The following is a 57671-nucleotide window of genomic DNA, read 5'->3' on the forward strand; positions in this document are numbered from 1 at the left end:
TGCCTACCAGGGACAGATGTCCTTCCGGCACGAAGGCTCCGGCTCGGTGGGCAAGTTCCTCAAGAAAGCCTTGACCAACGAGGATGCGCCCATGATGCGGGTCTCCGGCCAGGGAGAGGTGTTTTTTGCGCGCCAGAACAGATTCATCTTCCTCCTGCTCCTTGAAGGTGAATCCATCACAGTCAATTCCTCCTCCCTGCTGGCTTTTGATTCCTCCGTCTCCTGGGACATCCGCCGCCTCCACGGTGCGGGCATTCTGGCTGGGGGCCTGTTCAACCTGGAACTCTCCGGCCACGGCTACGTGGCTGTCTGTTCAGACGGTGACCCCATGGTGTTGGATGCCTCCGGCCAGCCCACTTTTGTGGATCCGCAAGCAGCCGTGTGCTGGTCAGCCAACCTGGCACCCACCATCAAAAACGACTTCAATTTCTCCGGCATGTTCCGCGGCGGCTCCGGTGAGGCTTTCCAGTTGGCCTTCCACGGCCCGGGCTTCGTCGTCGTACAGCCCTCTGAAGGCACTCCTGCGGCGCGCGCCGGCAGTTGAAGAGATGACGGCAAGTCCGGAGGGAATCCCCTGGACGATCTCCTGAACTGACAGCACTGAGGCCACCCGCGAACCCCAATGGATCGCAGGTGGCCTCAGTGGGTGCTCACACAGCAGCGACGCCGATGCCGGCGGCCAGCTCACGGTGAACAGCCTCCAACTCGCGGTGAACTGCCTCAATGATGGCCTGGGTGACCTCCTGCGTGGAGGCGATGCCCCCAACGTCACGGGTGAGATGTCCTGCCGCCGTGGCGGCCTCAATGGCCCGCTCCACGGCGTCAGCCTCCGCGTCCAACCCGAAGTGACGCAACATCAAGGCTCCGCTGGTTATGGCCCCGATGGGATTGCAGATCCCCTGCCCGGCAATGTCCGGGGCCGAACCGTGCACCGGTTCAAACATGGAGGGGAATCGGCCTTCCGGATTGAGGTTGGCGCTGGCAGCCAGGCCCAGGCTCCCAGCCAGGGCCGAACCAAGATCGGAGAGAATGTCTGCGTTGAGATTGGAAGCCACCACCACCGAAAGTTCTTCCGGATGCAGCACGAACTTGGCGCTCATGGCATCCACCAGCACACTCTCCGTGGCCACGTCCGGATAGTCCTGAGCAACGCGAGTGAACACTTCATCCCACAGCACCATGCCGTACTGCTGGGCATTGGACTTGGTCACGCTGGAGACCTTTTTCACGGTGCGGGTGCGTGCCAGGTCAAAAGCAAAACGAATGATCCGCTCGCAGCCTTTTTCCGTGAACAGGGAGGACTGAACCGCAACCTCATTGCCCGGCCCCCGCCCGGAGAGATTGCGTCCACCCAAACCCGCATACTCCCCCTCGCTGTTTTCGCGCACCACCACCCAATCAAGTTCCGCGTCCTCCGCCTTCCGCAGCGGAGAGGTGACGCCGGGCAAAAACTTGACGGGACGAATGTTGGCCCACTGATCAAAGTTCTGAGTGATGTTCAGACGCAGGCCCCACAGGCTCACGTGATCGGGTACGTTCTCCCAGCCCACGGCCCCAAAGTAAATGGCGTCAAAAGAGGTCAGCTGCCCCAGCCCGTCGGACGGCATGAGCACCCCGTGCTGTGCATAGTACTCGCTGCCCCACGGGAACTCAGTCCATTCAAAGTCGAACTGGTCGCCAGATGCCTCAGCCACGGTGTCCAAAACTGCACGCCCGGCCGCCACCACCTCCTGCCCAACACCGTCAGCTGGAATGGAGGCAATGCGGTACGTGCGGGACATGATGCTGTTCTCCTGAACTCGGCTCAACCTGTGGATGACTGATTCGAGTTGACCACAGCAGGTTCACATGCGTCCAAGACATATTTTCCATGGGCCGTATAGGGAGAACCTATGCCTTACTCCCCCACCGTTTGCGACTCCCCCAACATCTCTCGATGGGCTACAGCCAGAAATCTTTGCGCGGCGGGGGTCAGTCCATCGTGACGGGCCACCGTGGTGATCCGTAACACGGGGGTATCGGCCACCACCCGGGTGCTCAGACCCAACCGATGGGCGGTTTCTGTCCACGCGCTGGGCAACAAAGCGTGCCCCACTCCGGCAGAGACCAGCGGAAGAATCGAGGATCTGTGGTCTGTTTCCACCGCCACGGTCACGTCCACGCCATCCGCCCGCCAGGAATCCACAACGGTGCGCATCAGCGAACCCGGTTTGGACACCACCACGCGAGCTCCGGCAAGCTGATCGGCAGCCACCACCTGGTCAGCACGGACAGCAAAGTCCTTGACCTGCGGATTGAGCACCAGAACCAGTGATTGCTGCGCCACTTCCTGGGTAGCCAGCTCAGGATGCTTGATGGGCTTCGCGCTGGCGGTGAGGCCTAGTTCAGCACCGCCAGTTCGCACAGCCTCCAGGACTTCCTCAGCCGTGAACGCCGCCGAAACCTGCACGGAGATCCCCGGGTGACTTTCGGCGAATCCCGCGATGAGTCCGGTCAACGGCTCCACAGCCGGCGATGGCATGGCCACGATCTCCACCGTGCCGTGCTGCCCGTCACGCAACTCACGCGCTGCGGCCGCCACGCTGTCGAATTGCCGCAGGCTGGCCCGTGCCGGTCCCACCAAGGACTCGCCGGCGGTACTCAGGCGCAGCGACCGCCCCACCCTGTGAAACAACACCACTCCCAGCTGCGCCTCCAAGGTCTTCACCGCTTGGGACAGGGATGGTTGTGAAATGTGAAGGTGCTGCGCTGCGCGAGTCACCCCACCGTGATCCACCACGGCCAGGAAATACCGCAGCTGCCGGATGTCCATGGTCCCTCCCTGCAGTTGCGGCCAGCACACCCCATCCTGCCGCCAACTCCCGTGTGATGCAGGCAAGCCGTGCGCAGTTTGATACCTCATCAGCGCTGATGGGGTATCAAACTGCGCACGGCTTTGCGGCAATCGGCCTGGATGCACCACAACGACGGCGCCCCCGCACACCGGTTGGTGTGCGGGGGCGCCGTCGTCGTCAATCACCGATCCAGGGAAGGTGGGAAGATCTGGTCACGGTGATTCACGCAAACTTTTCCGCTGCCACGCGGTCAAGCGGGGGGCTCAGCGAGCAGCGGTTCCTTCAGTGTAGTCGGAATCCGTGTCAGTCCAAACAAAGAGTTTCCGCAGCTCACGACCGGTGGTCTCGATCGGGTGGCCCTCCTCCTTTTCACGCAGCTGCTTGAACTCGGAGGCACCGCCGTCCTGGTCCTCAATGAAGCGGCTGGCAAAGGTACCGTCCTGAATGTCGGAGAGAACGGCCTTCATGTTCTCCTTGACGGAGGGGTCAATCACCCGCGGGCCGGAGATGTAGTCGCCGTACTCAGCGGTGTCAGAAATGGACCAGCGCTGCTTGGAAATACCGCCCTCCACCATCAGGTCCACGATCAGCTTGAGTTCGTGAAGCACCTCAAAGTAGGCGATCTCCGGCTGGTAACCGGCCTCAGTCAACGTCTCAAAACCGTACTGAACCAGGTGAGACACACCGCCACACAGCACAGCCTGCTCGCCGAACAGATCGGACTCGGTCTCTTCCGTGAAGGTGGTCTTGATGACACCAGCACGGGTGCCGCCAACAGCCTTGGCGTAGGACAGCGCGATGGCCTCGGCGTTGCCGGAAGCATCCACCTCCACCGCCACCAGGCAGGGAACACCGCGACCAGCTTCATACTCGCGGCGCACGGTGTGCCCGGGCCCCTTGGGAGCCACCATGGCCACGTCAACGCCCTGCGGCGCCTCAATGTAACCGAAGCGGATGTTGAAGCCGTGGGCAAACAGGAGGATGTCGCCGTCGTTGAGATTGGGCTGGATGGACTCTGCGTACACGGTGCGCTGCACCTGATCCGGGGTCAGGATCATGATGACGTCAGCCTCAGCGGCGGCCTCCGCCACGGTCTGGACGGTCAGGCCCTCAGCCTCGGCCTTGGCGCGGGAAGAGGAACCTTCAGCCAATCCGACGCGAACGTCCACACCGGAATCACGCAGGTTCAAGGCGTGGGCGTGGCCCTGGGAGCCGTAGCCGATAACAGCGACCTTGCGGCCCTGGATGATCGAGAGGTCTGCGTCGTCTTCGTAGAAGATCTCAGCTGCCATGGGGATGTGTCTCCTTTTTCCTGACTGCAGGATTGCAGTGGTCTGACTCGCTGCCTGCGAGTCGAGTTGTGAGGTTGTTGGGCAATGCTCACCGGCGCCCACCGACGTCAGTGACGCAGCGCGCGATCAGACATCGACTTGGGCCCACGTCCGAGCGCCAGGGTACCGGCCCGAACGATCTCCCGGACGCCGAACGGTTCCAGAACATCAAGTAAGGCCTTGAGTTTCTCCGTTGCACCCGTGGCTTCGATCACGACTGAATCGGTGGAAACATCCACGATCGACGCTCGGAAAAGATCCGCGGCCTGGGTGACCTGCAGCCGGGTTGCGGCGTCCGCACGGACCTTGATCATGATGTGTTCACGCTGCACCGAGGTCTCCGGTGTCAGTTCCACAATCTTGATCACGTGAATCAACTTGTTCAGTTGTTTGGTGACCTGTTCCAGGGCATCTCCATTCGCATCCACCACCACGGTGATGCGGGAAAGACCCGGGACTTCCGTGTTGCCCACGGCCAGTTGGTCAATGTTGAAGGCGCGGCGGGCAAAGAGTGCAGCCACACGGGTGAGAACACCGGGCTTGTCTTCAACCAGCACGGAGAGTGTATGGCGGCTCATGCTCCAGCTCCTTCATCTTCGCCCACCCATTCGGGGGTCATGTTCTGGGCCACCTGAATCTGGTCATTGGAGACGCCGGAGGGAACCATGGGCCATACCATGGCGTCCGCGGAGACCACAAAGTCAATGACCACGGGTCGATCGTTGACCTCCAAAGCGGCCTTGATGGTGGCCTCCACGTCCTCTTCACGCTCGCAACGGAACGTGGCACAGCCGTAGGCGTCTCCGAGCTTCACAAAATCCGGGATTCGCCGGGATTCGTGACCGGTGTTGAGGTGGGTGTGCGAATAGCGACCGTCATAGAACAAGGTCTGCCACTGCCGCACCATGCCCAGGGACGAGTTGTTGATCACCGCCACCTTGATGGGGATGTTGTTCAACGCACAGGTGGCCAACTCTTGGTTGGTCATTTGGAAGCAACCATCACCGTCAATGGCCCACACCGTGCGCTGCGGCTGGGACACCTGTGCACCCATGGCTGCGGGGACCGCAAAACCCATGGTGCCCAGACCGGCGGAGTTCAGCCACTGCCGGGGACGGTCATGCTGGATGAATTGAGATGACCACATCTGGTGCTGTCCCACGCCGGCAACATACACAGCTTCCGGACCGGTCAATTCGGAGATCTTCTGAATCACATACTGCGGTGCCAAGTGGCCGTCTTCGGTGGGAGTCCACCCCAACGGATAGGACTCTTTCAATCCCTTCAGCACGCGCCACCAGGCGGAGAGATCGGGTTCGCCACCGTTCTGGGTCTCCGTGCGGTAGGCCTCCGTCAATTCCGGGATGATCGAAGCCAAATCCCCCACAATCGGCACATCCGCGGTGCGGTTCTTGGAGATTTCGGCGGGGTCGATGTCCGCGTGGATGACTTTGGCACCCGGGGCAAAAGTGGGCAGCACACCGGTCACTCGGTCATCAAACCGCGCACCCAGCGTGATCAGCAGATCTGCCTGCTGCATGGCGTAGACGGCGGGTACGGTGCCGTGCATGCCGGGCATTCCCAAGTGCTGGTCATGCGAATCCGGGAAAACACCGCGCGCGGTCAGCGTGGTGACCACGGGGGCACCGGTGACTTCCGCCAACTCTGCCAGCACCTCTGCCGCATCCGCCTTGATGGCACCGCCACCCACGTAGAGCACCGGACGCTGTGCCTGAGTCATCATCCGCGCGGCCTCACGGATTTGTTTGGCGTGGCCGCGGGCCACCGGACGATAGCCGGGAAGTTCCAGAGCAGGCGGCCAGGAGAACTCCATCTTGGCCACCTGGGCGTCCTTGGCAATGTCCACCAGCACGGGACCGGGGCGGCCCGTTGCCGCCAAATGGAATGCTTCTGCCAGGACTCGCGGTATGTCCTGGGCATTGGTCACCAGGTAGGAATGCTTGGTGATCGGCATGGTCATGCCCACAATGTCAGCTTCCTGGAAGGCATCAGAGCCGATCAGAGTGGAGGCCACCTGCCCCGTGATGGCAACCATGGGGATGGAGTCCATGTTGGCGTCGGCCAAGGCAGTCACCAGGTTGGTGGCTCCGGGGCCGGAAGTGGCAATGCACACGCCAACTCGGCCGGAAGCCATGGCGTAGCCCTCCGCGGCGTGTCCGGCGCCCTGTTCGTGACGGACCAGGACGTGGTTGATTTTTTCGGTTTCCAGCAGCGGATCGTAGGTGGGCAGAATGGCGCCCCCCGGCAACCCAAAGACATCGGTCACCCCCAGCTCCTCCAAGGAGCGAATGACAGCCTGGGAACCCGTCATGGTGATGGGCTCCACAACATTCTGTGAGCCCGGGACTACTGGGGCAACGACGGCGGAATCCGGCGTCGCGCGGCGTTCGGCGGAGGTCTCCGCCCGCTTGTGGGCCATCAGCGCCGGGCTGATGGACTGTCCCTTACTCATCTCGCGTCCTTCGGTTCGTTCTGTCGGAAACGGCGGTGCTCGCCACCGAGCCACCCACCACAACCGGTTCCCCACGGTCTCCGCAGCCCGGGTGAGGCGCTACGGTCGTCCGCAACCAGTCCCACCCGTTCGCTTCTTGGCCTCCGGCAAGATGGTGCCAGACACGAAGAAGGCCCCGGCCGCCTGGTGGGCGGCTTACGGGGCCCGGTGCACGTGATCGAAAACGCTGGCAGGCCCGTCATCCAATAAGGACGACCGGCTCTACAACCACGATCTCTCGCACGTTCTCTGGGGTGGTGCACTGCATGTGAATATGGTCCGTTGCCCGGCCAAACGTGTCAAACAGCGGGCACCGTATTTCACATCGTGAGACGGCCCACATTCGCGGCGTCGAATGGACTCCGCGACCAACGCGGCGTAAAGTATTTCCTCGTTGCGCAGGCCGAAAGTTCGGTTGAAACACGGGACTGAGTACGTCCATCAAGCACCACGGTGACCGCCTGAGCATGGTTTCCGGATGTGGTACTGTCTACGGCCGTAGCAACAGCAACAACAAGCGCCTCTAGCTCAATTGGCAGAGCAGCTGACTCTTAATCAGCGGGTTCACGGTTCGAGTCCGTGGGGGCGCACCACACAAAGCCCTGATCCGGCATTTCGTTCGGATCGGGGCTTTTCTCATCACCGCAGATGTGCCCCATTCCACACAAACTCAGCACCGTACAGACTCAGCGCCACACAGGTGCGTCAGTGGTTGTACCCGTGGAATCACGGTGTGGTGAACACAGTTCGCCCAACAGGTCCCTCAACCCGCGCACATCCACGGGTACAGACCGCTAGAGCGAGGGAAGCTCAGCATCCACCCGTGCCACAGGTGTCTGAGAACTGGGCGCGGCATCGGCAGCGATCTCGCGGACTTCGCCGTCGTCGTCAACTTTCAGCTTCCACCGTGCCCCACCCAAAGTGGTCACAATGTGAGCCAAAGACCGGCGCAGCTGATCGTCAGACAGTGAGCCATCCCCAATCAGGTCCTGCTCCATGCGGGTGGCCTCCGTGAGAACGCGACGCCCCTCCTCCGTGATCACCACCAGATGACTGCGACGATCATTGGCATTGCGACTACGCGAAACGTGCCCGTGAATCTCCAGGCGATGCAGAGTTTTGCCCATGGTTTGAGCCTGCACCCTGACTTCTTGCGCCAATCGCGCCTGCGTCAGTCCCCCGTTGACAGCCAAGACGTCCAGTGCCATGACACCGGCATGGGTGACCCCCAGAGAGGCAAGACGTTCGTTCCAGGCATGTTCAACCAATCGCGCCGCAGTTGACAAGAGTCGATTGGTGGGCCATTGGGAGTTCTTTGGCATGCTCCGAGTATACCCATGACGAGGGAAACAGTTGACTAAGGGTACTTATGCTTTGCGGAGATGACCATCACGTTCACTGCATTTCATGCCACGATGACCTCAACATCAATGAGTGGCGCACAATGAGAGGACCACAGTGACCGAACAACTCACCCCGGGTAGCACCGCACCGGCGTTCACCTTGCTCAACCAGGAAGGCGAGGAAGTGTCCCTTTCTGACTACGCCGGCCAACGAGTGATCGTGTACTTCTACCCCAAGGCCTCAACTCCCGGCTGCACCACTCAGGCCTGCGATTTCCGGGACAATCTGAACCGCTTTCTGGCGGAGGGGTACGCGGTACTCGGCATCTCACCGGACTCCCCCAAAGCACTGGCCAACTTTGCGCAGCGCCAAGAGTTGAGTTTCCCGCTGCTCTCCGACCCCGATCACACGGTGGCGGAAGCCTATGGTGCATGGGGTGAGAAGAAGAACTACGGCCGCGTGTATGAGGGACTGATCCGTTCCAGTTTTGTGCTCGATGCTCAAGGCACCATTGAAGTGGCGCAGTACAACGTCAGGGCCAAAGGCCACGTTGCCAAATTGCGCAGGGATCTCGGCCTGGAGGCTTGAGTCAAGGCTCCCCGCGTGGGAGGCAAGCAAGCCACAAAACTTCTCGGTAGACTGTGGCGGCCCCGCTCATTGATCACCTGCAGTGCCCATTCCCTCAGCACGGGCTGAACGGAGCCTTGGTGAACTGGATGGCGGTCAGTTGCGGGGTAGCGCGCGAGTGGTGGAATTGGCAGACACGCAGGATTTAGGTTCCTGTGCTCCGGCGTGCGGGTTCAAGTCCCGCCTCGCGCACTCATGGGCGGGCCAGACCCTAAAGCCCCGGCCGTTACCGGACGGCCCTTGTCAGGCAGGCATGGTCCGGCCAGGTGGAGAGGAGGCGGCAGATGACAACACACTATTCAAGGCGCCGTTTCCTCACGAGCACGCTGGGCGCAGTGGTGGTGGGCAGCACTGTGTCCACCGGATGCGCTCGGGCCAATACGGAGCCCGCAATACAAAGTTCCCAGCCCGTGGCACCTGCTCAGTATGTTTTTGCCAACGCAGCCACAGCACCCACCCTGGATCCATCACTCACGGACAATTTGGAAACACACCGCATTGCGCGGCAAATCCTGGACGGGTTGGTTGCCCCCGACCCCATGACTGGTGATCCGGTACCGGCCCTGGCCACGGCCTGGCGCGCAAGTGAAGACGGGCTCAGTTGGGACTTTGCACTGCGTGAAGGCGTGGTTTTCCACGACGGCTCAGCACTTGACGCCGAAGCCGTGGTGGAAAATTTCAACCGGTGGGCTGCAGCTTCCGTGCGAGATGCCGGCACCGGACGGCACAGCCTTTTTGACGCCGTCTTCCGCAGGGGCGCACCCAACGGTTCCACCTATCAGCGGTGTGAAGCCGTGGACCAGAACACCGTGCGCATTCTGCTCACCAGACCGTACCCTGCGCTGCCCAAGGTCTTGACGCATCCGGCTTTCGGTATGGCCGCGCCTTCTTCCATAGCCAATGACTCCGTGGGCACAGCGCCCGTGGGCACGGGCCCTTTCACAGTTGGCCAGGGGTTGGATTCCGGCTCCGGTCAGCGGCCCGGTGAGTCCGTGATTCTCAATGCCTCCGAAACGTACTGGGGTGATTTGGGCCCCGTGGGAGTTCTGGAGTTTGTTGCCATCCCGGACACGGAACTGCGCTACGTTGCCCTGCGCAACGAGCAGGTGGACGGCTACGACCTGGTGGGGCTCAGTGCTTTTGCCCCGCTTGCCAGGGAAGGGGTCCAGGTCCTGCAACGTGACCCCTATTCCGTTGCTTACTTGGGGCTTTACAGCGCCAGCGGCGCCTTCGCGGACATCAACGTCCGTCACGCCCTGATGTCAGCTGTGGACCGTCAGGCCATTGTGCGCGATCACTACCCCGAAGGCACCAGTGTGGCGCAGGCCTTTCTGCCGGCCCGTTTCAATGTCCCCAACACGGACGTTGGTTTTCCCGGCTACAACCCCGCGGAAGCACGGGATTTGCTCGGCAGTTCTCAGTACGACGGCGCCCCGCTGCGGTTCTTGTATCCCACGGGGGCTTCCCGGTCCTGGGCTCTGGAGCCAGAACGCCTCTACGCCGATCTCTCCGCCATGCTGACCCGAGCCGGATTCGAGATTGTCCCCGTTCCCGTGCCGTGGAGTGTGTATGACGAAACTCTGCGCACGCGCTCGCGCGACCACGATCTGTTCCTCTCCGGAATCACGGGCGGTTTCCGCGACCCTGACTACTTCACGGCAACGCTGTTCAGCGCGTTGACCCCTGAACTGGGCTCCGATTCCAAAGTTCTGCGCGACCTGGTTGATCAGGCCTCCCAGAGCGCCGACGGCGAGCAACGCCAGGATCTGTACCGGCAGGTCAACACTCGGGTGATTCAGGAGAAGGTGGCCCTTCCACTGGCATTTGCCACAACTGGCGTGGCCGTGGATGCCCGAACGGCAGCCTTCCCTTTGAGTTCCACCGGTTTTGAAGAGTTCAACTCCCTGACCCTCAACGAGGCTCCCTGACGCTGCGGATTTCTTGCCCGCAGCGCGTTCGGCGTGCACGGGACAAGGCCGGAGGACTAACCTTGTGACATCTATGCGCGCGGGGGCAACAACAGTCACTCCCCCTTGTGTCTGACGACGGGAGACCCCACAGTGACCCATGCGACAACCACAGAGTCCACCGACGTACTTCTGGTTGGCGGCGGCATCATGTCCGCGACGCTGGGCGCCATGCTCACGGAGCTGGAGCCCAGCTGGAACATCATCCTGGTGGAGCGCCTGGATGGAATCGGGATGGAAAGTTCCAGCGTGTGGAACAACGCAGGAACGGGCCATTCGGCCCTGTGTGAATTGAACTACGCACCGCTGAACCCGGATGGAACCGTGGGCACGGCCAAGGCCGTGAAGATCAATGAGCAGTTCCAGACTTCCAGACAGTTCTGGGCCACCATGGTGCAGGAAGGCAAGCTGGGTGAAGCCTCCGGTTTCATCAACCCGGTTCCGCACATCTCCATGGTCTTCAACGACGATCACGTGCGCTATCTCAAGGCCCGCCACGAGGCTTTCAAACAGCACAAACTGTTTGAGCGCATGGAGTACTCCCAGGACCGTGACCAGTTGGCCTCCTGGGCTCCCCTGACCATGCGGGGGCGCGGTGCAGGCTCCGTTGCTGCCACATTCTCCCCGGAGGGTACGGATGTGAACTTTGGGGAATTGACCAACCGCCTGGTGGATCACATTCGCGCCAACGGCGGTGTGATCCGCACGGGCACTCAGGTCACTGGACTGGACAAGCAGGCAGATGGCACCTGGGTGGCGCACACCAAGAACCGCTTGAATTCGGAAGACACCCGGGAGATCCGCGCCAAATTTGTTTTTGTGGGTGCCGGCGGTGGCGCTCTGCCCTTGCTGCAAAAAGCCGGTATTCCAGAGATCAAAGGTTTCGGTGGTTTCCCGGTTTCCGGTCTGTGGTTGCGTAACACCCAGCCGGAAATTGCCGAACAGCACCATGCCAAGGTCTACGGTCAGGCTTCCGTAGGGGCGCCACCCATGTCCGTACCTCACCTTGACACCCGGTATGAAAACGGGAAAAAGTCCCTGCTCTTTGGGCCCTACGGCGGCTTCAAACCGAACTTCCTCAAGCAGGGCTCCCTCTTTGACCTCCCTCGTTCGATCAGGACGGACAACATCTACCCCATGACGCGAGCCGGCATGGCCAACTTGGATCTGGTCAAGTACCTGGTTTCCGAGCTGATGAAGTCCAAGGCCCAGCGGGTGGAAGCCCTGCAGGAGTACTACCCCACAGCGGATGGCAATGACTGGGAGCTGGTCCACGCCGGCCAGCGTGTCCAGGTCATGCGCAAGGACAAGGACAAAGGCGGCGTGCTGCAGTTCGGTACGGAGTTGATCACCGCCGGTGACGGGTCCATTGCCGGTCTTCTGGGTGCCTCCCCCGGCGCCTCCACCGCTGTTCCGATCATGCTGGATCTGCTGCAAAAGTGCTTCCCCAACCACAGCCAGACATGGCAATCCCGCTTGACCCAGCTGATCCCGGCCTACGGCCGGACCTTGGACACCGATGCTGCACTCGCAGACGAAATCATGGGCCATACGGCCGACGTCTTGGGTATTCAGTGAGTTGAGACAGCTTCGGGTGGGGGCCGCCGTCGTTCAGTCACTGCTGTGATCCCTGCCCGCTTGCCACCACCACAGCGGCTTCAGTGTGCTGCAAAAATCCGGGGTGACTCCTTGTCAGCCCGGATTTTTGCTTTTCTTGACCCGCTGGTGCGCCGGCCCCAGGCACAAGCACCTGGACGGCGCCCCAGCTGCGGGAATCGGCACGGACCCATCACGTCAACGGGTGGAGGATTCAGTGGCAAACTAGATGCTAATTCAATTAAATTGCCTCACATTAGCGGACGAGTCAGCCCCAAGAATCCGTATCACATCGCTTACTATTAGCTCCGTGCCCATCAGAGAAACCACTAATGACCCCGTAGAGACCTCCACGGCAGCGTGGGAAGCGCTGTACCGTGCGCAGGTCACGGTGATGCGACGCCTACAGCGTCGTGAAGAGTTCGCGGACCTCTCCATGCGGGAATACGACGTCCTGTTCAACCTCTCCAGAGCAGACGATCGCGGCATCCGACTCAATGAGTTGAACGAATATGTTCTGCTCACCCAGTCCAGCCTGTCCCGCATGTTGGAACGACTTGAATCCAAGGGCCTTGTGCACCGCTGGCAAGACCCCCAAGACCTTCGTGGTCTGCGGATCAGGTTGACCGAAGACGGCCACGACCTCCAAGAACGCATTGCCGCACACTTTGATCGTCACGTCCATGAGGTGATGGCCAACGGCTTGGACACCGAGGAACTGCGTATCCTCACCCGTTTGTCCGACCGCTTGCGCCACAGCCTCAGTGACTGAGTCCTTCGGCTTCAGCCCGGCCCACCGGCGCTGAATGCCCCATACAAAGCCTCCCATCAGTAGACTGATAGGAGGCTTTGTGCATGTCACACCCCCACCTGTTTGGGACCGGCCGCGGTAGGCAGCCGCACCCGCGCAGAGACCGCCACCGCACTGAGAATCACTAGGGAGAGACCGTGTCCAAGAACACCCTCCGCGAAACCCTGGAGCGGGCCGAGGCACCCGCGCCGGACAACGCGTCCAAACCGCAAAAGCCGTCCCAGGTCTCCAAACGGTCCTGGAGATACGTATTCAAACGCGCTTTTGCCGAATTCTCCCAGGATGGCTGCACGGACTTGGCGGCCTCTCTGACCTACTTCACGGTCCTCTCCGTGTTCCCCGGGTTGCTGGCGGTGGTCTCCCTCCTGGGTGTTTTCGGCCAGGGGCAACAAACCACGGATGCCATCACCGGATTTCTCTCCGGACGGGTACCCGAAGAGTTGAACACTCTGTTGGAGCCGACCATCTCCAATCTGGCTGGGGCCACGGGAGCTGGGATCATCGCATTGATCATCGGTGTGGGATCGGGGCTTTGGTCCGCCTCCGGCTACGTGGGAGCATTTTCGCGCGCCATGAACCGCGTGTATGACGTCTCCGAGGGCCGCACCTTCATCAAGCTCAAGGGCACCATGCTGGCCGTGACGTTGTTCGTGGTCATCACGGTGGTTCTCATTTTCCTGATGGTCCTCCTTTCCGGCGGCATTGCGCGCACCCTGGGTGATGCAGTCGGCCTGGGTGAAACTTCCGTGACCGTATGGAACATTGCCAAGTGGCCCGTGATCCTCCTGCTGCTGGTGCTCCTGGTGGCGGTGCTCTATTACGCCACGCCCAATGTTCAACAGCCCAAGTTCAAGTGGGTTTCTCCCGGTGCCATGTTTGCGATTGTCGGGATGATCCTGGCAGGCGTTGCGTTCTCCATCTACGCAACGCAGTTCGCCTCTCAAGCGGACACCTACGGTGTGATCGGTGGTGTGATCCTGGGTCTGTTGGGAATCTGGATCTTCAACAATGTGCTCCTGCTGGGTGCTGAGATCGACGCCGAACTGCAGCGTGGGCGTGAGCTGGAGGCAGGAATTGCCTCCGAGGAAATGCTGCACCTGCCCCCGCGGGACGTGAAGGGTGTGGTCAAGGCGCTGGAGAAGCACGAAAAGATGGTGGAAGATGGCCGCAAGGTACGGCTGGCTCACGAGACCGTGGACTACAGCGCCCAGGGCAAGGACACCGGCCGTGGTGGACAGGCGGACGTGTCCAATTTCGACGGCGAAGCAAAGCAGGTACTGGAGCGTCAACGGACCGAAATCCGCTGAGGTAGGTGTCTGAACCCGTCCTTACACTGGGGGTGCAGGTTCCTGGACTGCGACGTCCATCACGTGATGTCGTGGACCCGGGGATTTGCACCCCCGGTGTCGTCCAGACCAGCTGCAGACGGCACCACCAGTCATCCAACGATGGGAGCGCGCCATGCATGAAGTCCAGGCCGTGGTGGTCAAGGCCAAGAACGAACCCGCCGTCCTAGAGACAATTCTGGTACCGGATCCCGGGCCCGGAGAAGCACTGGTGGATGTCCTCACCTGCGGGGTGTGTCAAACGGATCACCACTATCAGGTGGGCGGGGTCTCGGATGATTTTCCATTCCTCCTGGGCCACGAAGCCACGGGTGTGGTCAGCGCAGTGGGTGAGGGTGTCACGGAAGTTTCCGTGGGTGATCACGTGATCTTGAACTGGCGGGCGGTGTGCGGTGAATGCCGTGCCTGCCGCCGGGGCGAACCCTGGTACTGCTTTGCCACCCACAACGCCACTCAGAAGATGACGTTGAAAGATGGCACCGAGTTGAGCCCGGCGCTGGGCATTGGTGCGTTCGCGGAAAAGACCTTGGTGGCCGCCGGACAGTGCACCAAAATTGACGGAGACCTGGACCCAGAACAGTTTGCCGCAGTGGGCTTGCTGGGCTGCGGCATCACCGCCGGGTTGGGGGCGGTGCTCAACACGGGTGCGCTCAAGCGCGGGGAATCAGTGGCCGTGATCGGCTGCGGTGGCGTGGGCACTGCCGCCATTGCCGGCGCCCGTCTGGGCGGAGCCACCACCATCATTGCCGTGGACGTGGACGACGACAAACTGGCAACGGCGCGCAGTTTTGGTGCCACTCACACGATCAATGCCCGCGAGCAGGAGCCGGTGGAGACCATCCGGGAATTGACCGGTGGCAATGGCGCAGATTTGGTGATCGACGCCGTAGGTGTGGCTGCCACGTTCAAGCAGGCCTTTGAGGCGCGGGATCTGGCGGGCCGGATGGTCCTGGTGGGGGTGCCGGACCCCGGGACCACCTGGGAGATCCCCCTGGACCAGGTCTTTGGTCGCGGCGGCTCCATCAAATCGGCATGGTACGGGGACTGTCTGCCCAACCGTGACTTCCCCATGTTCGTTGACCACTATCGCTTGGGCAATCTGGACTTGGACGGATTCGTGTCCGAGCGAATTGGCCTGGGGGATGTGGAACCGGCCTTTGCCAAGATGCGCGATGGCCGCGTTTTGCGCTCTGTGGTGGAAATGGACGCCCTCAAAAATTAAGAGCACACCGTCATTTGACCCATGCCCTGTGCCACAGGCAGCTGGGCCATCAGCTTTCAACCACAGGAGACTTCCATGACCGTCACTTCAGTCACCGCAACGGCCGATGGCCGTGTCACCGTTCAGAACTGCGTCACCAGCGGCACGTTCTCATTGGACGGCGGCACCTGGGAGGTGGAAAACAACGTCTGGATTGTTGGCACGGACACCGAGTGTTTTGTGATCGACCCCGCCCATGATCCGCAAGCCGTGCAGGAAGCCGTCAACGGACGCACCGTCAAAGCCATCCTGCTCACCCACGGCCACGATGACCACATCCGCGCCGCTCTGGACACCGCAGCGCTGGTTGGCGGGGAGATCTATCTCCATCCCGCCGATCGCATGCTGTGGGACGCAGTCCATCCGGAGGCCGCCCCGGACCACGAACTGGCCGATGGTGATGTTTTTGAACTGGACGGCGTTGGTCTGACGGTGCTGGCCACTCCCGGCCACTCACCCGGATCGGTCTGTTTCCACAGTCCCGAATTGGGTGTCGTTTTCTCCGGGGACACCTTGTTCCAGGGTGGTCCGGGGGCCACCGGGCGCTCTTATTCGGATTTCCCCACCATCGTGGATTCCATCCGCGAGCGCCTTCTGGTGCTGCCCGCCGAAACCGTGGTTCTCACCGGTCACGGGGATTCCACGCTGATTGGTGCGGAAGCTGAGGATGTTGAGCAGTGGTTGGCGCGGGGTCACTGATCGGTTGAGGGAACCCCGCTGGTCGGCAGGATTCTGAGGGTCCGTTCAGGAGGTCAGACCAGCGGGGTACGCCGGGCGCTCACGGGTATGTCCATGGGCACCCGGCGCCTGCGGTCGATGAACACAAAAGCCGTGGCCAACAGAAGGGCGGAGGCCAACACCGGTAGGAGGGCCACCGTCTGATAGCCACCGCGGCCTCCGGCAGCCGCCGCGGCCACCAGCCCCAGCGCCATGCCGAGTTGAATCAGAACGTGGGTGATTGCGCTGAGCCCCACGGTTAGTCTGCGCGGACTGATCAGCGGAACAATACCGAACACCGCCACCAGCGTGGGACCGGAGGCAGCACCGATCACCGCCAAGACCAGGAGCATGCTGAACGGACCGGAGGGCACGGACATCAGCATGGTGGCCAGCACTCCGGCGGCGGCGCAAATGACCCAGAGGTTCCAGGGCCGCCGGACATCAAAACCCGCGGTGATGACGGCCGAAATTGCAGAGAGCAACCCCAGCGCCGCAAACTGCGCGCCGATGCTTTCCACCACGTCAATACTTGCCGCAAAGTAGACCAGCCCGATCTGCACAGAACCCCACAGCAGGCCCAGCCAACCGCCGCCCAGCATGGGGAGGAAACGCACAAAGCGGCGCGCGCGACGTCGTCGTTTTTCGGCTGCGTTCAATCGTTTGCTGGTCGGTACCCACAGAGCCGTGCCCCAGGTGGGCAGCCCGGCTGTGGGGTGGAGCAGCAGAAATGCCGTGGCCACCACCAGGAGACCGGAGCCTGCCATGATGCCCACCAGCGACCCGGCAGTAATGGCGATCATCCCTGCCACCAAAGCTCCGAGCACCATGGCCAGGGCGTCCATGACGGCTTCGTGACGCATGGTCAACGTGGTCAACGACAAATCCTTGTGGTGACGCAAGATGGATGGCCACCGCAATCGCGTGGCAATTCCCAGCTGGGGGGAGCACACGCCAACCAGTAAACACAGATACCAGGGCCACACCGCATAGGGGTCATAAGCGTGAGCCACCAGGGATTGCACCAACCACAACACGGCTCCCACTTGGAGCAAGGTTTGCAGCAAGATGCACCATTGGTAATGCTTCCAGGGTGCATACAGTGCTGTGAGGCACGTGGATATCGCGTGGCCCAAATAGACCAGACCCGCGCAGACGGCGCCCCACCAGCCGGAGCCCGCGGCAACTGCCACGTAGACCAGCACGCTCAACGGCATGATCACACTGGGCAGACGGACCAACAGAGTCAGGGCCAGATACCAGCGGCCCACCACCTGGCGTAAGCGTTGGGAGTCGCCAAAAAGGAGTTCGGAGAACACCAGATTGGTGTTCCAGGCAGAGCCGGAGCCTGTTGTGGTCAACCGCACCACATTGCGGCGGTCGTGCTCCCCTGACTGTGCTCCGGAGCCCGCATCTGAACTCCCGTCCGGGGTGCCGTGCCCCGCGGTGGACTCAGCGGATGGGACGGCACCTGTTGCGGCAGCGGCACCTGCCGGCACAGAGGACTCGTGCGTCACGATAGGCCGCCTTTCCACTGTCCGTATCGGCTCGTGCAATGCCCGGGTATTGACCTGCCCAGCGTACCGGGCCGTGGCTGCCTTAGGTGGTTGTGGCTGCCTTGGGTGGTTGTGGCTGCCCCAGCCGCTTCCGGCTGCCTGGCTGCCGCCACCCGGTGCTCCATACTGTCCGTATGCCCATGGACCACACCCGGAACACCACCCCGGGTCATCACGCCGATCTCCCCGCCCCACACGGACCGTCACCGAGCTCCGATGAACGTGGCGGACTCCTGCAACCGGACAGCGCATTCGATGCCGATGTCAACGGCCTTGATGACTGGATCTATTCAACGCTGAGCAGCATGGCACTCGGAGAGCAAGCTGCCCGAGCTCACCGGGAAACGCCTGAACGCAGCCAGTTGCCCTACACCACCCTGGCTCTTTACACCGCGGATGGCCTTCTGGAAGCTCTGGAGTGGGCCAATGCGGGACAGCCTGCCGATGAGAACGCCTGTTTGTGGTTGGCATATCTGCGCTGGTCACGCACCCAATCCAGTGATTTTCCGGCTGCCGCTCCCACGCCGCTTCCGCGGTGGCTGGACCGTAGCCACGCACCCTCCGGCGCATCTCACCTGACCTCCCCGTTGGCTCCTGCGGTCCCGGAAACCGCCGGTACTCTTGCGGGTCTCAGCACAGGTGCCATGGGAGAGGTCCCACGACCAGTGCAGCCTGCCGCACAAGGCGCTGATGTTGTGGTGCGCAGCCTGCCTCTGGGGCTGCTCCCGATCGGGTGGAAACCCGTGACCACCATGGCCGTCAATGCCGCAGCCATCACGCACGGTCTCCCGCAGGCTCATGTTGCCGCTGTGGCAGCCGCCCTGATGGTGCAGGCCACCATCACCACAGCCCGCAGGGACACCATCACATCAGCTCGCAGGGATGCCAGCACTCCAGCTCACAAAAACTCCAGCGCCACAGTCCGCGGGAGCAACGACGTCGTTCACCTCCGCGCCGCACTTGAGGCCACTGTGGAAGCACTCGCCACCACCACGTTGCCCGTCCAAGAAACAGTGGAGGCTCTCCACGTCATTGTGACGGCTGCGGACACGCTCCCGTCTCCCCAGACCGCAATCAGGGCATCCACACCGCAGCTGGGAGAGGTCAGCGAAGCCACCCGAACCATTGCCCTGGGCATCTGGTGGGCCATGACGGAAGCCCACTGCACCAGCACGCCGATAGTGGGCGCTACAACAGCTGAGCAGACTGTAGCCGCTGCGCTCATCGGCGCACTGGGGCCCGCTCATGCTCAGGCCCCAGCCGCATCCCATGGGGAACATCCAGTAACGCGCCGTCAGGCCGAGCCGCGGGCAGAGGCGGAGGCACAGCCCACGGCAACCGGTCCTGTTCCCATGCAGCCCCTAGTGACGGAAATGACTGATCGGTGGGCCCGTGAATTGGGCATCACTGCTGAATCAACCGCCTGAGTAGGTCCGGCAGCTCCCGTGATTCAGCGTTTGAGCAGGCGGCGCAAGCGGGTGTCGATCCATTCGTCGGCGCGGTTGACTGCCTGGTTCACCTGCGCGGTGTCCATGTCTTGAACCAGCGTGTACGCCACGGATTGCATGGGCACAATGCGGGCGTGAAGACGTGCTCGGCGCATGATTTCGGGTGGCACCACAGCTTCCAGGGTCTCCCACCCGAAACACAGCGCCAGAGAGGCCACGTCTTGGGCCGGGTCTCCCATACAGGCGTGGTCCCAGTCGATCACGCCAGTCAACTGCCGGTCCTTCCACAGCATGTTGTGACTGGTCAGATCCGAATGCACCAGTCTGGGGGTGACCACGTCAAGTTCGGCCAGATCATGGATGGCTTCACGGGCCAGTTCCCGGTTGCGCGGCAAGAGCAGCGGAACCACTTCATCCAGAATCACGTGCCGACGCCGGTGTCCACCCCAATGCTGGCCCGGCCGGTCCAACAGTGACTCGAAAGGTGTGGTGTCCGTGGCCCACAGTTGCTCCAACAACTGCCCCAAGACCTGCGCCGGGACGCCCCCCGTCCGGTGCGTGCCCTCCACCCAGGTCAGTCCCACTGCGGTATGTCCTTTGACGGTCTTGGTTTCCGTCAGCGGCCGTGGAATCTCAAAGCTGTATTCGGGCAACCGGCGCAAGACTTCGCTACGGCGGGACAGGTTTTGCCGTGCCGTGGGGTTCTTGGCAATCCGTACGGAGATACGTTTGTCAATCTCCACCACCAGGTGAGAGGACCCGGTGGGGACCACTGACCACCGGGTGCAATCGCTGCGTTCCCCGAGCTCATCCAGGACCGCATCCACAACGTCTGCAAAAGGCATCATGCGCCGTAGCGCCTGGGCTACCATGGCGGGTCCTCGATTCGTGACCCGTGCTCCGCATTGATCTGAGCCGGGTGACACCCCCGGTCCCCCACAATGGCGATCACATGCGGCAGCAAGGCCTTCATGGCTTGGCCCCGGTGGCTGATGGCGTTCTTCTCCTGGCTGCTCAATTGAGCACAGGAGACGTCCATCCCTTGCGGCTGCAGGATGGGATCGTAACCGAACCCGCCGTCCCCCGCAGGTGCTTGCAGCAGCGTTCCAGCCAGAACACCGTGCTCCACGTGCTCATGGCCGCTGGGCGTCACCAGCGCAGCAGCACAGACGAACGACGCCGTTCGGTGCGGTGCGGCGATGTCCCCCAACTGTGCCAACAACAGCTCCAGGTTGGCGCGGTCATCACCGTGCCGGCCGGACCACCGTGCGGAGAAAATGCCCGGAGCCCCACCCAGCACATCCACGCACAACCCCGAGTCATCGGCCACTGCGGGCAGACCGGAGGCCGCCGCCGCGGCGCGAGCTTTGAGCAGTGCGTTTTGACGAAAACTCAAGCCGTCTTCCACAGCTTCTGGCAGTCCCAACGTTCCGGCATCCACCACGGCCGTGTCCGCGTCAAGTTCCGGCAGGGCTGCAGCCACCATGGAACGCAGCTCGGCCAGCTTGCCCTTGTTGTGGGTGGCCAAGACCAGTAAGGCACCGGAGGCAGGGTCAGGCATGGCCGTTTTCTCCCAAGGTTGCCTGCTGGATTTGAGCCAGTTCGGCGCAGCCTGCCACAGCCAAATCCAGGAGACCGTCCAACTCATCACGGTTGAACGGCACACCTTCCGCGGTGCCCTGCACCTCCACAAAGGAACCGCTGCCGGTGATCACCACGTTCATGTCTGTTTCAGCACGCACATCTTCTGGATACGGAAGATCCAGCATGGGAACGCCGTCGATGATGCCCACGGAAACCGCAGCCACCGAATCGGTCAGTGGCCGCCCCTTGACCAACCCCTTTTTTCTGGCCCAGGCCATGGCCTCGGCCAAGGCCACGTACGCGCCGGTGATCGCCGCGGTGCGGGTGCCGCCATCAGCCTGCAGAACATCGCAGTCCAGCACCACGGTGTTCTCCCCCAGCGCGCGCAAATCAATCACTGCACGCAGGGAGCGGCCGATCAACCGCGAAATTTCGTGGGTCCGTCCACCAATCTTGCCCTTGACGGACTCCCGCTGGGAGCGAGTGGAGGTGGCTCGCGGGAGCATGGCGTATTCGGCGGTGACCCATCCGCGGCCTTCACCGCGCATCCAGCGCGGCACGCCTTCCGTGACGGATGCAGTGCACAAAACGCGGGTACCACCAAACTCGATCAGTGCCGAGCCCTCCGCTTGCTGCGACCACCCGCGGGTGATGGTGATGGGGCGCAACTGGTCCACGCCACGCCCGTCCGCCCTCACAATGTCGGGGCGAACATCAGCCGAGGAGGAAGTGGCCTGTGAAGCGTCTGAGGTCATACCCCCACAATAGACCGGCTGTGGAGTCAGTCCAACGCGGGCCCAGGCCCGTGGGCGCGGACTAGGCAGTCGCAGCGGAGCTGACCGGGCGGCCTGCCATCCGCTGAGAATCCGCCACGATCCGGAACGTGGTGGCGGGCTGTGCCAGAGCAATCGGACCGTCATAAGCAGAGGCGGCTTCGATCACAGCTTTGGTGGGTGAGTTCCACACCGGGATATGGGTCAACATCAGCTCGTCAACCCCGGCTTCCTGTGCCGCTTGACCAGCTCGTAAGCCCGTCAGGTGGACATTGCGGTATTCATCGCGTCCTTCCTGATAGGCGGCTTCGCACAGGAACAGGTCGGCATTGCGGGCGGCTCGAACAAGCCCGGCACAGGAATCGGTGTCCCCGGAGTAGGTCAGCACGCTGGAACCCTGGGCGCCGTCGTACTCGACACGCAGCGCATAGGGGTCCTCCACGGGGTGATTGACCCGGTAGGGGGTCACCCGGAACGGGCCGATCTCCACCGCAGCCTCATCCTGCCATTCGTTGAACACGAACTCCGTGGACATCCCGGGGTCAGCATCCATGGCCTGGGCTGCAGCCAAGTATTCATGGGTACCTTTGGGCGCCCACACCGGTATCCGGTCACCGGGCCAGCCGCGCGGGTCCCATTTGACGGCCACGTGCAGACCAGCCAGGTCCACACAGTGATCCGGATGCAGGTGACTGACGATCACGGCATCCAGCTCATGCAGGTCGATGTGGCGCTGCAAAGAACCCAGGGAGCCGTTGCCCATGTCCATCAGAACATGCCAGACCCGCCCGTTGCGGTCGGCACCTGTCAGCAGGTAACTGGAGGCCGGGGAATCCGGGCCGGCAAAAGAGCCCGTGCAGCCAATAACTGTGAGGTTCATGATGATGTACTTTCGGTATGTTCTGGCGGCAGCGCATCATTGCGCGCAAAGGCCAGCATCTCCGGGGTGATCATGGACAAAGAGCCCGTGGGGAACTGTTCTGCCACTGAACCCACGTGGCGCACGTGCGCCACCTCCGGGCCCAGGAAGCGCCGTGCCAGAACCTCAAACGGTTCCGGTGCGCCGGTGGCCAGGAACTCATGCGGTTCCTGACGTGGTTGAGTGCGGGCAAGATCGTGGCCCACCAGAGCACGGAAAACGTCCTTGGCCGTTTCCTCAGCACTGGAGACCAAGCTCACGCCTTCACCCATGACGTAGGAAATGACACCCGTCAGCAGCGGATAATGCGTACACCCCAGAACCAGGGTGTCCACATCCTGTGCAATCAACGGAGCCAGGTACTCCTGGGCCGTGGCCAGAACCTCCGGCCCGGTGGTCACACCGGACTCCACAAATGGCACAAAACTCGGGCAGGCTTGCGAGAAGATCTGCAACTGCGGTGCCGCAGCAAAAGTGTCCTCGTAAGCACGCGATCCCACCGTGGCTTGGGTGGCGATCACGCCGACCTTCCCGTTACGGGTGGAAGCCACCGCCCGGCGCACGGCCGGTTGTATCACTTCCACCACGGGAATCCCGTAGGTGTGGGTATAGCGTTCGCGGGCATCGCGCAGCACGGCGGCAGAGGCCGTGTTGCAGGCGATCACCAGCAGCTTGACCCCGCTGTCCACCAGTTCGTCCATGATGCGTAGGGCATTGGCCCGCACCTGGGCGATCGGCAAGGGACCGTAAGGCCCGTTGAGGGTGTCTCCCACGTAGATGATGCGCTCATTCGGCAGTTGGTCAATGATCGCCCGAGCCACGGTCAAGCCACCGACCCCGGAATCGAACACGCCAATGGGTGCGTCCGCCACGGGACGCACCGCCGAGCGGTCCTCTTCGACCGAAATGCGCGATTCTGAGTGCATAGAACCAACAGATTAGTGCGGTTTGCACTCAAGGCTGGAAATCAGAGACGCACCTCACTTCATGAATGAGGTGCAGGTCACGGCCGCAGGTGGTCTCCCGGTAGATCCAGCAGCATGGCTTCCACCAATGAGTTCTGCAGCCAGGACACAAAGCCGTACACCACCGCCATGTAGGTCTGGGCATCCTCGATCTTGCCCACCGCGGTCTGCGAGGCCGCTGCCTCCACCCGGCGGGCATCCTCCTCCGACTCGATCTCCAGCCGAGTTGCCAGCACCAGCCGGACATCATTGAGGGCACGCGAAAAGTCCTGGACCGCGGTGCCTTCCAACTGGACGGGGTCATGTTCCACGGCCATGGCAGCGCGCCGCAAGGCCCCTACCTTTTCCTCCCGCAGAGAGCGTTCGGTGTAACGCCTGAACTCCTGCGAACGTTCGGCATTGGAACTGGCATCCGGTAACAGCCGGTGCAGCGCGGGATCGCGGGGGGCTTCCACATCCTCCGTGAACCCCAGCATCTGCTCCAGGGGATCGACGGCGCCGTCGTCACCTGTTTGCCCTGCATCCTCTGGCTCCAACATGGTCACCACGTCCTCAAAGAGGCGGCGTAACAATCCGCGTTCCTGGGGGTCCAGGCGCGCGATCATTCCGTGCGGTGTGGAGCGAAATGCCTGTGCCATCAGAAAGAACCTCCGGTTGGGTGGGAGTCTCCGGTGGGGTCCCCGCTGCCGCCGGTCCGCTCGTAGGTGGCCCACAGGCCGTATCCGTGCAGCGCAGCCACGTGCTGTTCCGCTTGTTCCAAGCTGCCAGAGGCCACCACCGCGCGACCATTGGTGTGCACCTCCAACATCAATCGGTGGGATTTGGCTTGGGGGAATCCAAAATGCGTGCGAAACACCCAGGTCACCCAGCTCATCAGATTCACAGGATCGTCCCAGACCACCACCTGCCACGGTGTGTCCGTGGCAGTGCGCTGGTCCACTGCACTGTCCGGACGCTGGTCCAGGGACGGACCGGCCACGACCGTCGATGACAGGCCAGCGAGAATCGTTGGCAGGCCACCTGCCCGTGCCGGGGGCGTCGTCGAGTGGACCGGGGTGCGGTTGCCGTCATTGCGCCCGGCTGGGTGGGCAGTTACTGGGGTCAAAACCATGATCCCTCCATGCTAAGCGCACACGGCATTCGGAGACATCCCACCTGGGTTCTGGGTGGACCGTCCGTGGCGGAGCACCCACCCCGTCGTCGTACTTCCACCTGCGGTACGCATTCGCCCTCATGCGGTACGCAAAAGTCCAAGAACCGCCTCGATCAGTGGCTATTTGCGTACCAAATCAGGCCAGCCACCTCGGAGCCCATCATCCACGCCCCCAGAACCAGACCCCACAACCACACGTCGCACTTCCCACCAGAACCTCGGTCAGGCTGATGCGGCGGTTGTCAGCCGATACAGTGACGATTGTGAAAACTGACACTTCCACGTGGACTCCGGCACCCACGGCGTTGCTGACCGACCACTACGAACTCACCATGCTGCAAGCCGCCCTGCGTGACGGGACCGCACAGCGGCGCAGCGTGTTTGAGGTGTTCTCCCGCAGACTGCAGTCCGGACGGCGCTACGGCGTTGTGGCAGGTACCGGGCGTTTCCTGGAGGGGCTGGAACAGTTCCGCTTTGAGGGCGATCGCCTGGAGTTCTTGGAACGCACCGGGGTCATTGATCACACCACGGCACAGTGGCTTGCCGATTTCCGCTTCAGCGGACAGATCGACGGTTACGCAGAAGGGGATGCCTGGTTCCCCAACTCCCCCGTGCTGCGGGTGGAAGGCACCTTTGCCGAGGCCTGCATGCTGGAGACCTACATTCTCTCCGTGCTCAATTACGATTCCGCCGTGGCGTCGGCGGCCTCCCGCATGACCTCGGCAGCAGCGGGCCGGCCGTGCCTGGAAATGGGCTCGCGCCGGGCTCACGATGAGGCCGCCGTGGCCGCTGCGCGCGCGGCCGTCATCGCAGGTTTTGCGGGGACCTCCAATCTGGAGGCCGGTTACCGGTACGGCGTCACCACCATCGGCACCGCCGCTCACTCCTTCACTTTGCTGCACGACGACGAAGAAGCTGCCTTCCGCTCTCAGCTTGCTGCTCAGGGAGTGGGAACCACGTTGCTGGTGGACACCTACGACGTTGATGCTGCGGTGCGTATGGCGGTTGAGCTGGCGGGCCCCGAGCTGGGGGCGGTTCGTCTGGACTCCGGTGATCTGGTGACTCAAGCTGCTCGGGTCCGTGAGCTGCTGGATTCCCTGGGCAACACCCAAACCCGGATCACGGTCACGTCTGACCTTGATGAATACGCCATTGCAAGCCTGGCCGCAGCCCCCGTGGATGCCTACGGAGTGGGTACTCGGCTGGTGACCGGATCGGGTGTCCCCACCTCCTCCATGGTCTACAAACTGGTGGCCCGGGAGAACTCCGCCGGTGAGTTGGAGCCGGTGGCCAAGAAAGCCACCGGCAAAGGTTCGGTGGGTGGGCGCAAGACGGCGCTGCGCCGTCGTCAGAAAGATGGTGTGGCCACCCATGAAATCGTGGGTGTGGACACGGTGCCCGTTGACGACGGTGACGATCGCCCGCTCATGGAGGCCTTTGTGCGCGATGGCCAGGTGGTGGAGGGCTGGACCGGCCCCCAAGCTGTGACACGCGCCCGGCAACGCCATGCCGCCACCATGGCAGAACTTCCACGGGCCGCCACCCGGCTCTCCGAGGGTGAGGCCGTGATCCCCACAGTCCTGGAAGCCTGAACCTCTCCGTGTCCAAGGCTTCTCCGTCTACGCCCAAGGAGGGTGTGAATCCCATGAACACCGCACTGATCGTGGTTGATCTGCAGAATGACTTTTGTGAGGGCGGCTCGCTGGCCGTGACCGGCGGTGCCGCCACCGCCGCTGCCATCTCCGAATACATTGAGGATCACCACGCGGACTACGCCGCCATTGTTGCCACGCAGGACTGGCATGTGGACCCGGGAACCCATTTTTCCCAAGACCCCGATTATGTGGACACCTGGCCCGTGCACTGCGTGGCCGATTCCACTGGGGCCGAGCCGCACCCGGACTTTGAGACAGACCGCATTGAGGCCTGGTTCCGCAAGGGGGAATTTGAGGCCGCCTACTCCGGATTCGAGGGAGTCCTGGCCCCCGAAACCTCCACTCCCTTGGGCGTTTTCGAGGAAGAAACCGCAGACGACGACGGCTTTGCCAATGCCGAAGAATCAGCCGAGGACGAAGCCCGCGATGACGGCCTGACAGTTGACCCCCAGGCCCAGAGCTTGGACGACTGGTTACGCGAGCGCGGAATCGAAGCCGTGGATGTGGTGGGTCTGGCCACCGATCACTGCGTACGAGCCACCGCCCGAGATGCCGTGGACGCCGGATATGAAACCCGTGTGCTCTTGGCCCTCACGGCAGCCGTGTCCCCGGAAACGGTGGAGGACGTGCTGGACACCTTGGAAGATGCCGGAGTGGAGATCGTGCGGGACTGACGCAGTCTGGCCGGACTGGCCAGTGGCTCGGTGCCTCCGGTGCTGGGCCAGTGGCTCATCCACGTGGACAGGCCGCTGATCCTGCTGGTTCCGCTGGTTCCCTCGTGGGCAAGCCGCTGACCCCGCTGGTTCCGCTGGTCCCGTCGATCCCCCCGTGGGCAAGCCGCTACTTACGCCCGATGAACCAGTTCTGCATCTTGGCCAGACGGGCTTCCAGCTGTTCTTGGGTTGCCTGAGCCACCGCCGGTCCACCACAGGCTGTACGCAACTCATTGTGGATCACACCGTGCGGCTTGCCGGTGCGGGCAGACCACGCGGAGACATTCTTGGAGAGTTGTTGCCGCAATTCCTTCATCCGGCGGTGATCCGGGACTGCGGGGCTTGCCTCTGTCGGGGCCGATGGCTGGCCTGCGGAACGTCGTTTGGCGTGCGCGGATTGCCGCTCCCGCAAGAGCGTGGTCACCTGATCGGCGTCCAACAGCCCGGGGATGCCCAGGTAGTCAGCTTCCTCATCCGACCCGGCAGCCACACCGCCCCCGAACTCACCACCGTCAAAGAGCACTCCGTGGAAGGAGGCATCTGATTCCAAGGCTTTGAAAGAACCATCAGCTAATTCGGCAGAGGCGGCTTCCGTGCGGTTGGCAGCCGCCAGTTCGTCGTCGTCCCAGCCCGTTTCGGCAAAATCCACCAGCTCTCCGCTGTCCCGGGTGGGACGATCCAGTGCGTGGTCACGTTCTTGCTCCATGGAGTTGGCGTGCCCCATGAGCACCGGCACGGAGGGCAGGAACACGGAGGCGATTTCCCCGCGTTTACGGGCACGCACAAAACGCCCGACCGCCTGGGCAAAGAACAGCGGCGTGGACGTGGAGGTGGCATACACGCCCACTGCCAAACGAGGTACGTCCACGCCCTCGGAAACCATGCGCACCGCCACCATCCAGCGCTGGTCTCCCTCCGAAAATTCTTCGATCCGCACGGAAGCCGCTTTGTCATCCGAGAGCACCACCGTGGGTTTCTCCCCGGTGATCTGGTGCAGCATGTGCGCGTAAGCCTTGGCGTCCTGGTGATCCGTGGCAATCACCAAAGCACCCGCATCCGGTACGGTGCGGCGCACCTCCGAGAGGCGACGGTCAGCGCCCTGCAGCACCGCGGGGATCCACTGGCCCTCCGGTGACAGCGCGGTCCGCCAAGCATGGCCGGTGATGGATTTGGTGAAACCCTCCCCCAACTCGGCCGCCATCTCCTCCCCCGCAGACGTCCGCCACCGCATCTGCCCGGAATAGGCCATGAAGATCACCGGGCGCACCACGTGATCTTTGAGGGCATCCCCGTAGCCGTAGGTGTAGTCGGCCTTGGAACGGCGCACACCGTCGGCGTCCTCCGCGTAGGTCACGAACGGAATGGGTGCGGTGTCCGAACGGAAGGGGGTACCGGTCAACGCCAGCCGGCGAGTGGCCGGTTCAAAAGCCTCGCGTAGACCGTCACCCCAGGACAAGGCATCACCCGCGTGGTGGATCTCGTCCATGATCACCAGCGTGCGGGCCTGTTCAGTACGCGCCCGGTGCAGCAGGGGTTTCATGCCCACCTGGGCGTAGGTCACAGCAACCCCCAGATAGCCCTGAGCGTGCTGGCCGTCCGCATTTTTGAAATTGGGGTCAATGGCCAGCCCCACCCTGGCTGCGGCATCCGCCCACTGCCGTTTCAGGTGTTCGGTGGGGCACACCACCGTGATGCGATTGACGCTGCCACGGTCCACCAGTTCCCTGGCCAAACGCAGCGCAAAGGTGGTTTTACCGGCGCCAGGAGTTGCCACGGCCATGAAGTCACGGGGCTGGCTGGCGAAGTACTTTTCCAGCGCCTCCGCCTGCCACGCGCGCAGCTTTCCAGCGGTTCCCCACGCCGCCCGTTCCGGGTAGGCCGGCGGCATTTCCGCGGCGGGGCCGCCGAACAACGTGGGTTGCATCTCATCGGACACGGGCGATTCAGGACCTTTCACACGCATGGCTTCTCACCGAGCCACCGTTGTTGGGCGCAACCCTTTTTGGGCGCGCAACAACGTCACAGATGGCCGAGAACGGGTGCTCGGTGGTGGGGCGGGGAGTGGGAGTCAGTTGGTGGAGTCGTCTCCGCCGTCTTTGGGCGCGCGCAGACCGTCGTAGATCTCTTTGCACGTAGGACAGACGGGGAACTTGTTGGGATCCCGGCCGGGTACCCACACCTTGCCGCACAGCGCAATCACGGGTTCGCCGGACATGGCCGACTCCATGATCTTCTCCTTGCGCACGTAATGCGCAAAGCGTTCGTGGTCACCGGGTTCTTGCAGTTCCCGGGTCTCTTCACGCTCAATCGTGGAGGTCCCACCAACGGGTTCGGTGGAAGTACCGCGGGTGAACGGCCACGGGCCGGCCACGGGCATGGTCTGGTCCAATATCTGCTGGTGGGAATTCATGGCCGTCAGTCTACTCGCCACACCCGTTGTCTCCGGGCTACCGGAACCGGGGTTGGGGTGCGATGAGTCACCGATCCGATTCAGCGGTAGTTGGAGACCGTGGCCAACAGTTCCGGCCCACGGGCATCCAGCCACTTACCACCCAGCCACACTCCGACGGCGCACACCGCCGCCCCCAGCAGCACACCAACAGTCAAGGCCACCACTCCCCACACCATCTGACCGGTTTGCACCTGAATGAACAGCGGAATCACTGCGGGCAACGTGAGGAGGGCCATCATGGTGACCACCACCACTTGGGCCAGAACGTTGAGCACGGTGAATCCCTGCGGGGTCTTGAACGGCGACTGTCCCGGCAGGGGCACCGGATAGGTGTAGCGCGCCGACACAACGGAACTCACCCCCGCACCGCCCAGAAGGGCCAAAGCACAGACGCCCGCCAGACCCGGCAACAAATCCCAGCGGTTGGTGGTGCTCACAGCCAGGATCAAGCCCAGAGTGGTCAGCGGAATGCCCGGCAGCAGCATGCCGATCACTCGCCCCAAGCGATCCGCAGCGCCACTCACACCGGTCAGTACGTGCAGAGCAAAGCCCTTGTGGTCATAGGAAACATCTGCGGAGATCGTGTAGGCCATCAGGAAGGCCACGAACGGTGCGCCAAAGAGCAACATGCCACCGCCCTCCCGGGACATGAACCAGAACAGCCCGAACATGACGGGGACAATCACCAAAGAACCCGAATACCGGGGGTCCTTGACCCAGTAGATCAGGCTACGCGCAGCCACGGTGGCCCAGGGGCGCTGCGGCATCCGGTCGAACAAACCCGCACCCTTGATCTTCTTGCCGCTACCAACATTGGTGGCCACGGCACCGGATTCAGCAGAGACGCGTAACGCGTTGAACCACAACCAGACCAGGAGCCCCGCGGTCACCAGAACGATCACCGCACGCAGCGCAGCCAGCACATAGGCTCCCGCTGCCATGTCACCGGGGATCGCCCACAGTGCCCCCACCGGAGTCCATGCCACCACGTCTGCAATCGTGTAAATCCGGTCACCCAGTGAGTCCACGCCGGTGAACAAGCCGGTCAAGATGGGCCCCGTGAGCATCAGCAGCACCAGGAACACCAGCGTGATCATCTCGCCCACGCGGCGTTTGGCGGAGACCCGCTCCGCCACTGCCGTGAAGCTGCGGTTGCCCAAGATCATCAGCAACCATCCGGCAGGTAAGAGCACCAGGGCAGTCACCAGAGCCACCGTGTCCAGTCGCCACATGGTGGCGTGCAAGATCAAGGCCACCGCTGTCAATGGGCCGGCAATGCCCACCAGCGCGCCCACAATTTGTCCCAGTGCAATACCCAGCCGAGGTAGCGGGAACATTGCGAACTGACTGGCATGCAACGTGGCATCCGCCCGTCCGGAGACGATGGCGAACACCCACCACAGCAGCGTTCCCGCGGAGGCAGTCAGAACAGCGGTTGCCTGCACACCCTCCGGCGGCAAGAACTGCGGCACCCCCACCATGACGGCGCCGTAGAAGAACAACATGCCCAGGCCCCACAGCCCGCCCAGCACCACACCCACAATGACTGCCGTACTGCGGGTCAACATGGCCCAGGTCAACCGGGCTTTGAGGGTCACCAGATGTCTGACGGTGACACCTGTGCTGGGACCGGTGGCCGTCTGAGCACGGCTGTGGTTGCCGGGCAACACCGGTGCATTCACTGCGGACGTAGCCATGACAGTTCCTCCCCCACGTGAGTACGTCCACCCACCAAGTCCACAAAGGTGTCCTCCAGGGACTTCTCCCCCCGGACCTGATCCACCGTCCCAGCAGCCAGGAGCCGTCCGTTGTCCACCACCGCCACGTGGTCGCACATCCGCTGGACCAGGTCCATCACGTGGCTGGAGACAATCACCGTTCCACCGGCACGGGCAAAACCTTGCAGCAGTTCACGGATATTTGCAGCGGACACCGGATCAACGGCCTCAAAGGGCTCATCCAAAACCAGCAGCCCGGGCGCATGAACCATGGCAGCAGCCAGCATGACCTTCTTGCGCATGCCCGCGGAGTAATCCTGAACGGGTGTTCCGGCGTCGTTGCTCAAATCCATGGCGCGCAGCAGATCATCCGTACGTTGGGTCACGGTGCTGCGGTCCATTCCCCGCAACAGGCCCGCGTAGGTCACCAGCTGACGCCCGGAGAGCCGTTCAAAGAAGTTCACGCCGTCCGGCAACACACCCATGGCCATTTTGGCAGCACGCGGGTTGCGCCACACATCAATGCCGGCCACCTCCGCTTGCCCCTCCGTGGGCCGCAACAGACCCGTCAGCATGGACAGCGCCGTGGTTTTCCCCGCACCGTTACGGCCCACCAAGCCATAGAACGCACCCCGCGGCACATCCAGGCTCAACCGATTGACCGCAATTTTTGCGCGATCGGTTCCCGGGGCAAATACCTTGGTCAATCCCCGCAGGCGCACAGCCACCTGTGCGTTCGGTGGGGCGGACAACGGCCGATTTTCCGGGTGCTGGCTCTCTGAGATGCTGGGCACGTGGCTCATGGATTCAGATTATCTGCCGTGGTCAACGGAACCCATCCGCCGGAAGGATGATGTGGAACCACACGGGGCAATCGAACCGAACTGCGGGCGTTTGGCTTGAGTTGGTACGCAAATGGCCACTGATCGAGGCGGTTCTTGGTGTTTTGCGTACCAATTGAGGGCGAATGCGGACCGCAGGTGGAAGTACGACGACGGGGCGGCTGCTCCGCCACAGCCCGCTCTGCAATCAGGCAGCTCAACGTGCAGAAATCCTGCCCGGCCTGCAGACAATCAGCCCAGCCCGCAGAACATCTACTCAGAACAGGGCACGCATCAACTGCGAACGTGCAGCCACCACCCGCGGATCTTCAGCACCCACCACACCGAACAGGTCGATCAAACGCCGGCGTGCAGTTTCCCGGTCTTCACCTGCGGTGCGCCGTACCACGTTGAGGAGACGCCGAAAAGCATCCTCCACATGTCCCCCGGACAGGTCCAGATCCGCCACATCAAGTTGAGCTTGCACATTTTCCGGCGCCGTGGCCGCAGCCTGGCGTACTTCCTGAGCGTCCATTGCCGTCACACGCTGCAACAACTCCACCTGGGCCAGCGCCAGCTTTGCCTGGCTGTCCCCCGGATTCTCTCGGATGGCCTGCTGATAGGCAGCATGTGCCCCCTCCAGGTCACCGGCCTCCAGCTTGTCCACGGCCTCCTGGTGCAGCGGCGGAAGGGGCTCCGGTTCAGTGTCCTGCGGGGTGGGCTCAACCTGCCCGCTGACACCGTTCTGCTGCGCCAAGCTCAGGAGTTCTTGCAGCACCGGGGCCAGTTGCTCGGCGGGAATGGCCGACTGTGCAATCGGTACCGGGCGCCCACCCACCAACGCAATGATCGTGGGGATGGACTGCACCTGCAGGGCTTGGGCAATCTCCGGCAGTTTTTCGACGTCGACGGCGCTGAGCACCATCCGCCCGTCCAACTGGTCGATCTGTGCCGCCACCTGATCCGCGAACTGTCCGGACTCCGGGGCATAACCTGCCGTCAGCACCAACACCACGGGAACTTGGGACGAGAGTTCGGCCACCGCCTGGAACTGCTGGGCATCCGCAATGTCACGGCGGAACATGCCCGCTGATGCAGCTGCCGCAGGTGAACCGTTCCCGCCATCCAATCCCGCAGGCCGCTGAGCGCCGGCTCCCGATCCAGTCCGTCCGGCGCCAAGATCCACAGCCCCCCGCACAGAGGCCGGGACGCTGTGAGTGGTATCCGCACCGGCCTGGGCGGGCTGTGCACCGGAGTTCTGTGGCAAATTCTGCGGGTTCAAGCTCATACCACCAGCTTAGCCAGCTGCCCAGTGCACCGGCAGGCACGCGGCAAGCCGTTCACGCTCCGGAAAATCACCTGTGTCCAACCGCCCGTACCCACCGTTGCGCTGACAGCCTCCCATCCCGCACTGTGTCAGACTGTCCGCCGTGCGTGTTGTGATAGCTGACTGCTCCGTTGACTACCAAGGTCGCCTGACGGCGCACCTCCCGTTGGCCCGCCGACTACTGATCCTGAAAGCAGATGGATCTGTGCTGGTGCATTCCGATGGCGGCAGCTACAAGCCATTGAACTGGATGTCTCCCCCGGCCAGGCTCTCAACCGGGGAGCCGGACCAAGATCAAGCTGCTGTTGGCGTTCAGGAAGTGTGGACGGTTTCCGCGGCCAAATCGGATGACGTCCTGAAAATCCTGATCCACCAGGTCCATGAGGAAATCAGCCACGAGCTGGGCGTGGACCCGGGGCTCACCAAGGACGGAGTGGAAGCAGATCTCCAACGCCTGCTGGCCGAGCAAATCGAGGTGCTGGGTGAAGGCTCCACCTTGATTCGGCGCGAATACCCCACGGCCATCGGGCCGGTGGACATTCTGGCGCGGGACGGCCAGGGAGCCACCATTGCCATTGAGCTCAAACGCCGCGGTGACATTGACGGCGTAGAACAACTCACCCGCTACTTGGAACTGCTCAACCGCGACCCACGGTTGGCTCCCGTCCGGGGGATTTTTGCCGCCCAGCAGATCAAACCGCAGGCCAAGGTACTGGCCACGGACCGTGGCATCGCCTGCCTGACCCTGGACTACGACGCCATGCGCGACGTCGACGACAAGGACGCCCGCCTGTTCTGAGCTCACTGCTGAACTTGGGCATGGGAAATGCGCCAGGAGAACCTTCCTGACGCATTTCCCATGCCCAAGTTGCTGAGCTGCTCAGCCACTCAGAACGACGGCGCCACCATCCGCCGTTCCACGCTGGCTCCCGCATTGGTCAAGTTGTCCACAAAGTTCTCATACCCGCGGTCAATGTGCCCGATGCCCAAGACCTCGGTAGCGCCCTGTGCCCGCATGCCGGCAATCACCAACGCGGCACCGGCTCGAATGTCCTTGGCCTCCACAGGTGCGCCAGAGAGTTCATCGGTCCCATCCAGCCACGCATGATGACCGTCCAAGCGTACGTGGGCGCCCAGTCGTTCCAGCTCCGCGGTGAATCCCCAGCGGGCTTCAAAAACGTTCTCCGTGATCATTCCCGAACCCTCCGCCACCGCATTCATGGCGACGGCGAACGGCTGCAGATCCGTGGGAAAGCCCGGATAGGGCAGCGTTGAGATGTTGACGGCCTGCGGGCGTTCGGGGCCTTGCACCACAAAACCGTCGGTCTCTTCCGAAATGGTGCAGCCGGCCAGGCGCAGCTTGTCCAGAACCACGCTCAGATGGGAGGCTTCCGCGCCCCGCACGTGCACCCGGCCGCCCGTGACTGCAGCTGCAAAGGCCCATGTTCCAGCAACAATACGGTCCGGCACGGTCCGGTGCTCCACCGGCTTCAGGCTGGGCACCCCCGTGACGGTCAAGGTGGAGGTGCCAATTCCGTCAATCTTGGCTCCCATCTGAACCAGCATCTGGCAGATGTCCACAATTTCCGGCTCGCGTGCCACGTTCTCCAAAACCGTGGTGCCCTGGGCCAAGGTGGCCGCCGTCATCAGGTTTTCGGTGGCGCCCACGGACGGGTACGCCAGGTGATACTCGGCCCCGCGCAGCTGGTGCTCCACCGTGGCTTTGAGGTATCCCGCTTCCGTGCGAAATGCAGCGCCCATGGCTTCCAACCCGTTCCGGTGCATGTCCAGACCGCGCGTACCGATGGCATCGCCACCGGGCAAGGCCACCTCCGCTGCATGACAGCGCGCAATCAAGGGACCCAACACGGACACGGACGCGCGCATGGCGCGGACCAAGTCGTAGTCAGCCACGTGGTTGAGCTCCTGCGGGACGTCAATGTCCACCCAGCGCTCGGCCTTGTTGTAGGTGACGTGGCAGCCCAGGCGGCGTAGGAGTTCCGCCATGATGGAGACGTCGTCAATCTCCGGAACATTCGTGATCCGCGACTTCCCCACCGCCAGGAGCGTGGCAGCCATGAGTTTGAGCACGCTGTTCTTGGCACCGTACACGGGAAGGGTGCCGTTCACGGCGGTCGGCCCGTGGACAACAATTTTCTCTTCCATACTCACCCTGCACTTCCAACGGGATCACGTCCCGATCACGCAACTGGAACACCTGCATGCGGTGGAACACCTACATGCGGCTTGAACACCTGTAAAAGGTTTGAACAACCTGTAAGAGGCCAAGAGCCCCCGCACAAACTGTACGGGGGCTCAGGCTGGGAACAACTCATCCTGAAGTGTTGACGTGATCACGTCGCCATCACGTCATCACGGATCAGGAGTCAGAGCCGGGCGCCTGGTAGTGGTCAGCCACAATGGTCACTCGGTTGCCGTCAACGGAGACAAAGCCACCGTCAATCTGGCCCTCAATGCGCTGGCCGTCCACCGGGTCAATCACAACCCGGCCGGGAACCAACACACCAGCGGTAGCCACGTGACCCGCCAGGATGCCGAGGTCTCCGTCCGTGGTGCGCACAATGACCTGGCGGGCCTCGCCATTCCACACCGGCTCGGAGAGCTCAACGATCTCAACGATCAACGGAGCAGCCATGATCACTTCTCTCCGGTGGAGCGCTTGATCTCATCCCACTTGGCCATGACGTCGTCCAGGCCACCCACGTTGTAGAAGGCCTGTTCCGGAACGTGGTCCAGCTCGCCGTCGCAGATCTTCTGGAAGGACTCGATGGTCTCCGCAACGGGGACCGTGGAGCCCTCCACACCGGTGAACTGCAGAGCGGTGTAGGTGTTCTGGGAGAGGAACTGCTCGATGCGGCGGGCGCGGGAGACCACAACTTTCTGCTCTTCGGAGAGTTCTTCCACACCCAGGATGGCGATGATGTCCTGCAGTTCCTTGTTCTCCTGCAGGATCGACTTCACGCGGGTTGCGACGTCGTAGTGCTCCTGGCCCACGTACTGGGGGTCGAGGATGCGGGAGGTCGAGGCCAGCGGGTCGATCGCGGGGTACAGACCACGGGAGGCGATGTCACGCGAGAGGTTGGTGGTGGCATCCAAGTGCGCGAACGTGGTGGCCGGAGCCGGGTCCGTGTAGTCATCGGCGGGCACGTAGATCGCCTGCATGGAGGTGATCGAGTGGCCGCGGGTGGAGGTGATGCGCTCCTGGAGCACACCCATCTCATCCGCCAGGGTGGGCTGGTAGCCCACAGCCGAGGGGATACGGCCCAGCAGGGTGGAAACCTCGGAACCGGCCTGGGTGAAGCGGAAGATGTTGTCGATGAACAGCAGCACGTCCTGGTTCTGCACGTCACGGAAGTACTCCGCCATGGTCAGACCAGTCAGGGCAATGCGCAGACGCGTTCCGGGCGGCTCGTCCATCTGGCCGAACACCAGGGCGGTGTCCTTGAGCACGCCGGCTTCTTCCATTTCCACCCAGAGGTCGTTGCCCTCACGGGTACGCTCGCCCACACCGGCGAACACGGAGGTACCGCCAAAGTTACGGGCCACACGGGTGATCATTTCCTGGATCAGCACGGTCTTGCCCACACCGGCGCCACCGAACAGACCGATCTTTCCGCCCTTGATGTAGGGGGTCAGAAGGTCGATGGACTTGATGCCGGTCTCCAGCATCTCCGTGGAGCCTTCCAGCTCGGCAAAGCCGGGGGCGGTCCGGTGAATGGGCCAGCGCTCGTTGATTTCAAGCTGCTCGGTGTCCACGTCCAGGGCCTGGCCCACCACGTTGAAGATGTGGCCCTTGACCACGTCACCCACGGGCACGGAGATCGGGGCACCGGTGTCCTGCACCTCGGTGCCGCGAACCAGACCATCGGTGAGCTGCAGGGAGATCGCACGCACCAGGTTGTCACCCAAGTGCTGGGCGGTCTCCAGGTAGATGGTCTTCTGCTCGCCTTCAAAGTTTAGTTCGGTGGTCAGAGCGTTGTAGATGTCGGGCATCTGGTTCTCGGGGAACTCGATGTCCACGACGGAGCCCTTGACGCGCGCGACGCGGCCAATGGCACCAGCGGCAGGCTGAGTTTCCTGCTGCTCGTTGATGGTGGCAGTCATAACTCTCACTTCACTGATCGTTGGTGGCGGGTGTGGGTGGGGCGCTGAGAGCACCCGTACCGGCAACGACGGCGAGTCGACCGGTTGTGCAGATCACAGGGCTTCGGAAGCGGAAACGATCTCAGTCAATTCGGTGGTCACTTCTGCCTGACGTGCGTTGTTCATCAAGCGGGTGTACTTGCGAATCAGATCATCCGCATTGTCACCGGCAGACTTCATGGCACGCTGACGGGAGGCCAGTTCAGAGGCGGCCGCCTGGCACAGGCACGAGTAGATCCGGGAACGGAAGTACCGCGGGAGTGCCTTGTCCAGGAACTCCTCTGCATTGGGCTCGAACTCGAACTCCTGGGCGTTGGTCTCGATCTCCCCGTAGCCCTTGGTGATGTCATCCCCCAGTGCGTTGGCGTCAACCACTTCCAACGGCAGCAGGCGCAGCACCTTGGGTTCCTGAGTCACCATCGAGTGGAAACGCGTGTAGACCAGGTGGATTTCATCAATCCCGCCGTCTTCGTAGTCCTTGGTGAAAGCCTCCAGCAGGACCTCTGCCACTTCATGGGCGCGGTCACTGCTGGCGTTATCGGTTTCACCTTCCCAGAAGGCGTCGTACTCACGGCCGCGGAAGTCAAAATACTGCTTGGACTTGCGCCCAATCAGGTAAATCTTGACCTCACGGCCTTCACCGTGCAGGTACTCCAGCAGGCCTTCGGCCTTCTTGAGCACATTGGCGGAGTAGGAACCGGCCAGTCCGCGGTCGGAGCTGAAGACAACGACGGCGGAGCGCCGGACGTCGTCGGCACTGCGCAGGAACGGGTGATCCCCCGAAGTCTGCGTGACCACCTGCGAGAGCAGACGAGTCAAGGCGTTGGCGTAAGGCGATGCCGACTGAATCCGCTGACGGGCCTTGTTGATGCGCGAGGTGGCGATCATCTCCATGGCCTTGAAGATTTTCTTCATCGACTGTGTGGAGGAGATCTTGTTCCGGTAAACCCGGATCTGCGCTCCCATGTAGCTTCCTTTCGTTACCGTTCGGGTGCCGGTTCAGGGCACCCGAACGGAGACTTCACGATTCGCAGGCGTTCAGCTGCGGGAGGACGAACCACCGGCGGACAACTGCTCCTGGGACACGTCCCCGGAGTCCATGGCCTGGTGCTCTTCACGGCCAGGTGCATGGTTGTCCCGGTTGTGTCCGCGGAAATCGCGCTTGACCTCGGCCACGGCGGTTTCCAGTGCGGAGACGGCGTCGTCTTCGAGCTTGCCCGTGGATGCGATGGAGTCCATGACGTTGGTGGTGCGGCGCACCTGATCCAGCAGGGCTTCCTCGAAGTCCAGGACGTCAGCAACCTCAATGTCATCCAGGTGACCCTTGGTACCGGCCCAGATGGAGACAACCTGAGACTCCACGGAGTACGGGCTGTACTGCTTCTGGCGCAGCAGCTCCGTCAGGCGAGCACCGCGGGTCAGCTGCTGGCGGGAGGCGGCATCCAGGTCAGAGGCAAACATGGCGAAGGCCTGCATGGACCGGTAGGAGGCCAGTTCCAGCTTCAGCGTGCCGGAGACCTTCTTCATGGCCTTGATCTGGGCAGCACCACCCACGCGGGACACGGAGATGCCCACGTCCACGGCGGGACGCTGGTCCGCGTTGAACAGATCGGACTGCAAGAAGATCTGGCCATCGGTGATGGAGATGACGTTGGTGGGAATGAAGGCGGAAACGTCGTTCGCCTTGGTTTCCACGATCGGCAGGCCGGTCATGGAGCCTGCGCCCAAGTCATCCGAGAGCTTGGCACAACGCTCCAGCAGGCGGGAGTGCAGGTAGAACACGTCACCCGGGTAGGCCTCACGTCCCGGAGGACGGCGCAGCAACAGGGAGGTGGCGCGGTAGGCCTCTGCCTGCTTGGACAGATCGTCAAAGATGATCAGGACGTGCTTGCCGCCGTACATCCAGTGCTGGCCGATGGCCGAGCCGGCGTAGGGCGCCAGGTACTTCACACCGGCGGAATCGGAGGCTGAGGCCGCCACGATGGTGGTGTACTCCAGGGCTCCGTTGTCCTCCAAGGTCTTGCGCACGGAGGCAATCGTGGAGGCCTTCTGTCCGATGGCCACGTAGATGCAACGCACCTGCTTTTCAGCGTCACCGGTTTCCCAGTTGGCCCGCTGATTCAGGATGGTGTCCACGGCAATGGCGGTTTTACCGGTCTGGCGGTCGCCAATGATCAGCTGACGCTGGCCCCGTCCGATCGGGATCATGGCGTCAATGGCCTTCAGACCCGTCTGCAGGGGTTCGTGCACAGACTTACGCATGGTCACGCCGGGGGCCTGCAGCTCCAGGGCACGACGGCCTTCGGCCTCGATGGGGCCGAGGTCGTCAATCGGCTGACCCAGTGTGTCAACCACACGACCCAAGAAGCCATCACCCACGGGCACGGAGAGGATTTCTCCGGTCCGCTCAACAGTCTGGCCTTCTTCAATGCCTTGGAAGTCACCCAGCACCACGACGCCGAGGTCACGGGTGTCCAGGTCCTGCGCCAGGCCGAGCACTCCGTTCTCAAAACGGAGCAGCTCATTGGCCATCACGGAGGGCAGACCCTCCACTCGGGCAATGCCGTCAGCTGCGGAAATGACGCGGCCAACTTCCTTGCGTTCGGTGTTGCCGGGGTCGTAGGAGGCTGCAAACTCTTGTAGCGCGCTCCGGACCTCATCGGCGTTGATGGTCACTTCGGCCATCTCGTGTCCCTGCTTCCTGGTTGTTGATCATCCTGCCGATGACCATCTCATTCGTCTGGAGGACTTGCGGGTTCACAGTGTGACCCCGTGCGTCCGGTGCGGTGGTTGGCTCAGGCTCCGAGCTTGAGTTGGAGTTCGTTGAGGCGGGTGGCGACCGAGCCGTCAATGACTTCATCACCCACTGTGATCCGAAGCCCACCCACCAGTGAGCGGTCCAGATCTGTGACCACCTTCAGATCGCGGCCGTAGAGCCGCCCCAGGGCTGTGCGCAGACGATCCTGCTGGCCCCGGTCCAACTCCACGGGTGTTGCCACCCGGGCGATCCAACGATCCCGCAGTCCCGCCAGATGATCGGCGAAAGTGCCCAGTAATCTCTGGGGCAACGCACCGCGCGGATGGGTCACGGCCTGTTCGACCAGCAAGCGCCCTTCCTCGCTGAGGTTGGGGGTCACGCGGTCCAACAGTCGCAGCTTGGCCTCATTGGAGGCACGGGCATCGGTGAATGCTTGCTGCAGTTGGGCATCTGAGTCCAAGAGAGCCTGCACGGAGAGGACATCGTCCACAAGCGTGTCCAGTCCCTCAGCTCCCGCTCGGTTCTCAGCAGCCGAACCTGCCAGCACCACACCGGCCGCTTCCAGGCCGTCGGCCAAACCGCGCTCACCGCTCCATCGCTGGCGCACCAGGGTATCCAGAACCTCGCAAGCCTCACGGGAGGAGTGACCCTCGAAGATCCGCCATGCCAAGGCAACGCGCTGATCATCGGAGTGAGCGGGGTCGGTCAGGGCCCGGCGGAGGCTGCCCTGCTCATCGAGCACGGCAGCGATCCCGAACACGTCCCGAGCCAAGTACGGCTGAGCCGAGCCGGTCCAGCGTTCCAGCACGCGTGAGAGGTTGACCTGATTTCCGTCGGATCCTGCGGCCGTCACTGGTGAGCACCCGTTTCGGTCGGCGTCTGTTCAAGATCGCTCAGGAACCGGTCCACCACGCGCCGCGAACGGTCGTCATCAGACAGGGACTCCCCCACGATCTTGGAGGACAACTGGATGGCCAAGGTGCCGACCTCATTACGCAATGAGGCCACGGCAGCCGTACGCTCCGCCGCAATGGCAGTGTGTGCGTTTTCAGTGATGCGAGCGGATTCCACGTTCGCGCGGTCCTTGAAGTCCGCCAGGATCTTTTCACCCTCGGTGCGAGCTTCCTCGCGGATCTTCTGGGCTTCGAGCCGAGCGGATTCCAACTGCTGGTTGTATTCGTCCCGAGCCTTGTCCGCCTCTGCCTGAGCAGCTTCGGCCTTGGCCAGGCCACCTTCGATGGCCTCCGTACGTTCGGCGTAAGTACGCTCGAACATGGGAACGATCCACTTGATCGCGGCGAAAACCAGGATCGCAAAGCCGATCGTGGTGATCAGCATTTCCCAGCCATTGGGCAACAGCGGATTGTCGCTGGCAGCCATGATGGTTGTGGTCATGGACGGTTTTCCTGTTCTCTTTGGCTGACCTTCTGGAGTCCTTCCTTAGCGGAGGATCACAGGAAGACGAGCACGAAGCCCAGGATGGCCAGGGCCTCAACCACGGCAAAGCCCATGAACAGCATGGGCTGGATGATGCGCTGGGTTTCCGGCTGACGGGAGACGGCCTGCATGTAAGCAGCAAAGATCAGGCCCACGCCGATGCCACCGCCGATGGCTGCGAGACCGTAACCGATGACGGAGAGGTTACCGGTGATGTCCATTCTTGGAGTTTCCTTTCATACTGCCCGTGAGGGGCCGTGTGCCACGAATGGCGGTTGACGTTTCGGAGAAGTTCTCCGTAGGTCGATCCAGCTTGCACCGGACCAAATCTTGAGTGGCCGTGAAGCCAGAAGGTCAGTGACCTTCCTTCAACGCCCCGTCCACGTACACCGCGAACAGGAGGGTGAAGATGTAGGCCTGGAGGACCTGAATCAGGATTTCCAGGAAGTAGATGAACACGCCCAGGACCATGGTCCCGGCGCCACCCAGGATACCGACCAGCCCACCGACTTCCGTGAAGAGGTAAGCCATCAATCCTGCAGCAACCATGATGGCCATGTGGCCGGCAAACATGGTGGCGAACACACGCAGTGCGTGGGTGACCGGGCGGATGATCAAGTTGGAGATGAACTCGATGGGGATCAGGAAGATGTAGAGCAGCTTGGGCACATCTGGCGGCATGGTCATCTTGGCCATGAAGTGACCGAACCCGTGGCGCTTGATGCCAACGCCTACCCAGGCCACGTAGGCGATGATCGCCAGGACATAGGCCGAGCCCGGGTGGGACAGGGTGGGCAACTGCAGGACGGGAATGGACCCGAACAAGTTGTTGACCAGGATGAAGAAGAAGAAGCTGAACAGCAGCGGCAGCCAGGGGCGGAATTCCTTTTCCCCGATGATGTCCCGGCCCAGGGAGTTGCGCACAAAGCCGTAGCCGACTTCACCCAGGTACTGCCCCTTGGAAGGAACCAGCGCCTGCTTGCGGATGGCCCACATGAAGAATCCCACGATCAGGATGACCGACAGGAAGATCAGCACCGTGTGCTTGGCGAATTCAAACGAGCCGATCTCAAAGAACGGCGGGAGGTGCATGTCCGAAACCGTGGGAGCCTGGAAGCCTTGTCCCTCAAGAACTGGGGCGACGATCAATGGCGGTCCTTTCTGGTTCCATCCCGGCAGTCATGACCGTGGCCATGAAGGTGTTGTGCTGCAAGGTGGTTTCGGGCGTCATCACCGGTGGTGCGAACCATCATTGGTCCCCAGTCCGGCTTGCAGGTGGAGGAAAGCGAGTGCGACCCCGGCAGCGAATCCAATACCCGCTCCGAGCAGGACCAACCACTGCGTCCCCACCAAGTAATCCAGCAGGTACCCTACCAGACTCCAGAAGGCCGTCCCAATCACCAAGTAGGCCAAGATCCCCAGCGCGGCGCGGTTTCCTCCGGCCTCAACAAGCTCCCCCACGGTGTTCAAAGTCCGCCGTCTGGGGGCATTCTCCTCAGCGGTATCTGGGCTTTCGGGCACGGCTCCGGTGCCCTGTGCACCGCCCTTGTCCTCGGAAGTCATGACAGGTTTTCCTTCCCGCGGGGTGCTGAACCGGGCGTGGTGTCGACGTCGAAAATGGGGATGCGGGTGCGCCGCGCTGCAACCGCTGTGCCGGTCAACCAGGCAATCACCTGCCCGATACTGGCTCCCGCGGCCCAGCGTGGCAGGACCCACCCGGGAGCCGTGGTGGAGAACAGAATCATGGCACCGGCAAAGACCAGGGCAACGTAGACCACCAACATGGTCAGACCCATGACAGCGGCAGGGTACTTGGCCGACCACCAGAGCGCGGCCAGAGACACCCCGAACACTACTGCCACGATGGCGGAGCCGATGGCCACGCTGCCGAGCCCGTCAACTCCCTCAAGAGCTGCGGCCACCAGGGCCAGGACCAGTCCGACCACTGCGCCGGCACAAGAGGCCTGCCACAGCATTCTGGCCCATACATTTCCCGGCCGAGTGATGCCGGTGGAACCCCGGTTCATGCGGTGGGTGCCGGGCTGTCACCGGCGCGCTCCACGCAGCCTTGCCTGTGGCGCCGCTGCAGAAGAGTCGGCAGAGCAAGGTAGGCCACCAGCAAGAGAATCACCGCCACCCCCGAGGCAACCACGGCCGCCCCGCTCAGCCGTAGACCGATCAGTGAAATCACGGAGACCAGCACCGTGGTTCCCGACACCACCAGGGCGGATTGCACGTGACTGAATCCCACGTCCGTGAGGCGCTGATAGGCATGTTGCCGGTGTGGGCGCCACCATGGCTCTCCCGCGCGGAATCGGCGCATCAGGGTCCAGGAGGTGTCTGCCAGGTAGACGGCCAGCGGTGGAAGCAGATACTCCACGTACACCCCGGACAGGAAGGCGGCAACGGCAATCAGGATGATCCCGCCCCCCAGCAGGTAGGAGCCCACATCACCCAGAAATACTGACCCGCGGCTGAGGTTCCACGGGAGGAATCCCGCAAAAGCACAGGCGATGGCCAGTCCGGCAATCATCATCCAGGGAAGATCGTTGGAAGCCCCCGCCCAGGCATACAGGCTGCCCACCACAAGCCCGTGCAGTCCGGAGATGCCGTTGATCCCATCCATGAAGTTGGCCACGTTGACGTAGACCACCACGGCACCGGTGCAGACAATCCACCACAGCACGCTGGTTTCCAACGCCCAAATGAGCAGACCGGAACACACCGCGCCAATGAGGATCTGCACGGCAAGGCGCACTCGCACGGACACGCCCTTGAAGTCTTCAACCCAACCCAGCGCAGCACAGGCCGCAGTTCCCACCAGAACCGTCAGCGCAACTGAACGGTCCGTGTAGACCACGCCGGTCAGCAGACCTGCAAGCTGGACCAGAATCACCGCGCCAGCCACGGCCAATCCCATGCCGCGGATCACGGTTCGGGTGTGAGAGGAACGCTCATTGGGGATGTCCACCACGCCCCACCGGGTGAGCAGCGGCTTGACCACAAAGGGCAGCAGGAGACTCAGCACCAAGGCGCCTGCGCCGAAGGTCAGAGTCAGATGGAGCAGATCAAGCAGTTCCTCCGGGGTGGGGGTGGAGCCCGGGTCTACGGACAGGACGCTGGGGCCATCGGTCATGATGCCTGCCCTTCACCCGCATCGACTGCCGAAGCCGGTCCCTGGTCAATCTTGCTGGAGGGCACGTCCCGAGCCCCGTGGAACTGGGTCAGTGCAGGCTGCGTGGCCTGCGGGACAGCCGGGAAGGAGCCGGTCAGTGGCATTCCGCCACGCTGTTTCCACTCGCGACGGTCCAGGTTTTGCGGGTCCAAAGTCTGGACTTTGGCGTGGGAGATCTTGGGGTGATACGGGCGGGCATCGGATTCGCCGTAGCCAATCAAGTCCTCATGCAACTTCTCCCCCGGGCGCAGCCCGGTGATGATGATTTCAATGCGCTCCTGACCAGACAGCGCCCGCAGCCGCTTGGCCACATCCAGGATGCGGACAGGTTCGCCCATGTCAAGGATCAAGACCTCTCCACCACTGGCAATGGCACCGGCCTGCACCACCAGCTGGCAGGCTTCCGGAATGGTCATGAAGTACCGGGTGGCATCCTCATGCGTGACGGTGATGGGGCCACCCTGCCGAATCTGCTCCGTGAACAACGGCAGCATGGAGCCCCGGGAGCCGAACACATTGCCGAACCGAACGGAGGAATACCGTTTGCCGGTCTCCTGCGCCATCCAGGCAGTCAACTTCTCTGCCACTCGCTTTGAATGCCCCAGGGCCGTGGTGGGGTTGGCAGCCTTGTCCGTGGAGACGTTGACAAACACCTCCACGTCAGCCGCTCGGGCTGCGGTCAGCACGTTGAGGGTGCCCAGAATGTTGGTCTTCCACGCCTCATCCGGATAGGTCTCCAGCAGGGAGACGTGTTTGAGGGCCGCGGCGTGAAAGACCACATCGGGGCGTCGTCGTTCAAAAATAGCCGCCAAGTTTTCGCCGTCGCGGATGTCCGCCAGAACGGTGTCCTGACCGTCCAGCAAACCGCGGCCCGTGATGGAAATCTGGGTGGCCTGCAAGTTGGTTTCGTCCCGGTCCAGCATCATCAACTCAGCCGGGTCAAAGGCCAACAGCTGCCTGCACAACTCCGAACCGATGGACCCACCCGCGCCCGTGACCAGTACTTTCTTGCCGGTGATGTAGTCGGCGATCCCCACGGCATCAATGTCCACCGGGGTGCGCCCAATCAAGTCCTCCAGGCTGATGTCCCGAATGTCCACCCGGGTTCCGGAGCCCGTGAGCATGTCCCGCACCGGCGGCACTGTCATCACGCGGGTATTGGTACCAGCCACCACATCAGAAACTCGCTGCATGAGTTTTGAGGAAGCGTTGGACTGTGCCACCAACAAGATGCTGGAGCGGGTTTGAGCCAGGACAGACGGGGCATCCGCAATCGTGCCCAGCACCGGTACGGAAGAGACCCGCAAGTGCTTCTTGGCGGGGTCGTCATCCAGCAGAGCCACGGGCAGGTATTCGGAATCCGGGTCTTGCATCATGCGCTGCACAATGAACGTGCCGGACTGACCCGCACCGTAAATCACCACGTGCTGGGCATTGGCCTGGGGCTTGGAGGTGGACTCCTGGTACATCCGCTTCAGATAGCGGAAAGCCGCCATGAACAGGGCCGCAAAGGGGAAGGCGATCAGAGCCACGGAGCGTGGAATGCCGATGGTGTTGCCTGCCACCAGAAGAACGATCTGGAGCACTGCCGTCACGATCAGCGTGACCACAATGAGCAGTTTGCCTTCATCAAAGCTGCCGTAGGAATACCGGCCCCGATACAGCGCAAAAGAGAATCCCACGGCCAGCTGAGTCACCACGGCAATCAAGCACACGATCAGCAGGCTGGAGAGGTTGATGAACTGAACGCTCAGTTCATACCGCAACACCAGGGCCACGCCCATGGCCGCAATCCAGGCAAAGGAGTCCAGACACATCTGGATCCACAACCAGGCTGTGGGTCGATCATTTTCCGCGCCGTTGCGGTCAGTGGCGCTGCTTTCCGCAACGCGTGGGTGGGCTCCCGTGGACGGCCCCGCAGACTCGCTACTGCGCGGGTGGTGCATGGTGGGGTCCTTCCGTGGGCGAGGTTTCAGCCATGATGGCAGATCATCTCACCCGTTGTGGGTGGAGTTGGGGTAGCCGCTGACCATGTTCCGATAGGCCCGTTCACGCACGAACCTGGGAACAAACCGGTATCCACCGCGCACCGCAACGTTGCGCAGCCATTCTAGGAAACTCAGATACCCGCTTCCGCGTAGACGCGATTGAAGCTGCATTTCCGCTTGGAAGACAGCCAGTCCCCCGCGCCTCTGATACGCACCACCGGAAACCCGGTACCCCACCAGCGGAGCCGCAATGTTACGAATGTCCGCCCCCGCTTTGAGCAGACGGACCCACAGCCAGTAGTCCTCCGCCAGCGGCACGTACTCATAACCACCCACGGCGGTCACGGCACTGCGGCGCATCACCACCGTGGGGTGGGACACAGGATTGCGCAATTTGGACACCCGCCGGATTTCGGCAGCGCCCACGGGGGCCTCGCGGCCGGCCAAGATGTGGGATTCGTCGTCGCCGATTTCGTTCATACCGGCACCCACCACGTCCGCACCGGCCTCAATGACCGGTAATTGGCGGGCAAACCGGTCCGGATAGGACACATCGTCCGCATCGGCCCGGGCCACCACATCGTGAGTGCATGCCCGCAGCCCGGTACGCAGCGCATTGGTCAACCCGGCATTGATCGGCAGGTCCACGCGAACGACGGCGATCGGCGGGCTGGCCTGTTCCAGTCGCCCAGTCAAAGCCTCCAGTTCCGCCTGAAGGTCATCATCCACCGGACCGTCACGCACAATCACCACCTCGCTGGGCGGCCGTACCTGCTCCAGCGTTGAGGACAGCAGTGCCCGGTGGAACCGTTGAGGCGTGTCTCCGCGGTAGACCGGCATGAGCAGGGAGAAGTCCACACCGGGCTCCAGGGGTGTGGAACCGCCAACAGCACCACCGCGGTCGGGGGTGAGCTCCCACAGGCCATCCAGAACCTGCCGGTTGGTCCGGGGGGCACGCAGAGCATCACGGACACCACGGAGGAAACGTTGCGTCACTGCTCGACGGTCATCGGTGGTCTTCAGGGTGCGCCACCACAAGCGTGCCGTGGCGCCGCCGTAGAGCACCTTCTCCCACGGCGCCAAGGAGGCGGAGCGGGTGAAAACCCACAGTTTGTTGCGAACATCGTTGTAAAACCTGGGCCCAGGATCGGCGTCGGTGTTACCGGCTTGTTTGGTGTGGTGCATCACCTTGGAGGCAGGCACCTGAATGGCGTCCTCCCACCGCGCCAGGCGGGTGGAGAACTCGAAATCGTCATCCCAGATGAAGTAGTCCGCAATGGGCAGGCCAGCTGCACGCACGGCGTCACCGTCCATCAGCAAGGACACGAATGAGCCTGAACGAATGCTGCGTCCACCCACGGCTGCCGCCCTGGCTTTTCGGCGGGGACCGGCACCAATACGCTCGATCATGGAGTTCATGGGGTGCTCGGTGCCATCGGTCCACAGGACCTGGCTGGCCACAAAGGCCGGCCGGCGAGCGCCATCGGCGTCGTAGTCGCGCCAAGCGGTCACGGCGGCGCTGAGCGTGTCCGGGAGAGGTTCGGTGTCATCGTCCATGACCCAGATCAGATCCGCGCCGTACACGTTTGCAGCTTGGTCGATCCCCACTGTGAAGCCACCGGCCCCACCCACATTGCGTTGCAGCTCCACCAGCTCAATGTGGCCCGGCTGACCCGTGGCTGCGTGGTCAGCGGCGAACTGTCGGATGAAGGGTACGGAATCATCTGTGGAGGCGTTGTCCACCACCACCACGGTCTGCGGAACCGTGGTACCGCCCAAGATTCCGCGCAGCGTCAATTCCAAGAGCGTGCGGCGGTTGTAACTCACCACTACGGCAACCACCCGCGGTGCAGGGTTCACGCCCACGTCCCATCCTGATCTCTGTGCGATGGCTGGTGCTTTCCAGCCCGACTGGTCACGTCCAATGTCCCGGCAGATCCAGTGTGATGGCCCGGAGGCTGGAGCATGGAGACCTGCCGAGATTAGCACCCGAGCATGAAAGGCCTCTTAAGGTTGACTCCAGGTGGTTCTCTGTACGATGTTCCAGAGCAGGCCGCGCAGTTGCCGCGGTCTGGCTCGGCCCAGCCCGATCGAGAGGAGAAGGTCTGTGACCTCCAGAGCATGGCGCGTGGTGGGATCCACGGGATTCGTTGGCTCCGCTGTTACCCGTGAATTGCGAGCACAAGGCCATAGTGTTCAAGCCGTCTCCGCCCCCAGGCTCTCCAGCGGCGCCCGCACCGTGCACCACTTGCTGGGGCGGGCCAAGGACTTGGAATCCGTGATCGACTATCTGGCTGATTCCTTTGCCGGAGCAGATGTGGTGGTCAACGCCGCTGGAATCGCCACACCGGATGGCACAGACCAGGATGCCTTGGTGGGTGCCAATGCCATGCTTCCGGTGTTGATTTTGGCGGCAGCCGAACGCACCGGCGTCAAACGAGTGGTGCACATGAGTTCCGCCGCAGTGCAAGGCAAAACTGCGTTTTTGGATGAAACCTCCCGCACCTCTCCATTTTCCCCGTACTCCTTCTCCAAGGCACTGGGGGAATCTGCACTGCAACGCCTGGCTTCCCGTGAGGACCGGCCGACCAACCCGGAGCTGGTGATTCTGCGCGCCACCTCCGTCCAGGGACCGGACCGTGGGACCACCCAGCGCCTGGCGGCCTTTGCCGCCTCCCCGCTGTGTTCCGTGGCCGGAGACGGTACTGCCCACACTCCCGTGACCTCCATTGACGCCCTTGCGGAGTTCACCGTGACCGTGGGCTCCCATCACCAATCGGTCCCTCAGATTGTGCTGCTCCCCTGGGAGGGAGCAACCACCGCGTCCATCCTGCGTGATGCGGGGCGGCGCCACCCCATCAAGCTGCCCACTTCCTTGTGCAAGGCTGCGGTGGCTTCCGGGTATTTCCTCTCCGGTCTGGCCAAGAACCGCTGGCACGGTGCCATCCGCCGCATTGAGGTCACCTGGTTCGGGCAGAATCAAGTACCGGGATGGGGCCGGGAGCAAGGCCTTCTGCCCGCCCCCAAGATCGGTGAGCTCTTGCGCGCCGTTCACGCCAAGCGCGGTTGAGCTCCGCTCAGCGGCGGCTCTGATCCGCAGCGAAGGACGCAACTTCCGAGTCCTCACCGCTGCTGGCCACAAGAGCCGCCGCTGTGGCACGGTCCACGGGTTGCGGTTGCCCCGCCACGCGGGAGCAAACCGTTCGGCGCCGATTCTGGTCCGGTCCAGGTTGCGTTGTCGACGACGGCCCCTCCTGATCCGGGTCGGTCTGCCCTGCGGTGGTGCTCACCGCCAGACCTGCACCGCTGAGCACCAGAGCTTCGGCCTGGCTGGGCTGCACGCGGGTGGCGGCCATCGCACGCGCACCCCGCTCGGTTTCCTGCTTGCGCTCAGCAGACACTTCCGCCGCAGACCGAGCCTCTGCTCGCTCGGACGGGGTGTGGGCCACTCTTGATTCGGAAGCCTCAGTCCGGGCTTCCGCCAGTTCATGTTCCGCTTCTGTTCCGGCCGTCTCACTCCCCGGGGATGAGGGCAGCGCTGCACCCTCATGGAAGTGCTCGCCCTGATCGTCACCGTCTGCCGCACCCACGGGATCGGTGGAGGGTTCTGGATCGCTGTGATCCGCCTGAGCCTGTTCGGCCGCTGTGGTCTCCGGGATCTGTGCCGGTGGCTCCTCACCTTCCACGCCGATCACAGAGGGCACCACTTCTCGCAGGCGGGCCAGGCCAATGGCGCCGTCGCGGACCACCACCGGAGTGGTTCCGGTGCAGTCCACGATGGTGGAGGGCTGTGCTGTGCGGGTCACCACCGGATGCGCCGATGATCCACCGGAAGTGGCCACACCGCGCCCCCCGGCGTCCAAGTACACGGACACCTTGTCCTGCAGCATCCGGCGCGCCTCCTGCGCGGTGGTGGCTGCTGGCAATCCGGTCTTGTTCGCAGAGGACACCGCCAGTGGCCCGGACAGGGTCAGGAGTTCGCGTGCCACCTCGTCGTCTGGAACTCGCAAAGCCACGGTGCCTTGGGTCTCCCCCAGATCCCACTGCAGGGAGGGCTGCGCATGGCAAATCAGGGTCAGGCCACCCGGCCAAAACGCCTCCGCCAAGGCCCTGGCCTCCGCGGAGACTTCATCGGCCAAACCGTCCAGAACCCCGGAATGTGCAATCAACACCGGAGGCGGCATGGTCCGGTTCCGGCCCTTGGCCGCCAAAAGTTTCTCCACCGCCGCGGCTGAAAACGCATTGGCTGCAATGCCGTACACGGTGTCTGTGGGGATCACCACACACTCGTCAGCGGCCACGGCCTGTTGGGCGTGTTTGAGCCCCACGGCGCGCTGGTTCTCCTGCGCGCACTGATACACGACGGCGGCCGGTTGGGTCTGCTCCTGCGCTTCCGTGGCCGCATCCTCCGCGGTGACGGCCTCCGGCGCGGCCGCCTCCGGTCCCGTCCGGTGTTCCGATCCGGTGCCCGCTTCAGGACCGATCTGCGGCTCAGCGTTCTCCTGTGGTGTCTGATTCACGCGGGTCATTCTTGCACTCCATGCTGCGGGGATGGGTCAGCTTGATACTGGCGCAGTTCAGATTCGGGCTGACACGGCTCAGATGTCCGCGGCGTCGCCAAGAATCCCGCGGTGGCCCGCGGACGCTGCGCAAGGTCGTGATGCAGCTCCACGTGGGTGAACCCGTGGGTGTGAAACGCCCGGGCCACGGCCTGAGCCTGTGATTCGGCGTGTTCCACGGCCAGGTATCCGCCTGGCCGCAGCCATTGAGCGGCGGCTGCAATGATGCGGTTGGGCACGGTCATGCCGTCATCCCCACCACCCCACAGGGCCATGGCTGGATCATGGTCGGCCACCTCCGGGGGCAGAGGGGCCTCCGACTCCGGGACATAGGGTGGATTGCTCACCACCACATCCACCGTCCCAGTACGTTCGGGTGGCACCTGGGTTGCATCTGCCAGGCGCAGTTCAACTCTCTTGTACGGGGCCAGATTGCGCGCGGCCCACACGTGGGCCTGCTCGCTCAGTTCCACGGCGTGGATACGAGCATGCGGGGCTTCATCAGCCAGGGCTGCGGCAATGGCACCGGAACCGGTGCACAGGTCCACCACCACGGGGTGAGCCCGGCCCTCGGCTTGCGCCTCCCGCAAACGCTCGGTGACCAACTCCACCAGAAGTTCGGTTTCCGGGCGAGGGATGAACACCCCGGGCCCCACCTCCAACTCCACGCGACGGAACGGGGCCTTGCCTATGAGGTGCTGCAACGGCACCCTCTGAGCCCGGCGCTCCACCAACTCCCGATATCCGGTTGGGGTGTCCGCGCCAATGATTGCCTTGGCCTGCACCTCGCCGCGGTCAAGGCCCGTGAGATGGGCGGCCAGCAGGACGGCATCGTTTTCTGCGGTCTCCACCCCCGCCTCAGCCAACAGGGAGGTGGCCCAGCGCAACCCCTGGGCCAGGGAGCGCGTGCCCGGGCCCGTACCGCTCGCTGAACTGACCTGTGAGGATGACGACTGTTCGGTGTTCATACGGTGTCACTGTCCATCGCGCTGGCCCAGAGCGGCCAGGCGTTCGCGTTCATCAAGCTCAATGGCTGAAGTCACCACGGGACCCAGAGCACCGTCCATCACCTGATCCAAGTTGTACGCCTTGTATCCGGTGCGATGATCCGCCACCCGGTTCTCCGGATAGTTGTAGGTGCGGATCCGTTCGGAGCGGTCCACGGTGCGCACCTGGGAACGGCGAGCAGCGGAGGCTTCAGCCGCCTGTTCCTCGGCTTGATGCGCCAGGAGCCGGGCGCGCAACACGCGCATGGCAGCTTCCTTGTTCTGCAACTGAGACTTTTCGTTCTGCATGGCCACCACAATCCCCGTGGGTAGGTGGGTGATCCGCACCGCAGAGTCCGTGGTGTTCACGGACTGTCCACCGGGACCGGATGACCGGTACACATCAATTTTCAGATCGTTGCCCTGGATCTCGATTTCCTCCGGGGCCTCCACTTCCGGAAACACCAGGACACCCGCTGCGGACGTGTGAATACGGCCCTGTGATTCCGTTGCCGGAACCCGCTGGACGCGGTGCACACCGCCTTCATATTTGAGGTGTGCCCACACGCCTTCCGCGGGGTCGTCCCCGCGGCCCTTGACCGCAATTTGAACGTCCTTGTAGCCGCCCAGGTCAGCAGGGGTCTCCCCCAGAACCTCTGTTCGCCACCCCTGAGATTCAGCGAACCGCAGATACATGCGCAAAAGATCACCGGCAAAGAGCGCCGACTCAGCGCCGCCTTCCCCGGCTTTGATTTCCAAAATTGCGTCTCTGGCATCGTCTGGATCACGCGGGATCAACAGCACCCGCAGCCGTTCCCGGGCCACCTCGATCTGCGGTTCCAGGACCTCCGCCTCCCGCGCGAACTCCGGGTCCTCCCCGGCCAGTTCCTGAGCGGCTTCACGGTCATCACGTAGCCGCTGGAGCTCGGTGTGGGCAGCCACCACCTTGTTCAGTTCTGCATACCGCCGATTGAGGCGCTTGGCCAGCAAGGGGTCTGCGTGGACCGCTGGATCAGCCAACCGCGTTTGCAGTTCAGCATGTTCATCAAGCAACGCCTGGATGGGGTCGGTCACAGACTGGGTGGAGTCCGCCACAATGCAGCTTCCTTTCGGTCAGAGGTGGAGCACAGGAGCAGCGCCCACGGACGCTGGTCTCCGGAGTCGGACAACGACGACGGCCCCGGGGGTCCAGCGCGGTACATCACTGCGGGCTGATGCCCGCAGTGACAGCGCCGAACCCTCCGGGGCCGCGGTCAGCCAACTAGCGGTCGTCGTCCGCCTTGACGTTGAGCGTGGTCTTCTGGACCTGCATCAGGAACTCGGCGTTGGACTGGGTGTCCCGCAGCCGGTTGGTCAGCAGTTCCAGGGCCTGCTGCTGGTCAAGGCTGGAGAGCACACGACGCAGCTTCCACATGATCTTCAGCTCATCGCCGGACATCAAGTTTTCTTCGCGGCGGGTGCCGGAGGAGTTGACGTCAACAGCCGGGAAGATGCGCTTGTCAGCCAGCTGGCGGGACAGGCGCAGTTCCATGTTGCCGGTGCCCTTGAACTCTTCAAAGATCACTTCATCCATCTTGGAGCCGGTCTCCACCAGGGCAGTGGCCAGGATGGTCAGAGACCCGCCACCCTCAATGTTGCGGGCAGCACCGAAGAAGCGCTTGGGCGGGTACAGCGCAGCGGAGTCCACACCGCCGGAGAGGATGCGTCCGGAGGCCGGCGCCGCCAGGTTGTAGGCACGGCCCAAACGGGTCATGGAGTCCAGCAGAACCACCACGTCCATGCCCAACTCCACCAGGCGCTTGGCGCGCTCAATGGCCAGTTCGGCCACGGTGGTGTGATCATCAGCGGGGCGGTCGAAGGTGGAGGCAATGACCTCACCCTTGACCGTGCGCTGCATGTCTGTCACTTCCTCCGGGCGTTCATCCACCAGCACCATCATCAAGTGGACTTCCGGATTGTTGGTGGTGATGGCATTGGCAATCGACTGCAGCATCAAGGTCTTGCCGGCCTTGGGCGGGGAGACGATCAGACCGCGCTGGCCCTTGCCGATCGGAGCCACCAGATCCACCACGCGGGGGCCGATCTTCTTGGGCTCATTCTCCAGGCGCAACCGCTCCTGCGGGTACAACGGCACCAGCTTGGCAAAGTCCACCCGGTCCGTGAGCTCTTCCGGTTTGCGGCCGTTGACGCTGGTCAACTGCACCAGGGCATTGAACTTTTGCCGCTGGTTGCGGTTGTTCTCCTCCCCTTCACGCGGTGCACGAATAGCGCCCACCACGGCATCGCCCTTGCGCAGGTTGTGCTTCTTGACCTGCGCCAGGGACACGTACACATCATTGGAGCCGGGCAGGTAGCCGGAGGTACGCACAAAGGCGTAGTTGTCCAGCACATCCAGGATGCCCGCCACCGGCAGCAGGACATCATCCTCGGTGGGCTCGGTGTCATCAACCTCTGGACCGTTGTTGCGGTTCCGGCGGTTGCGCCGGTCATTGCGGTCGTTACGGTTGCGGTTGCGGCGGTTGCGGCGCGATCCGCCGTCGTCATCGGGGCCGTTGTTGCCCTGGTTGCCGCCGCTCTGGTTGTTGCGGCCCTGATTTCCGGAGCCGTCCTGGTTGCCGGAGCCTTGGCCACCCTGCTTGTTCTTGTTTTGCTTGTTCTTGTTGCCGGAATCGTTCTTCTGGCCGTCCTGGTTACGGCCCTGACGGTTACGGCGGTTGTTGGAGTCGCCGTCTTGGCTGGACTGGCCACCATTGCCGGACTGGTCATCCGCACCATTCTGGCCGTTGGACCCGGAGTTCTCCCCGTCCTGGCTCTGGGCGTTCTTGCCGCCCTGACCGTTCTGGTCGCGGTTGCGGCCGCGGCGCTGGGAGCGGGAGCCCCGTTCGCGGTTGGAGTCGTTACCGCTGTTGTCCTCGGCGGAGTGTGTGGATCCGCCGTCTTCACGGTTCTCTGTTGTGGCGGCATCAGTATGCGCGGCGGAGTTGCTGTCCTGGCTGGGGGTGGTTTCCCCCGTGGACTGTTGGTTGTCCGCGGACCCGGCGCGGCGGCTGCGGCCCCGCCCGGTTCGAGCTGCCACCACGGGGGCTTCTTCAGCTCCCGCGGTTGTTTGGGCATCGCTGACGCCGGCCTTGGCGGAAGCACGCTGAGCGGTCTGTTCAATCTGTTCGGTGACCTTGCGGTCACGGTCGGCCACGCTGCCACCACGCTGGTGAGCCTCAATGGCATCCACCAGCAGGGACTTACGCATCCGGCGAGCGCCGGTGATACCGAGCTGTGCGGCCAGCGCTTGCAACTGGGCCAGTTTCAGACCGGAGAGGCCTGTGCCCTTGGATGCTGCGGTTTCCTGGTCCGTCCCGGTGTTCAGGTCGGTGGTTTCGGTCACGAAGGTTTCCTTTTCCCTCGAATGGGGCTTCCGGCACTCAGACGCCGGGAGCCTTGATTGGTTGTGCGGGCCGCTGACTGCGGGCCGCCCACACCCTCTCAGACGGGGTGTGGCTGACTGCGGGTTTCTTGTGCTTGAAGTGTGCAGCGGGGCTGCACGGGACTTCTGAGGCTGGTCTCTCTCCGTTGAAGAAAGGCAGACAAGGCGGTTGTGAGAACTTGCTCTCACAACTCATCAAGAGCCGCTTGATCCGTATGAAATGTTCAGTGCTGGAACGTAGGACGTCACGCAGTCATCAGGACATTCATGGGATCAGGGATGCACCCACACGTGGTCTGGATCAGACCTCTACTTTGGGATGCGTTTCTACTTTAGCACCCCGGGCGGGTACGACCAGCCGCAGAACACGCCACGTGACGTGTTCACGGTCTGGTTCCGGGTGGGCGGTGAACCGCATGATGTCGGCCTCCGCCTGCTCTGCCGCCTCTGCTGAGGGCGCCAAAGTGAGGACAGTGGGCCCGGCCCCTGAGATCAGCGCGGCGTGGCCTTGGGCACGTAGGTGAGCCACCAGCGCGACACTGGGAGGCATGGCGGGAGCCCTGAATGGCTGATGCAGCCCATCGTGAGTGGCAGGCAGCAACAGCTCGGGGCGGCGGGTCAGGGCCTCCACCAGCAGAGCGGCGCGGCCGGCGTTGACCGCTGCCGTTCGGTGCTCCACCTCAGCGGGCAGCAAGGAGCGCGCCAGGGCCGTGGAGACCTCGTAATTGGGAATGGCCACCACGGGAACGACGTCGGGGTGAACCGCCACCGGGGCACTGTGCCAGTGGCCGGGTTCCCCCCAGGAGATGGTCAGCCCGCCGTAGAGGGACGGGGCAACATTGTCCGGGTGGCCTTCCAGCCCTGCACAAACCTGCAAAAGTTCCGTGTCCGTCAGTTGCACCGCTGCGGGCAGCAATGCGTTGGCGGCCACCACACCCGCCACCACGCAGGTGGCGGAGGAGCCCATGCCGCGACCGTGCGGAATCCGGTTCCGGGTGTGCACCCGCAGCCCGGGCTGTTCCGTGAGCCCTGCGGCAGTCCACGCGGCGCGCACGGAGCGCAACAGCAGGTGGTCTTCGGTGCGCGGGACTGATTCGCAGCCTTCCCCGTTGAGATCGAACTCAAGCCCCGATTCCAGGATCTCCAGGCGGACGGTGTCGTAATGCCCCAGGGCCAGGCCCAAGCTGTCAAAACCCGGGCCCACGTTGCCGCTGGATGCAGGCACCTCAACTGTCACCGCCTGCCCCGGCTCCAAAACCTCACGCCACTGCATCAGGTGACACCTCTGCTGGTTCTTCTGGTTCCGGTCCCTGATTCAGGGCCCGGTCAAGCTGCTTGACCATCTGGATCAGTCCAATCCCAGCGCGGCGGCCACGGACACCACGTCAAAGTCCACGCGTTTGGGCTCGGCCGCTGTGGGGTCCTCCAATTCAGCACCCTTGACGGCCCACTGGGGATCTTTGAGGCCGTGGCCGGTCACCGTGATCACAATCCGCGCGCCAACGGGGGCGGCACCTTCACGGAACTTCTTGAGCAGTCCGGCCACACCGGCAGCTGAACCTGGTTCCACGAACACTCCGTCACGGGAGGAGAGGAAACGCTGGGCTTCAATGATCTGCTCATCGGTGACGGACTCAATGAGTCCACCGGACTCATCGCGGGCAGCAATTGCACTGTCCCAGGACGCCGGATTGCCAATGCGGATGGCCGTGGCAATGGTCTCCGGCTGATCAATCGGGTGACCTGCCACCAG

52 protein-coding genes and 2 tRNA genes (2 of these 54 running past the window's edge) are annotated in these 57671 nt (G+C 62.9%); 15 read left to right on the plus strand and 39 right to left on the minus strand.

Annotated elements, in window-relative coordinates; genetic code table 11:
• Positions 1-544 carry the 3' portion of an AIM24 family protein gene (locus Q4G32_RS06170; protein ID WP_303350021.1) on the plus strand. It extends 128 nt beyond the left edge of the window, so the window shows 544 of its 672 coding nt (coding positions 129-672); its start codon lies beyond the left edge, outside the window; the stop codon is at positions 542-544.
• A 106-nt stretch (positions 545-650) separates the two neighbouring features.
• Here the strand turns inward: Q4G32_RS06170 and Q4G32_RS06175 are convergent, their stop codons facing one another.
• The 5 genes from Q4G32_RS06175 to Q4G32_RS06195 all read right to left on the minus strand — a co-directional run bounded on the left by Q4G32_RS06175 (position 651) and on the right by Q4G32_RS06195 (position 6638).
• Positions 651-1781, minus strand: a complete 1131-nt coding sequence (locus tag Q4G32_RS06175; RefSeq protein WP_303350022.1) for a tartrate dehydrogenase — start codon at positions 1779-1781, stop codon at positions 651-653.
• 116 nt (positions 1782-1897) lie between these two features.
• On the minus strand, positions 1898-2812 hold the full coding sequence (locus tag Q4G32_RS06180; protein WP_303350024.1) for a LysR family transcriptional regulator: 915 nt from the start codon (positions 2810-2812) through the stop codon (positions 1898-1900).
• A gap of 285 nt (positions 2813-3097) precedes the next feature.
• Complete coding sequence (gene ilvC / locus Q4G32_RS06185) at positions 3098-4126, minus strand: ketol-acid reductoisomerase (RefSeq protein ID WP_303350025.1); 1029 nt, start codon at positions 4124-4126, stop codon at positions 3098-3100.
• Between the two features lie 107 nt (positions 4127-4233).
• Positions 4234-4743, minus strand: a complete 510-nt coding sequence (gene ilvN, locus Q4G32_RS06190) for an acetolactate synthase small subunit (protein ID WP_303350027.1) — start codon at positions 4741-4743, stop codon at positions 4234-4236.
• A complete protein-coding gene (locus tag Q4G32_RS06195) occupies positions 4740-6638 on the minus strand; it encodes an acetolactate synthase large subunit (RefSeq protein WP_303350028.1) in 1899 nt (632 codons plus the stop codon). The genes ilvN and Q4G32_RS06195 overlap by 4 nt, the downstream gene beginning before the upstream one ends.
• A 556-nt stretch (positions 6639-7194) precedes the next feature.
• On the opposite strand from Q4G32_RS06195, the gene Q4G32_RS06200 reads away from it, so the two are divergent.
• A tRNA-Lys gene (locus tag Q4G32_RS06200) sits at positions 7195-7270 on the plus strand.
• 201 nt (positions 7271-7471) lie between these two features.
• Here the strand turns inward: Q4G32_RS06200 and Q4G32_RS06205 are convergent.
• Complete coding sequence (locus tag Q4G32_RS06205; RefSeq protein ID WP_303350029.1) at positions 7472-7999, minus strand: MarR family winged helix-turn-helix transcriptional regulator; 528 nt, start codon at positions 7997-7999, stop codon at positions 7472-7474.
• A 136-nt stretch (positions 8000-8135) separates the two neighbouring features.
• On the opposite strand from Q4G32_RS06205, the gene bcp reads away from it, so the two are divergent.
• The 8 genes from bcp (at position 8136) to Q4G32_RS06245 (ending at position 16328) form a co-directional block, all read left to right on the plus strand.
• Positions 8136-8609 carry a thioredoxin-dependent thiol peroxidase gene (bcp, locus tag Q4G32_RS06210; RefSeq protein ID WP_303350030.1) on the plus strand — a complete coding sequence of 158 codons (474 nt, stop codon included), beginning with the start codon at positions 8136-8138 and terminating at the stop codon, positions 8607-8609.
• A gap of 151 nt (positions 8610-8760) precedes the next feature.
• Positions 8761-8840, plus strand: a tRNA-Leu gene (locus tag Q4G32_RS06215).
• A gap of 92 nt (positions 8841-8932) precedes the next feature.
• Positions 8933-10576 carry an ABC transporter substrate-binding protein gene (locus Q4G32_RS06220; protein WP_303350032.1) on the plus strand — a complete coding sequence of 548 codons (1644 nt, stop codon included), beginning with the start codon at positions 8933-8935 and terminating at the stop codon, positions 10574-10576.
• A 132-nt stretch (positions 10577-10708) separates the two neighbouring features.
• Entirely contained in the window at positions 10709-12193 is a 1485-nt protein-coding gene (locus Q4G32_RS06225; RefSeq protein ID WP_303350034.1) for a malate:quinone oxidoreductase, read from the plus strand.
• Between the two features lie 328 nt (positions 12194-12521).
• Positions 12522-12983 carry a MarR family winged helix-turn-helix transcriptional regulator gene (locus Q4G32_RS06230; RefSeq protein ID WP_303350036.1) on the plus strand — a complete coding sequence of 154 codons (462 nt, stop codon included), beginning with the start codon at positions 12522-12524 and terminating at the stop codon, positions 12981-12983.
• Between the two features lie 176 nt (positions 12984-13159).
• A complete protein-coding gene (locus tag Q4G32_RS06235) occupies positions 13160-14329 on the plus strand; it encodes a YihY/virulence factor BrkB family protein (RefSeq protein WP_303350037.1) in 1170 nt (389 codons plus the stop codon).
• A 154-nt stretch (positions 14330-14483) separates the two neighbouring features.
• Positions 14484-15590 carry an S-(hydroxymethyl)mycothiol dehydrogenase gene (locus tag Q4G32_RS06240; protein WP_303350038.1) on the plus strand — a complete coding sequence of 369 codons (1107 nt, stop codon included), beginning with the start codon at positions 14484-14486 and terminating at the stop codon, positions 15588-15590.
• Positions 15591-15665: 75 nt separating this feature from the next.
• Positions 15666-16328 carry an MBL fold metallo-hydrolase gene (locus tag Q4G32_RS06245; protein ID WP_303350040.1) on the plus strand — a complete coding sequence of 221 codons (663 nt, stop codon included), beginning with the start codon at positions 15666-15668 and terminating at the stop codon, positions 16326-16328.
• Positions 16329-16381: 53 nt separating this feature from the next.
• On the opposite strand, the gene Q4G32_RS06250 is transcribed toward Q4G32_RS06245, so the two are convergent.
• Positions 16382-17863 carry a hypothetical protein gene (locus Q4G32_RS06250; protein WP_303350041.1) on the minus strand — a complete coding sequence of 494 codons (1482 nt, stop codon included), beginning with the start codon at positions 17861-17863 and terminating at the stop codon, positions 16382-16384.
• A 173-nt stretch (positions 17864-18036) separates the two neighbouring features.
• On the opposite strand from Q4G32_RS06250, the gene Q4G32_RS06255 reads away from it, so the two are divergent.
• A complete protein-coding gene (locus tag Q4G32_RS06255) occupies positions 18037-19329 on the plus strand; it encodes an ADP-ribosylglycohydrolase family protein (RefSeq protein WP_303350042.1) in 1293 nt (430 codons plus the stop codon).
• Positions 19330-19352: 23 nt separating this feature from the next.
• Here the strand turns inward: Q4G32_RS06255 and Q4G32_RS06260 are convergent, their stop codons facing one another.
• The 7 genes from Q4G32_RS06260 to clpS all read right to left on the minus strand — a co-directional run bounded on the left by Q4G32_RS06260 (position 19353) and on the right by clpS (position 24702).
• Positions 19353-20222 carry a phosphotransferase family protein gene (locus Q4G32_RS06260; RefSeq protein WP_303350043.1) on the minus strand — a complete coding sequence of 290 codons (870 nt, stop codon included), beginning with the start codon at positions 20220-20222 and terminating at the stop codon, positions 19353-19355.
• Positions 20216-20911, minus strand: a complete 696-nt coding sequence (rdgB, locus tag Q4G32_RS06265) for an RdgB/HAM1 family non-canonical purine NTP pyrophosphatase (protein WP_303350044.1) — start codon at positions 20909-20911, stop codon at positions 20216-20218. The genes Q4G32_RS06260 and rdgB overlap by 7 nt, the downstream gene beginning before the upstream one ends.
• Positions 20904-21689, minus strand: coding sequence for a ribonuclease PH (gene rph / locus Q4G32_RS06270; protein ID WP_303350046.1), 786 nt, complete (start codon positions 21687-21689; stop codon positions 20904-20906). The genes rdgB and rph overlap by 8 nt, the downstream gene beginning before the upstream one ends.
• A gap of 61 nt (positions 21690-21750) precedes the next feature.
• Positions 21751-22587 (minus strand): MBL fold metallo-hydrolase, encoded by an 837-nt coding sequence (locus tag Q4G32_RS06275; RefSeq protein ID WP_303350048.1) that lies wholly within the window; start codon positions 22585-22587, stop codon positions 21751-21753.
• Entirely contained in the window at positions 22584-23552 is a 969-nt protein-coding gene (gene murI, locus Q4G32_RS06280; RefSeq protein ID WP_303350049.1) for a glutamate racemase, read from the minus strand. The genes Q4G32_RS06275 and murI overlap by 4 nt, the downstream gene beginning before the upstream one ends.
• A 77-nt stretch (positions 23553-23629) precedes the next feature.
• Positions 23630-24229 (minus strand): DUF2017 domain-containing protein, encoded by a 600-nt coding sequence (locus Q4G32_RS06285; RefSeq protein ID WP_303350051.1) that lies wholly within the window; start codon positions 24227-24229, stop codon positions 23630-23632.
• A complete protein-coding gene (gene clpS / locus Q4G32_RS06290) occupies positions 24229-24702 on the minus strand; it encodes an ATP-dependent Clp protease adapter ClpS (protein ID WP_441327469.1) in 474 nt (157 codons plus the stop codon). The genes Q4G32_RS06285 and clpS overlap by 1 nt, the downstream gene beginning before the upstream one ends.
• Positions 24703-24974: 272 nt before the next feature.
• Between clpS and Q4G32_RS06295 the strand changes: the two genes are divergently transcribed.
• Both Q4G32_RS06295 and Q4G32_RS06300 read left to right on the plus strand, forming a co-directional pair.
• Positions 24975-26336 carry a nicotinate phosphoribosyltransferase gene (locus Q4G32_RS06295; protein ID WP_441327470.1) on the plus strand — a complete coding sequence of 454 codons (1362 nt, stop codon included), beginning with the start codon at positions 24975-24977 and terminating at the stop codon, positions 26334-26336.
• A gap of 53 nt (positions 26337-26389) precedes the next feature.
• Entirely contained in the window at positions 26390-27073 is a 684-nt protein-coding gene (locus tag Q4G32_RS06300; RefSeq protein ID WP_303350054.1) for an isochorismatase family protein, read from the plus strand.
• 166 nt (positions 27074-27239) lie between these two features.
• On the opposite strand, the gene Q4G32_RS06305 is transcribed toward Q4G32_RS06300, so the two are convergent.
• From Q4G32_RS06305 to Q4G32_RS06325, 5 genes are all read right to left on the minus strand, one after another.
• The gene (locus tag Q4G32_RS06305) at positions 27240-29036 is read right to left on the minus strand and encodes a DEAD/DEAH box helicase (protein WP_303350126.1); all 1797 of its coding nucleotides are present in this window, start codon (positions 29034-29036) and stop codon (positions 27240-27242) included.
• A gap of 144 nt (positions 29037-29180) precedes the next feature.
• Positions 29181-29489, minus strand: a complete 309-nt coding sequence (locus tag Q4G32_RS06310; protein WP_303350128.1) for a DUF3039 domain-containing protein — start codon at positions 29487-29489, stop codon at positions 29181-29183.
• A gap of 113 nt (positions 29490-29602) precedes the next feature.
• The gene (locus tag Q4G32_RS06315; protein WP_303350056.1) at positions 29603-31261 is read right to left on the minus strand and encodes a hypothetical protein; all 1659 of its coding nucleotides are present in this window, start codon (positions 31259-31261) and stop codon (positions 29603-29605) included.
• Positions 31243-32085 (minus strand): ABC transporter ATP-binding protein, encoded by an 843-nt coding sequence (locus Q4G32_RS06320; protein ID WP_303350058.1) that lies wholly within the window; start codon positions 32083-32085, stop codon positions 31243-31245. The genes Q4G32_RS06315 and Q4G32_RS06320 overlap by 19 nt, the downstream gene beginning before the upstream one ends.
• 295 nt (positions 32086-32380) lie before the next feature.
• Entirely contained in the window at positions 32381-33391 is a 1011-nt protein-coding gene (locus Q4G32_RS06325) for a co-chaperone YbbN (protein WP_303350060.1), read from the minus strand.
• A gap of 142 nt (positions 33392-33533) precedes the next feature.
• On the opposite strand from Q4G32_RS06325, the gene nucS reads away from it, so the two are divergent.
• The gene (gene nucS, locus Q4G32_RS06330; protein ID WP_303350061.1) at positions 33534-34229 is read left to right on the plus strand and encodes an endonuclease NucS; all 696 of its coding nucleotides are present in this window, start codon (positions 33534-33536) and stop codon (positions 34227-34229) included.
• Positions 34230-34318: 89 nt separating this feature from the next.
• On the opposite strand, the gene murA is transcribed toward nucS, so the two are convergent.
• From murA to Q4G32_RS06400, 14 genes are all read right to left on the minus strand, one after another.
• The gene (gene murA, locus Q4G32_RS06335; protein WP_303350063.1) at positions 34319-35596 is read right to left on the minus strand and encodes a UDP-N-acetylglucosamine 1-carboxyvinyltransferase; all 1278 of its coding nucleotides are present in this window, start codon (positions 35594-35596) and stop codon (positions 34319-34321) included.
• A gap of 214 nt (positions 35597-35810) precedes the next feature.
• Positions 35811-36086, minus strand: coding sequence for a F0F1 ATP synthase subunit epsilon (locus tag Q4G32_RS06340; protein ID WP_303350065.1), 276 nt, complete (start codon positions 36084-36086; stop codon positions 35811-35813).
• A 2-nt stretch (positions 36087-36088) separates the two neighbouring features.
• Positions 36089-37555: a F0F1 ATP synthase subunit beta gene (gene atpD, locus Q4G32_RS06345; protein WP_303350066.1), complete on the minus strand. Its 1467-nt coding sequence runs from the start codon at positions 37553-37555 to the stop codon at positions 36089-36091.
• A 93-nt stretch (positions 37556-37648) separates the two neighbouring features.
• A complete protein-coding gene (locus tag Q4G32_RS06350; protein ID WP_303350067.1) occupies positions 37649-38560 on the minus strand; it encodes a F0F1 ATP synthase subunit gamma in 912 nt (303 codons plus the stop codon).
• A gap of 72 nt (positions 38561-38632) precedes the next feature.
• Positions 38633-40279: a F0F1 ATP synthase subunit alpha gene (atpA, locus tag Q4G32_RS06355; RefSeq protein ID WP_303350069.1), complete on the minus strand. Its 1647-nt coding sequence runs from the start codon at positions 40277-40279 to the stop codon at positions 38633-38635.
• A 110-nt stretch (positions 40280-40389) separates the two neighbouring features.
• Positions 40390-41205 carry a F0F1 ATP synthase subunit delta gene (locus Q4G32_RS06360; RefSeq protein WP_303350071.1) on the minus strand — a complete coding sequence of 272 codons (816 nt, stop codon included), beginning with the start codon at positions 41203-41205 and terminating at the stop codon, positions 40390-40392.
• Positions 41202-41747: a F0F1 ATP synthase subunit B gene (locus tag Q4G32_RS06365; RefSeq protein ID WP_303350073.1), complete on the minus strand. Its 546-nt coding sequence runs from the start codon at positions 41745-41747 to the stop codon at positions 41202-41204. The genes Q4G32_RS06360 and Q4G32_RS06365 overlap by 4 nt, the downstream gene beginning before the upstream one ends.
• 56 nt (positions 41748-41803) lie before the next feature.
• Positions 41804-42010 (minus strand): F0F1 ATP synthase subunit C, encoded by a 207-nt coding sequence (locus Q4G32_RS06370; RefSeq protein ID WP_303350075.1) that lies wholly within the window; start codon positions 42008-42010, stop codon positions 41804-41806.
• Between the two features lie 133 nt (positions 42011-42143).
• Entirely contained in the window at positions 42144-42881 is a 738-nt protein-coding gene (gene atpB, locus Q4G32_RS06375) for a F0F1 ATP synthase subunit A (protein WP_303350130.1), read from the minus strand.
• A 138-nt stretch (positions 42882-43019) separates the two neighbouring features.
• Positions 43020-43352, minus strand: a complete 333-nt coding sequence (locus tag Q4G32_RS06380; RefSeq protein WP_303350077.1) for a hypothetical protein — start codon at positions 43350-43352, stop codon at positions 43020-43022.
• Positions 43349-43765 carry a hypothetical protein gene (locus tag Q4G32_RS06385; protein WP_303350079.1) on the minus strand — a complete coding sequence of 139 codons (417 nt, stop codon included), beginning with the start codon at positions 43763-43765 and terminating at the stop codon, positions 43349-43351. Before Q4G32_RS06385 ends, Q4G32_RS06380 begins: the two co-directional genes overlap by 4 nt.
• Before the next feature lie 47 nt (positions 43766-43812).
• On the minus strand, positions 43813-44925 hold the full coding sequence (locus Q4G32_RS06390; protein ID WP_303350080.1) for an MraY family glycosyltransferase: 1113 nt from the start codon (positions 44923-44925) through the stop codon (positions 43813-43815).
• Complete coding sequence (locus tag Q4G32_RS06395) at positions 44922-46910, minus strand: polysaccharide biosynthesis protein (RefSeq protein WP_441327471.1); 1989 nt, start codon at positions 46908-46910, stop codon at positions 44922-44924. Before Q4G32_RS06395 ends, Q4G32_RS06390 begins: the two co-directional genes overlap by 4 nt.
• 48 nt (positions 46911-46958) lie before the next feature.
• On the minus strand, positions 46959-48818 hold the full coding sequence (locus tag Q4G32_RS06400) for a glycosyltransferase (RefSeq protein ID WP_303350082.1): 1860 nt from the start codon (positions 48816-48818) through the stop codon (positions 46959-46961).
• Between the two features lie 241 nt (positions 48819-49059).
• On the opposite strand from Q4G32_RS06400, the gene Q4G32_RS06405 reads away from it, so the two are divergent.
• Positions 49060-50022: an NAD-dependent epimerase/dehydratase family protein gene (locus tag Q4G32_RS06405; RefSeq protein ID WP_303350085.1), complete on the plus strand. Its 963-nt coding sequence runs from the start codon at positions 49060-49062 to the stop codon at positions 50020-50022.
• Positions 50023-50029: 7 nt separating this feature from the next.
• On the opposite strand, the gene Q4G32_RS14030 is transcribed toward Q4G32_RS06405, so the two are convergent.
• The 6 genes from Q4G32_RS14030 to thrC form a co-directional block, all read right to left on the minus strand.
• A complete protein-coding gene (locus Q4G32_RS14030; RefSeq protein ID WP_441327472.1) occupies positions 50030-51472 on the minus strand; it encodes an L-threonylcarbamoyladenylate synthase in 1443 nt (480 codons plus the stop codon).
• Positions 51473-51477: 5 nt separating this feature from the next.
• Positions 51478-52479 (minus strand): peptide chain release factor N(5)-glutamine methyltransferase, encoded by a 1002-nt coding sequence (gene prmC, locus Q4G32_RS06415; protein ID WP_303350087.1) that lies wholly within the window; start codon positions 52477-52479, stop codon positions 51478-51480.
• 6 nt (positions 52480-52485) lie between these two features.
• Positions 52486-53571: a peptide chain release factor 1 gene (gene prfA, locus Q4G32_RS06420; RefSeq protein WP_303350134.1), complete on the minus strand. Its 1086-nt coding sequence runs from the start codon at positions 53569-53571 to the stop codon at positions 52486-52488.
• A gap of 187 nt (positions 53572-53758) precedes the next feature.
• Positions 53759-55879, minus strand: coding sequence for a transcription termination factor Rho (rho, locus tag Q4G32_RS06425; protein WP_303350089.1), 2121 nt, complete (start codon positions 55877-55879; stop codon positions 53759-53761).
• 340 nt (positions 55880-56219) lie between these two features.
• Positions 56220-57191 carry a homoserine kinase gene (gene thrB / locus Q4G32_RS06430; protein WP_303350090.1) on the minus strand — a complete coding sequence of 324 codons (972 nt, stop codon included), beginning with the start codon at positions 57189-57191 and terminating at the stop codon, positions 56220-56222.
• Positions 57192-57266: 75 nt separating this feature from the next.
• A protein-coding gene (gene thrC, locus Q4G32_RS06435; protein WP_303350092.1) for a threonine synthase crosses the window boundary here: on the minus strand, positions 57267-57671 show its final stretch. Its footprint extends 714 nt past the window's final position; 405 of the gene's 1119 nt are visible here — the last part of the coding sequence; its start codon lies beyond the right edge, outside the window — the gene reads right to left on this strand; it ends in the stop codon at positions 57267-57269.

This window comes from Kocuria sp., assembly GCF_030538595.1.
Classification (GTDB): Bacteria; Actinomycetota; Actinomycetes; order Actinomycetales; family Micrococcaceae; genus Kocuria.

Bases quoted from the DNA above. Each gene is read 5' to 3' on its own strand.
- murI (WP_303350049.1), bottom strand. From the start codon at position 23,552: ATGCACTCAGAATCGCGCATTTCGGTCGAAGAGGACCGCTCGGCGGTG.
- atpB (WP_303350130.1), bottom strand. From the start codon at position 42,881: ATGCACCTCCCGCCGTTCTTTGAGATCGGCTCGTTTGAATTCGCCAAG.
- Q4G32_RS06385 (WP_303350079.1), bottom strand. From the start codon at position 43,765: ATGCTGTGGCAGGCCTCTTGTGCCGGCGCAGTGGTCGGACTGGTCCTG.
- thrB (WP_303350090.1), bottom strand. From the start codon at position 57,191: ATGCAGTGGCGTGAGGTTTTGGAGCCGGGGCAGGCGGTGACAGTTGAG.
- Q4G32_RS06180 (WP_303350024.1), bottom strand. From the start codon at position 2,812: ATGGACATCCGGCAGCTGCGGTATTTCCTGGCCGTGGTGGATCACGGT.
- Q4G32_RS06175 (WP_303350022.1), bottom strand. From the start codon at position 1,781: ATGTCCCGCACGTACCGCATTGCCTCCATTCCAGCTGACGGTGTTGGG.
- Q4G32_RS06205 (WP_303350029.1), bottom strand. From the start codon at position 7,999: ATGCCAAAGAACTCCCAATGGCCCACCAATCGACTCTTGTCAACTGCG.
- prmC (WP_303350087.1), bottom strand. From the start codon at position 52,479: ATGAACACCGAACAGTCGTCATCCTCACAGGTCAGTTCAGCGAGCGGT.
- Q4G32_RS06390 (WP_303350080.1), bottom strand. From the start codon at position 44,925: ATGACCGATGGCCCCAGCGTCCTGTCCGTAGACCCGGGCTCCACCCCC.
- Q4G32_RS06380 (WP_303350077.1), bottom strand. From the start codon at position 43,352: ATGACTTCCGAGGACAAGGGCGGTGCACAGGGCACCGGAGCCGTGCCC.
- ilvC (WP_303350025.1), bottom strand. From the start codon at position 4,126: ATGGCAGCTGAGATCTTCTACGAAGACGACGCAGACCTCTCGATCATC.
- atpA (WP_303350069.1), bottom strand. From the start codon at position 40,279: ATGGCCGAAGTGACCATCAACGCCGATGAGGTCCGGAGCGCGCTACAA.
- Q4G32_RS06310 (WP_303350128.1), bottom strand. From the start codon at position 29,489: ATGCCCGTGGCCGGCCCGTGGCCGTTCACCCGCGGTACTTCCACCGAA.
- Q4G32_RS06285 (WP_303350051.1), bottom strand. From the start codon at position 24,229: ATGGCACAGGCATTTCGCTCCACACCGCACGGAATGATCGCGCGCCTG.
- rph (WP_303350046.1), bottom strand. From the start codon at position 21,689: ATGACCTCAGACGCTTCACAGGCCACTTCCTCCTCGGCTGATGTTCGC.
- clpS (WP_441327469.1), bottom strand. From the start codon at position 24,702: ATGGTTTTGACCCCAGTAACTGCCCACCCAGCCGGGCGCAATGACGGC.
- Q4G32_RS06320 (WP_303350058.1), bottom strand. From the start codon at position 32,085: ATGAGCCACGTGCCCAGCATCTCAGAGAGCCAGCACCCGGAAAATCGG.
- ilvN (WP_303350027.1), bottom strand. From the start codon at position 4,743: ATGAGCCGCCATACACTCTCCGTGCTGGTTGAAGACAAGCCCGGTGTT.
- Q4G32_RS06275 (WP_303350048.1), bottom strand. From the start codon at position 22,587: ATGAACCTCACAGTTATTGGCTGCACGGGCTCTTTTGCCGGCCCGGAT.
- rdgB (WP_303350044.1), bottom strand. From the start codon at position 20,911: ATGCCTGACCCTGCCTCCGGTGCCTTACTGGTCTTGGCCACCCACAAC.
- murA (WP_303350063.1), bottom strand. From the start codon at position 35,596: ATGGAAGAGAAAATTGTTGTCCACGGGCCGACCGCCGTGAACGGCACC.
- Q4G32_RS06340 (WP_303350065.1), bottom strand. From the start codon at position 36,086: ATGGCTGCTCCGTTGATCGTTGAGATCGTTGAGCTCTCCGAGCCGGTG.
- Q4G32_RS06195 (WP_303350028.1), bottom strand. From the start codon at position 6,638: ATGAGTAAGGGACAGTCCATCAGCCCGGCGCTGATGGCCCACAAGCGG.
- Q4G32_RS06350 (WP_303350067.1), bottom strand. From the start codon at position 38,560: ATGGGAGCGCAGATCCGGGTTTACCGGAACAAGATCTCCTCCACACAG.
- Q4G32_RS06245 (WP_303350040.1), top strand. From the start codon at position 15,666: ATGACCGTCACTTCAGTCACCGCAACGGCCGATGGCCGTGTCACCGTT.
- Q4G32_RS06395 (WP_441327471.1), bottom strand. From the start codon at position 46,910: ATGCACCACCCGCGCAGTAGCGAGTCTGCGGGGCCGTCCACGGGAGCC.
- Q4G32_RS06315 (WP_303350056.1), bottom strand. From the start codon at position 31,261: ATGGCTACGTCCGCAGTGAATGCACCGGTGTTGCCCGGCAACCACAGC.
- Q4G32_RS06255 (WP_303350042.1), top strand. From the start codon at position 18,037: ATGCCCATGGACCACACCCGGAACACCACCCCGGGTCATCACGCCGAT.
- Q4G32_RS06260 (WP_303350043.1), bottom strand. From the start codon at position 20,222: ATGGTAGCCCAGGCGCTACGGCGCATGATGCCTTTTGCAGACGTTGTG.
- Q4G32_RS06370 (WP_303350075.1), bottom strand. From the start codon at position 42,010: ATGGACATCACCGGTAACCTCTCCGTCATCGGTTACGGTCTCGCAGCC.
- Q4G32_RS06305 (WP_303350126.1), bottom strand. From the start codon at position 29,036: ATGCAACCCACGTTGTTCGGCGGCCCCGCCGCGGAAATGCCGCCGGCC.
- Q4G32_RS06295 (WP_441327470.1), top strand. From the start codon at position 24,975: ATGCGGCGGTTGTCAGCCGATACAGTGACGATTGTGAAAACTGACACT.
- Q4G32_RS06240 (WP_303350038.1), top strand. From the start codon at position 14,484: ATGCATGAAGTCCAGGCCGTGGTGGTCAAGGCCAAGAACGAACCCGCC.
- Q4G32_RS06300 (WP_303350054.1), top strand. From the start codon at position 26,390: ATGAACACCGCACTGATCGTGGTTGATCTGCAGAATGACTTTTGTGAG.
- Q4G32_RS06220 (WP_303350032.1), top strand. From the start codon at position 8,933: ATGACAACACACTATTCAAGGCGCCGTTTCCTCACGAGCACGCTGGGC.
- Q4G32_RS06365 (WP_303350073.1), bottom strand. From the start codon at position 41,747: ATGACCACAACCATCATGGCTGCCAGCGACAATCCGCTGTTGCCCAAT.
- atpD (WP_303350066.1), bottom strand. From the start codon at position 37,555: ATGACTGCCACCATCAACGAGCAGCAGGAAACTCAGCCTGCCGCTGGT.
- Q4G32_RS06325 (WP_303350060.1), bottom strand. From the start codon at position 33,391: ATGAGCTTGAACCCGCAGAATTTGCCACAGAACTCCGGTGCACAGCCC.